Genomic DNA, 57,371 nt, shown 5'->3' with positions numbered 1-57,371 from the left:
CGTCTGTACGTGTGACCGGCTCACCGACAAAAACTCCTCAATTGGGCTGCTGCCCGTGGCGCATCGTTCCCCCCGCAGCCGGTTCGCCGCCACCATGCGTAAACCGGTGTTGCAGGTAATCCGGCGCAGGTTCGCCGAGCATCTCATAAAGCAGGGTCAGATGGCGACGATAAAGTGACTCGAAATCGCTTACCGAACCCGAAGGGTTGTAGTCGCCGAACCACCAGCACCAGTCGGAGCCCTCGCAGATCGCGAGCTGATCCTCGGCCGCATGCAGCGCCTCTCCCGTCAGGCGGCCTTCCGCGACCGCGCGATCGAAGGCCTGCTTGGCCTCGCCCAGCATCTCCCAGCCACGGTTCTTGTCGGGTTCGCCGATCCAGGTGGAGAAGGAGCCATAGACCCAGCTGCCGGCCACCATCCGCGGCAACGGCAGGCAGGCCGCATCCTCAAGGACCCGGCTGTACGTCGTCAGTTCCAGCAGGGGGTTGGCGGCAAGCGCCGGATACAGGGCCGACAGGAAGTAATAGCCGTTGTTGGGGTAATACTCCCAGGCATTCTCGCCGTCTAGGACAATCGACACCACACCCCGCCCGTTGGTGCGTTTGGCGATGTTTTCTAGGTGATGAACGAGATTTGCGACGGCATGGTCGGCATGCCAGTCGCGGTATTCGAACCCGATGGCGTCCGACAGTCCGTCGTCGCGGAAAAAGCAGGCGACGCCCTCATTGTCCATCTGGTAGCAGCGGTACAGCCAGGACTTGTCGGCGACATCCGCCTTGAGGCCGGAACGGCGCAGGCTGTTGGACAGCACGGTTTCGCCGCTCGCCGTCCAGTTGAATCCCTGTTCGCCGAGCAGCTTCAGGGTCGATGCGCTGACGCTGCCCTCGGAGGGCCAGCAACCGCGGGGACGGATGCCGAAGTGGCGCTCGAAGACCTCGATGCCGCGCTGCAGATGCCAGCGCACCCTGTCCTCGCCCCCCGGATAACGCTCCAGATCGGGCAGCGGTGCTTCCGGCATCGCCTCCAGGGTCGAGCCGATATCGAGCAGCAAGGGCATGATGGGATGCGCATACGGCGTCATCGACAACTCGACACGCCCCAGTTCCGCCAGCACCCGGTAGCGCGGGATCAACCCGCTGAGCAGTTCACTCATCACCCCCAACAGGCTGCGCCGGTCCTCCAGCGTATAGCCGCCCTGCTTTTCGAGCAGGCGCCGGACACGCATGTCGTTACGGCGCACGGTCTCGCCTATCCAGGCCAGGTGATACCAGACCAGCAGGTCACCCAGGACGGCGTCGTTCAGATACTCGCAGGCCGCCGGGTGCTCGCGCACCCAGGCGATCAGGTCGGCAAGCAGCCGGTAACGCGGGAAGGGATCGATCAGGCGATGCCGGTTGGCCTTCAGGCAGGTCTCCGCCAGTTCGAAGCGCGCCTTCGGGTCGGTGGGAAGCTGCTCGGCGACCAGCGCGGACAAAAGCGGGTCGCGCAACGGGCTGCCATGCTCCAGATGATCACGGACCTGATGCGCATAGTCGTCGATCTGCTCCAGCAGGATCGGCGCGAAGTTGACTACGGCCCGCGCCTCGGGATCCGCTTCGAGATGCGCCGCCATATCGACGTAATCCTTGGTGGCATGCAGGTAGGTCCACGGCAGCGCGTACTCATCCTGCAGCCGGTACTGTGGCTGGTGCATGTGCCAGCACAGCACCACCTTGAGACGTTGTTCAACGGACATGATGGCGACTGACTCCAAGCATTTCCGGCGTGACCAGCACGACCCCGCCCGGTGAGACATAGAACCGCTTGGCGTCCTCCTCCGGGTCTTCACCGATCACGGTGCCGGGCGGGATGACGCAGCCCTTGTCGAGCACTGCCTTGCGGATACGCGCCTTTTCGCCAATCTCCACGTTGGGCAGCACCACCGAGTCCTCCAGCATCGCGTGGGCATGGACCCTGACGTTGGAAAACAGCAGCGAATGCCGCACCAGCGCGCCCGAGATGATGCAGCCCCCTGAGACCATGGAATCCACCGCCATGCCGCGCCGGTCGTCGTCGTCGAATATGAACTTGGCCGGCGGCAACTGCTCCTGATAGGTCCAGATCGGCCACACCTCGTCGTAGAGGTTGAGTTCGGGCGTGATCCCGATCAGCTCGAGGTTGGCCTTCCAGTAGGAATCGATCGTACCCACATCGCGCCAGTAGGCCTGCGCACCCGTCTCGCGTTCACGGTAGGGATAGGCCACGACCTTGTAGCTGTCGATGACCGAAGGAATGATGTCCTTGCCGAAATCGTGGCTCGAGCCCGGCTGGTCCGCGTCCTTGATCAGCTGCTCGTACAGAAAATCCCGATTGAAGACGTAAATGCCCATGCTGGCCAGGGCGAGGTCGCTGCGGCCGGGAATGGGCTTGGGGTCGTCGGGCTTTTCCTGAAATTCACGCACCTGGCCCGACTCGTCCGCGCGCATGACGCCGAACGACTTGGCTTCCTCCAGGCTTACCTCCAGGCAGGCCACTGTCATATCGGCGTCACTGTCGACGTGAAAGGCGATCATTTCGCCGTAGTCCATCTTGTAGATATGATCGCCGGCCAGCACCAGCACGTATTCCGGGCGGTGTAGACGGATGATGTCCAGGTTCTGGTACACCGCGTCGGCTGTACCCATGTACCAGGAGGTCTCGATGCGCTGCTGCGCGGGCAGGATCTCGACGAACTCGCCGAATTCGCCGCGCAGGAATCCCCAACCGCGCTGGATATGCTGGATCAGCGAATGCGCCTTGTACTGGGTGAGAATGCCAATCTGGCGAATCCCGGAGTTGATGCAGTTGGAAAGCGGGAAATCGATGATGCGGAACTTGCCACCGAAGGGCACGGCCGGTTTGGCCCGCCACATGGTCAGTTGCTTGAGTCGGGAACCGCGTCCGCCAGCCAGAATCAGCGCCAGGGTTTCACGAGTGAGGCGGCTGACGAAACGTTGTGTCTGATCCTGCATACGTGAACCCCCGGAAAAGTTGGTGGTGACCTTCCGCTTGCCGTTATGATAACTGAACGCGTGCGTCGCGCGACCCCCAATCCTTTCATACAATGACCCTTTCTATCCTTTTGGTTCCCAGGACAACGGCATGCCCCTGCAAAACGAGCTGGACGACCGCCTGACCCCCATTATCGAAGCGCGTCATCACGATCCCTTCAACGTGCTGGGCAAGCATGTCGAGGGCGGCCGGACCGTGATCCGGGCCTACCTGCCCTACGTCCAGTCGGTAAGCCTGGCGGAACCAGACGCAGCGCTGGAGCGGGTGCCGGGCAGCGATTTTTTCGAATGGCACGGGTCGGAAGACGCCGTTCCGACGCCCTATCGCCTGCAGTGGACGGACGACCACGGCACCCGGCACGAGGCGGTGGACCCCTACTGCCTTCCCCCGCAGCTCAGCGACTTCGATCTGCACCTGTTCGGGGAAGGCAAGCACCAGCACGCCTATCGCTTCCTGGGCGCGCACCTGCACAGCTTCGAGGGCATCGACGGGGTGCTGTTTTCGGTCTGGGCACCAAATGCGGAACGCGTCAGCGTGATCGGCGATTTCAACCGCTGGGACGGCCGGCGCCATCCCATGCGTGCCCGCGGCGGCAGCGGCGTGTGGGAACTGTTCATCCCCGGTCTGTCCGTCGGCGCCCTGTACAAGTTCGAGATCCGCAATCGCTACACGGGCGACGTGCTGGTCAAGACCGACCCCTATGCCCAACGCTTCGAACTGCGTCCGCAGACCGCCTGCATCGTGGCCGAGGACAACGGTTACGAATGGCGCGACGCCGACTGGATCGAGGGACGTATCCGCAATGACTGGCTGCATGCGCCGATGTCCATCTACGAGGTGCACCTGGGCTCCTGGCAGCGTGACGAATACGGCAATTTCCTGGACTATCGCGAGCTGGCCCACCGGCTGGTCGATTACGTGAAGGATATGGGGTTCACCCATATCGAACTGCTGCCGGTGACCGAACATCCCCTGGACGCCTCCTGGGGATACCAGACCACGGGCTACTACGCCCCCACCAGCCGTTACGGCGCCCCGGACGACTTCCGCTACTTCGTCGACCACTGCCATCGCAACGGCATCGGCGTGCTGCTCGACTGGGCGCCGGGGCACTTCCCCAAGGACGCCTTCGCCCTCGCCCGCTACGACGGCACGGCCCTTTACGAGCACGAGGACCCGCGCCGCGGCGAGCACCGCGACTGGGGCACGCTGATCTTCAATTACGGCCGCAACGAGGTGCGCAATTTCCTGATCTCCAGCGCCATGTACTGGGTGGAGGAATTCCATATCGACGGCCTGCGCGTGGATGCTGTGGCCTCCATGCTCTACCTCGACTACTCGCGCGAGGCGGGCGACTGGCTGCCCAACAAGTTCGGCGGACGCGAGAACCTGGAGGCCATCGATTTCCTGCGCGAACTCAACGGTTCGGTGCAGGGCCGCCACATCGGGGTGCAGATCGTGGCCGAGGAATCCACCGCCTGGCCGCAGGTGACGCGCCCGCCGGCGCTGGGCGGACTGGGCTTCTCATCCAAGTGGAACATGGGGTGGATGCACGACACCCTGGAATACTTCAAGATGGACCCGATCTACCGCCATTACCATCACGACGAGCTCACCTTCGGGCTGCTGTACGCCTTTACCGAAAATTTCGTGCTGCCCTTCTCCCACGACGAGGTGGTGCACGGCAAACGCTCGCTGCTGTACCGCATGCCCGGCGACGAATGGCAGCGTTTCGCCAACCTGCGCCTGCTGTACACCTATCAGTTCACCTATCCCGGCAAGAAACTGCTGTTCATGGGCTGCGAATTCGGCCAGGGCAGCGAGTGGAGCGCCGAACACAACCTGGACTGGTACGTGCTCCAGTATCCCTTCCATCAGGGCGTGCAGACCTGCGTGCGCGACCTGAACCATGTCTACCGCGAACATGCGGCGCTTTATCATTACGACTTCGAATGGCAGGGCTTCGAATGGATCGACTGCCACGATGCGTCGCAGTCCATCCTGAGCTATCTGCGCCGCAACGGCGACGAGCTCATCATCGTGATCCTGAATTTCACCCCCGTACCGCGCCACAACTACCGGGTCGGCGTCCCCCAGGCCGGAATCTATGAGGAAATCTTCAATTCGGATTCCGAATTCTACGGCGGGAGCAACGTCGGCAACGCGGGCGCGCTGCACAGCGAAGACATCAGCTGGATGGGGCGCCCCTGTTCCCTGAATCTGCACCTGCCGCCCCTCGGCGCCATCGTGCTGCGCCCCCAGCGCGGCTGACGCCCTAAAAAAATTCCCGCTTCAAACCGTCCTCGCGCGCCTTTTTGGTGCGCGAGGACTCAAGTTTTGTCCCTTTCGGCCGCTAATCAGCTTACAATTGTATATTTTTTGACCTATCGACCGGTGCATAGGCCCCAATCGACGTTACACCATGACCACTGACCGGGATTACCCAACCGCCCCCAGGGAGGGGGACGCCGCGGCGCACACCATTGCCGATGCCGGCCCTGCAACGCCCGCCATGGCAACCACGGCCGATCTGCTACGCATGCCCATTCTGGTCCTGGAGCAGACCGAACAGGCCGGTGCGCCGGTCACCCCGCTGCTGCACGACATCGGCTTTCTGAACGTGGAGTACTGCGATTCCCTGCACGATGCGCTGGTCGTTCTGGACAGGCTCAACTTTGATCTGATCATCTGCAATCTGGGTGAAACCGCCTCTTACCGGCAGCAGCTGCTGCACAACCTGCGCACGGACCATCGCTGGAAGAACATCCCGGTCATGATCGTGGCCGATCAGGACGAAGAGGATTTCGACACCCTCACCGAGGCGCGTGCCTCCGGCACGGCGGATGTCCTGTTTCATCCGCTGCGACGCGCCGAGCTCATGTCGCGGGTCTTCCTGGCGCTGAATCTCAAACATGAACACGACCTCGCCGATCAGCGCGAGATGCAGCTCGAAAACCAGATCCGCGAACTCAACAGCATGGAACGCCAACTCGGCTATCTGGTCTGGCACGACGAGCTGACCGGCCTGTTCAACCGTCGCCGCCTGGACGAGGAGATCGAAGCCGCCATACGCGCCGCCAATCAGCATCAGCATACCGCCGCCCTGATCAGCATCGATATCGACCAGTTCCGGCTCATCAACATGGCCGAGGGCTATCAGGCCGGCGACCGGCTGCTGATCGAGATCAGCCACGAGATCCGCAAACTCTGCCAGCCCACCGACACGGTTTGCCGCATCGGTGCGGACGAATTCGCGGTATTGCGCCACGATGCCGACATACAAATCGGCCAGCTCCTGGCGCAGGAAATCCGCGAGGTCATCGAACGCCACCAGATCGAATTCGGCGAGCTCCCTTACCAGTGCACGGCCAGCCTGGGCCTGACCATGATCGAGGCGGGCGAATCCGAACGCCCCGAGGACATCCTCAATCGCGCCAACCAGGCCTTTCGCACCGCCAAACGGCAGGGGCGCAACGCGGTCTATCTCTATAACCCCCTCAACAGCGAAATCGACTCCCTGCGCAAGCAGGCCTACTGGGCCAACCGCATTCGCCTGGCGCTGACGGAAAACCGTTTTCGCCTGATGTTCCAGCCCATCGTCCCGCTGCAGGGCGAGCCGGGGCAACGCTACGAGGTGCTGGTACGCATGCTCGACGGCAGCGGCCAACTGCATTCCCCGGCCGAATTCATCAAGGCCGCCGAGGCCGCCGGGATGATCCACAGCATCGACAAATGGGTGAGCGGCAAGGCCATCGATATCCTGAGCGAAATGGACCCGGCGGTGCGCTTTTGCGTCAACCTCTCCGGACATGCACCGGAAGACCCCTCCCTGCTCAGCCACATCGAGGGCCGGATTCAGCGCAGCGGGATCGACCCCGCCCGCCTGACCTTCGAGATCACCGAGACCGCGCCGAGCAGCGATTTTCAGCAAACGGTCACCATGGTCAAACGGCTCAAGGCGCTGGGCTGCGGCTTTGCGCTGGACGATTTCGGCTCCGGCTACAACACCTTCTGCTATCTGCGCGAGCTGCCCTTCAACGAGGTCAAGATCGACGGCTCCTTCATCCGCCATCTGACCGACAAGCCGGTGGACCAGTCCCTGGTACGCGCCATGGTCGATGCCGCCCGCGCCCTGGATCTCAAAACCATCGCCGAGATGGTCGAGGACGAAGACGCCCTGAGCCTGCTCAAACAGCTGGGCGTGGACTACGCGCAGGGCTATGCGGTGGGCAAGCCCAGCCTGTCCCTGCCGGGCGTTTCGCTGGACCGGTTTTATTGACTCGTGACAGACTGCGCGTCTCGGGATAGAATGCGCGGTCTCGAATGGGGCGGTAGCTCAGCTGGGAGAGCGTCGCGTTCGCAATGCGAAGGTCGGGAGTTCGATCCTCCTCCGCTCCACCAAATTTCCTGGTATTTTCAGCACCCGAAATAAGCCGGCTCGATGCCGGCTTATTTTTTGCCCACGCCCCGTCGCCACAAAAAAAGGCCTGATCCCGGGCGGGATCAGGCCCTCGAGCTTACAACCGTTTCAAGCCAAACGGCTTACATACCGTAACCGTCGTGGTCGCCGTACCACGACAGCCGCTGAGGCTGACCGGTGGTCGGATCCAGCAGCAGACGACGGTCATGGCCGTGACGATGTGCGAAGTCGAACATGCCCATCAGCGAGCCGGCCTTCTGGTCGAAGGACTGATCGATACGGCCCAGGCCCCAGTTGTCCTCGATGAAACGCAGAATGGACGACTGGTCGGTCACGCTGTGATCGACGTAGTTCTGCTTCGCCCAGGGCGAGATCACCAGCAGCGGCAGGCGCGGACCGTAACCGCAGCGATCCTGATGCGCACCGGCGGCAGCGGTACCGCAGCTGCTGTCAGTCAGGGCATCGTTGGCCGGATCACTGGACTGATTCACGATCGGACCCATCACGTGGTCGTACCAGCCGTCGGAGTCGTCATAGGCGATGATGACGGCGGTGCTCTTCCAGTCCTTGGACTTCTGCAGGCGGTTGATGGTCTGCACCAGGAAGGTCTGCTCGTCCAGCGGATCGGAATAACCCGCATGTCCGTCCTGATACCCGGAGGCCTTCAGGAAGCTGACCGCCGGCAGGTTGCCCGCGTCCACCGCGGCCCAGAAGTCCTTCAGGTCGTACTGATGGTTCGCCTGATCCTGACGCCCGATCATGGCCACCGAGCTCGGCGGCAGGTGATGGGGATTCGAGGTGGACTTGTAGTACTGGAAGGGCTCGTGGTGCGGGATGTAGTCGGTCACCGTGGCGCCGCCGATGTTGGTATGGGTCGCACCGCACACCGCCTTGCCGTTGGCGTCCCGGCTGGTGGGACGGAAACCGCCTTCGAACCAGCCCCAGGTGATGCCCTTGGCGTTGAGCAGATTGCCGACGTTCTTGTCGCTGTCGATCATGGACACGGTCGGGTACTTGCTGCTCGAGCAGTCGTCATAGGTGGGATTGGGATCGTTGATCACCGTGCCGACGCCGTTCGCGTCCGGGCTCACCACACCGTAGGTGTCGGTGGCCGGCTCGGTCGAGATCGCACCCCAGGTCTGGCCGGACACCAGGTTCAGCGCGCCGGGCGTGGAAGGACCGAAGGTGGTGTCGAACGAGTTGTCGCTCATGGCGAAGTGCTGGGCGTAGTTCCACAACGCCGTCACCGTATTGCCGTCGTAGTAGTCCATCACCAGGCCGGGCTTGCTGATCTCCGGTGAGCTGCAGGATTCACGATTGGTGTATTCCACGAACTTGTCCATCAGGCCGCCGTCGAACGCACGCTGCTCGTCGCCGTAGTGATGGTCCTGGTCGCAGGTCAGAGCCTCGTCACGTCCCAGACGCTCCGGATTGGCGCTGTTGGGGTTGTGATTCAGCAGGGTCGCGTTGAGGCCGTTGACCTCGGGCGTTCCCTTGCGGGCCACGAAACGCGGCGCGCCGGCCGGGTTTTTCGCGTGGGGATAGGTGGCGAAGTAATGATCGAAAGAAACGTTTTCCTGGAAAATGACAACCACATGCTTGATGGGCGTATTCGTTTGCATATCCGCGCTGCTGGCCCAGGCAGCAGGGGCCAGCACGGTGCCGCATACAGTGGCAATACACAGCGCGTTACGAACAGCACTCAGGGGTTTTTTCAACTCCATGTTGATCCTCCTCGAGGACGTGTAGATGGAGTCGAGAACCCTATTCCTGCCCCGTGACCTGCATATGAGGCTGGTTTGAATATTTGCTGAACTTTTGGTTAAAGCCCTAACCGCCGCACGGGTAATCCATCATTATTGTGCGCTTCGCAGCCGGAGCCGACGGTCTCGCTGCATCGTTGCGGCACCAGACTTTTCCCACCTGGACTGCCTAGAAGGCGCCCCTCACCCGCTCGTCCCGATGGAACTCAGCTCGAGTACAGTTCGTCGGGATCGATCAGGGGCTCGCTGATGATCTCAACCTGTCCGTCGCGGACCGCATGATAAAAACAGCTGCGCCGCCCCGTGTGACAGGCCGGTCCGGTCTGGTCGACCAGCAGCAGCAGCGTGTCGGCATCGCAATCCACACGCAGTTCCACCAGGCGCTGAACCTGGCCGGACGTTTCACCTTTGCGCCACAGCCGTCCGCGCGAACGCGACCAGTAACATACCCGGCCCGTGTCGAGCGTTTCGTCCAGCGACTCGCGATTCATCCAGGCCATCATGAGCACCTCGCCGGTATCGTGCTGCTGCGCGATGGCGGGAATCAGGCCCTGGTCATCGAACTTGATCCGCTCCCGGAATGCCTCCCAAGCGACCGTCCCGGCTTGATTTGATTGCTCGCTCATTTACCCTGGTCCTGCGCGGAAATGCCGCAATGCGATGTGTGTATAATTCCCGCATCCAATGCCCCGGTGGCACAGCTGGATAGCGCGTCCCCCTCCTAAGGGGAAGGTCACAGGTTCGAATCCTGTCCGGGGCACCATTTCCTTCCGGCGTATCGCAGCTGATGCAAACCGGTTCGGGAAGGGCATGCACCCTACCCGCCCGACAGTCTCAGTTCAACTGAACCACTGCTCGACCACCCGCCGATCCGGCACGCCGCCCGCATGCACCACCTTGTCGTCGATGACGACACCCGGCGTCGACATGACGCCGTAACGCATGATGTCCGCGACGTCCTCGACCTTTTCGACCTCGATCTCGGTCCCGGCGGCCCTGGCCACCTCCTCGATCAATTTGGCCGTGGCCTTGCAGTTCGCACAACCGCTGCCCAATACCTTAACGTGTTTCATCGTTCGTCCTCTTAACTCATTCAACCTGTCGCAAATTGGAGATTGCCGCCGGCTCAGGTCAGGGCGTTGAACCCCCAGCCAACGAACATGAACGAGACCGCCAGCACCGCCGCGTACAACGCCAGCGCGGGCCATCGGATCACCTTGCGCAGGATCAGCATTTCGGGCAGCGACAAGGCCGCCACGCTCATCATCAGCGCCAGCGTGGTGCCTACAGCAACCCCCTTGCCCAGTAATGCCTGGGCGACGGGAATCACGCCGGTCGCGTTGGAGTACAACGGCACCCCGACGAGCACCGCCATGGGGACCGCCAGCCAGTTGTGCCCGCCCAGATGACGGACCACCCATTCGGCCGGCACGTAACCGTGAAACAGGGCCCCCAGGGCAATCCCGGCCAGCACCCACTTCCAGATACGCCCGACGATCTCCCTGACTTCATGCCAGGCGTAGCGGTGGCGACCCAACAGGCTGGTGTCGGGCGCGGTACGCTCCACCTGCCCCATCTGGATGTTCCAGACATAGTCTTCGACCCAGCGCTCGGGCCTGAACCGCGCCATCAGGATGCCGCCGAACCAGGCCACCACCAGCCCCGCCAGAACATAAAGGGCGGCAAGCTTCCAACCCAGTATGCCGACCAGGAGCACCGCCGCCACTTCGTTGATCATCGGGCTGGCGATCAGAAACGAGAAGGTCACACCCAGCGGTATGCCGGCCTCCACGAATCCGATGAACAACGGCACCGACGAACACGAACAAAACGGCGTAAAGGCGCCCAGGCCGACGGCGAACGCCCGTGCCAGCCAGGTGGGCCGGCCGCGTACGTAATCCCTGACCCGTTCTGGAGACAGCATGGCGCGCAGCAGCCCCATCACGTAGATCACGGCGAACAGCAAAAAGAATATTTTCGCCGTGTCCTGGACGAAGAAATGCAGCGCCGCCCCCAGGTGGGTATCGGGATCCAGACCGGCCCAGCGGTAAATCAACAGGTTTGCCAGCGCCTCGAACATCGCGATCTTTTATCCCGCTGCGGAACTTAACCGCAGCAACCGCCAAGGTCAGGCGTGCAGCACGCGGAACCTTCCTCGGCATTACTGGGCTGTTCGCCGAATACCGGCGCCTCGCCCAGACTGTGGAACGACTCCCAGGCGATTCCCTGGGGATCGACCGTCCAGTACTTGTCCGATTGGGCGTAGCAGCAGGTCGTACCTTTCTGGGTCAGCCCCTTGATGCCGGCGGCCTCGAGGCGCGACTGCATCGCGCTCAGTTCGGCGTCGTTCTCTGCCTGCAAACCGACATGGTCCAGCCCCGGCTTGCTGCCGCGGGTGGAAATGGCGAAATTGAGCCGCGGGTCCTCCAGGGCCCATTTGGCGTAGTCATCCTTGAGCACGCTCGGCTCGCAACCGAAAACCGCCGAATAGAAGGTGACGTTCTGCTGCAGGTCTTCGACCGCAATGTGAATATGAAACTTGCTCATCGGGTTTCTCCTTTGGGGAATAGTTCTGAAAACACGTACTCAGGCACAGCAACTCGAGCGTGGCCGATCGACCATGGCATGAAGCGTGGTGCGATCCGACCGGTAGGGCTCCTGTTCCGCCAACCCCGCCCCGGTTTTTTGCAGGACCTCCGCTATCCAACCGGGCAGTTGCGGCGCGATGTGGTAGAACACCCACAGCCCCTCGCGCCTGACCTGAACCAGACCGGCCTCGCGCAACACGGCAAGATGCTTGGACAGCTTCGGCTGCGCGATTCCGCCCAATGCATAAATCAGCTCGCAAACGCACAGCTCCCCTTCCTGCTGCAGGAGCACCAGGGAACGCAGCCGCGTCATATCGGCAAGCGCCTTGAACAATACGGAGGGATCGACCATGCGCAGAATATACGCCTTCAGTTATATAACCGCAAGCGTATATTTCAGGATGAGAATATTAGAACTGTATAAACAAAGTCCACTTGCAGTTTGTGACTATTTGGATTTACATACCCGAAATCGCCACCGAGGAAGCAGTCCCTGTGAACCTGGATATTGTCGTCTTTGCCGCCGCCCTGGTCCTGAGCGCGCTGACCATCCTGATCATTTCCCGCGTCGACAACGGACGCGCGCCCTTCTATCACCGCATGCTGGGGCTGCTGGCCGGCCTCGGCATCGTGGTCGCCAGTAATCCGGCACTTCACATCGAAGCCCCCTGGCCTGCCTTCGTTCTGGGCTGGGTGGCCGGGTTCATGGCCTCCTTCGTGCTGATCAGGGCACCCAAGCCGGAGCGGCCGGCACCCGCCACGCTAAAACCCGTGCGCATCCGCTATCAGGATTTCGAGCAGGCGGCGAGAATCGCGACCATGATCCGGCAGATCACCGACAATCCTCATCATCCGATCGAGCCCGATCCGCAGGACCCCAAACACCTGCTCCTGACCTGGCTCACCCGCCGGCAAAAAGCGGCGCTGGCCGAGCGCCTGCGCGTCGAATGCATCCCCGTGGTTCACGAGGACGCCCTGTAACAAAGCCTGACCTGCCTCGCGTCCGCGAGACGACGGCCTAGTGACCACCCCGCCGGAAATCCCCCGGCGGGGTGATTTTTTTGCGCTCGGGCTTGGCGGTTAAATCGATGATCAGGGTTGCCAGTTTTTCGGCCTGGGAGGGCGACGCAAACCCGCCCGGCATGCGCCCGATGCCACGGACGATGCGCTCCTGGAGGATCTTCCCGGCCTCGGCGTTACCCTCGTAATTCGCCGCGATGCTCAGGAAATTGGGGCCGAAGCCGCCGTCGTCAACCGAATGGCATTGCATGCAGCGCAGTCCCTGGGCCTGGATATAGCCGGCCAGTTTTCGTGCATTGGCCTCGTTCAGCGTCGGCGGCTCGCTGTCCGACGAACCGGTCGTCCCTGCCGCCGGGTTTTGCCCCATCATGCCCGGACCCATGGCATACCCGCCGGTATCGGCATCGGCCTGGCTGAGCGCCGAACCCAGTAAAACCCCTCCCACCAGTACGGCATATAAGGATGATGTGATTTTCATGTACCCCCCTTGGAATAGTGAAATACGTGGACCGAAATCCTCCCTACGACGTCCATTTGACACTGCGGTGCTTCGGGACGTTCCGCTTCTGCATCGCCCCACCCGGGCGAGTAAACTCACCAGCGAAGACGCAAAACGCGTTGTACAACAGGTAAAGACACGGACATGAAACACCTCGCCCTGCTGCGCCATGCCAAATCGAGCTGGGACGATCCCGGGCAAAGCGATTTCGAACGCCCCCTGAACAAACGCGGTCGCCATGACGCCCCCGAAATGGGCCGGCGGCTGAAAAAACATGGATACAACTTCGACCTCGTCCTGGCCAGCCCTGCGCAACGCGTGCGCGAGACGCTCGCCCTGCTCGCCGAAACCTTCCCCTTCGACGGACAGGCGATTACCTGGGTGGACACCATTTACGAGGCCGATCCGGACACCCTGCTGCAGGTCGTTCGCGAATGCCCCGGTGAGGCGGAACGGGTGTTGATGGTGGGGCACAACCCCGGCTTTACCCTGCTCGGCAACCGGCTGTGCGGCATGGCCATCGACAATGTGCCGACCTGCGGGTTTCTGGACATGACGCTGGACATTGGCGCCTGGCCGGAGGCCTCACCGGGCTGTGCCCGACTGGTGCGATTCGACTATCCCAAACGCAAAGCCGACTGAACCGCACTCAGCCGGCAAGGTGCCGGCGCTGCGCGGTGAGGACATTGGGCAGCTGGGCGATGCGGGCAAGCACCCGCGACAACTGCACGCTGTCCTCGATCTCGACATTGAGATCCATCACCACCATCTGGTCGTCCGCGTTGGTGCGGGTATTGGCCGACATCACGTTGACCTTTTCGTTGGACAGCACGGCCGTGATGTCGCGCAGCAGTCCCTGACGGTCGAAGGCCTCGATATGCAGATCGGCAGTATAGGTCTGCGCCGCGCCGCCCCAGTCGACCTCGATCAGCCGGTTGCGCTTCTCCTCCGGCATCTTGAGGATGTTCGGGCAATCCTGGCGGTGGATGGTCACACCCTTGCCGCGCGTGATGAAGCCGACGATGGGATCGCCAGGCACCGGCTTGCAGCAGCGCGCAAACTGCACCAGCAGGTTGCCGACGCCGCGCACCTGAACGCCCTTGCCCTTGGGCTTTTTGCGTGACGGGCGCTTGGGGGCGGCCGGCACCAGACGCGGCGCCTCGACCGGCTGCAATGCCGTGGCCAGCTGGGCCTGGCTGATATCCCCGCGCCCCAGCGCCAGCAGCAATTCCTCTTCGCTTTGGGCGTGAAACCGGCGCTGCAATGCGGGCAGGTCGGGAGCCGTCACCCCGAAGCGGCTGCACTCCCGTTCCAGCAGGGCACGCCCGTCCGCCAGGTTGCGCTCGCGGTCCTGCTGGGAGAACCAGTGGCGCACCTTCTGCCGGGCCCGGGCCGTGTTCAGATAACCCGAGCCGGGGTTGTACCAGTCGCGGCTGGGTGAGGCCTGCTTGCCGGTAAGTACCTCCACCTGCTCGCCGTTGTGCAGTTGATAGGTCAGCGGCACGATGCGGCCGTTGACCTTGGCGCCCCGGCAGCGATTGCCCACGTCGGTGTGGATCGCGTAGGCGAAATCGAGTGGCGTGGAGCCCTGCGGCATATCGATCACGTCACCGCGCGGCGTGAGCACGAACACCCGGTCCGTGAACAGCTCGGTGTGGAAACTTTCCAGCAGCTCGGCGTCGTCGTCGCGGTGTTCGAGCAGATGGCGCAACGAGTTGATGGCGCGGTCCAGGGCCTGATCCTGCTTGCCCCCTTCCTTGTATCGCCAGTGCGCAGCCACACCGTGTTCGGCGAACTCGTGCATCTCGGGCGTGCGAATCTGCACCTCGACCACCTTGCCCTGGGGACCGACCACCGCGGTGTGCAGGGACTGATAGCCGTTCTCCTTGGGATGGGCGATGTAATCGTCGAATTCCTTGGGGATATGCGTCCACAGGCTGTGCACGACACCGAGTGCGGTATAACAGCCGGCGATCTTGTCGGTGATGACGCGCACCGCGCGAATGTCGTACAACTCCTCGAAGTTGAGGTGCTTGCGCTGCATCTTTTTCCAGATGCTGTAGATGTGCTTGGGCCGCCCCAGCACCTGCGCCTCGATGCCCTCCGTCGTGAGCGCAGCCTTCAGGCGTCCGATAAAGTCCTGGATGTAACGCTCGCGCCCGACCCGGTTCTCTTCCAGCGACTTGGCCAGCCGCTTGTAGACTTGGGGTTCGAGATAGCGGAAGGCGAGATCCTCCAGTTCCCATTTGAGCTGACCGAGACCGAGGCGGTTGGCCAGCGGCGCATAGATGTCCAGCGTTTCGCGGGCGATGCAGCGTCGGGTCTCATAGGACTGGCGCGGCAGGATGCGCAGCCGGATCACGCGGTAGCCGAGCTTGATCAGCACCGCGCGCACGTCGTCCACCATCGCCAGCAGCATGCGGCGCAGATGCTCGGCCTGCTCCGGCGCCTGGAAGCTGTCCTCGCGGCATTCGCGGAAGGTGTTCAGCCAATTGACGTTGCGCACCAGGCCGGCGATGGTATCGCCGAACTCCTGCTGGATGGCATCGTCCGGCAGCCGGTCGCGCAGGCGCGGATCACTGAGCAGGGCGGTGAGCAGCGTCGTCTGGTCTGCACCCAGGTCGATCAGCAGGTCAGCCACCTGAATGCTGCGCGGACGGGTTTCGTCCTGGTCCGCGTATTCCTGCAACAGCGCCAGGGCGCGTTCGACCAGCGGCCTCGCCTCGGGATCGGCGAGGTAACGGTCCGGCGCGATGACGGTGGCCGCGTCACCGGGACTGGTCGTGTGATGACGGCTGTGTCGCATAACGCGATTATACGTGGTCGCCGCTCAGGAGCCCGAGCGGAGCACGCTCAACGGCGTCAGGCGCAGCACCCGCTGCGTACCCCAATAGCCCACGGCAAGGGCGCCAACCACCCCGCCGGTCAAACCAACGAGCCATAAACGGGGGTCAGCAACGTAATCGAATTCGAACACCTGTCGCGCCAGCACGTAGCCGAGCACCGTCGCGGCAGCGGAGGCCATCACACCGGCCAGCACGCCCAGGGTCCCGAACTCCAGCAGGGCACCCAGCAACACCACGCGGCGGCGCGCCCCGAGCGCGCGCTGCAGGGCGATCTCCTGGCGGCGTTCACTGCGCGTGGCGTTCAGCGCCGCGATCAGCACCAGCAGCCCCGCGAGCAGGGTGAACAAAAACACGAACTGCACAGCCCGGCTCGCCTGGTCCATGATGCTGCGTACCTGGCTGATGAGCGCGCGCACGTCGAGCACCGTTACGCTCGGGAAACGGCTGACCAGCTTGTTGAGCAGTTCGTCGTGTTGCGGCGGCAGATAGAAACTGGTGATCCAGGTGGCCGGATAGTCCTGCAGCAAACCGGGCGGCGCCACCACGAAGAAATTCACCCGGAAGGAATCCCATTGCACCTGGCGCAGACTCGTGACCCGCCCGCTGACCGGAACGCCCGCCACCTCGAAGGTAAGCGTGTCGCCCAGCTTGATACCGAGCGTCTTGGCCAGACCCTCCTCGACCGAAAACTGCCGCGGGTCGGATTGCGTGTCCGACCACCATTGACCGGCGATGACGTGATTGTCCGGCGCGGGCTCCGCCGTCCAGGACAGATTGAACTCTCGCTCCGCCAGACGCCGGGCGCGCGCATCCCCGAAGGCGTCGGGATGCACCGGTCTGCCGTTGTGCGAAATATAGCGCCCGCGGATCATGGGATAGATCTTGGGCGCCGTCAGGCTCTGCGACTTGAAAAAGGCCTTGAGGGCGTCGACGTCCCGCGGCTGAATGTTGATCAAAAACTGATTCGGCGCCTTGGCTGGCAGGCTGTGCTGCCAGCCCGCCAGCAGGTCGTTGCGCACCAGGGTCAGGAGCAGCAGCGCGGCAAGCCCCACTCCCAGGGCGGTCAGCTGCACGCCGCCCAGGCCGCGCGCACGGGCCAGACGCGAGACGGCGAACCGCCAGCGCAGGCCCAGCCCGCGCAGCCCCCATTCGACGCCGCGCAACAGGACCTGGGCCGCCAGCCACAGCACGGCCAGGGCCGCGAGCATGCCCAGTATGGCCCACTTCACCAGCGCGGCATCCGCCACCTGCCAGGCGAGCAGTGCACTCATGGTGCCGAGCGCGGCGAGCAGCACCGCCCAACTGGAAGCCGAGATGCCGCCGAGTTCGTTACGCAGTACCCGCAGCGGCGACACCCGGCCCAGACGCAGCACGCTGGGCAGCGCGAAGCCGAGCAGCATGAGCAAGCCGGTGGCCAGCGCCGTCAGCCACGGCCAGGCGCCGGGCGCCGGCAGGCTGTCGGTGAACCAGCGGGAAAGCGTATCCGCCAGCACAAGTTGCGCGACATAGCCCAGCACCGCGCCTGCGGCGCTGGCCAGCACCCCCAGGCCCGTGAGCCTTAACGTCATCAGCGCCAGCACGGTCCGCCGCGTGGCACCCAAAGTGCGCAAAATGGCCGTGGCGTCGGCCTCGCGTTCGGCGAACTGGCGCGCCGTCACCGCCACCGCCGCACCGCCGAGCAGCACCGCCAGCAAGGCGGCCAGATTGAGAAACCGCCCCGCCCGCTCCAGGGCCTGACGCATCTCCGGACGTGCGTCCTTGAGTCCGAGCAGCCGCTCGCCCGGTTGCAGACGGGGTTTGACCCAGGCGCGAAAATCCCGCACCGCGGCGGGTTTGCCCGCGACCAGCAGACGGAAGTGCGCGCGGCTTGCCGGGGTGAGCAGACCGGTGGCCTGCAGATCGGCGGCATTGAGCAACACCTGCGGCGCCAGTGCGAACAGGTTACCGCTGCGGTCGGGTTCGTAGCGCAGGGCGCGGGTGATTCGAAAATGTGTGCGTCCCAGGCTCAGGGTATCCCCCACCTTGAGGCCCAGGGTGGTGAGCAAACGGGGCTCCACCCAGACGCTGCCCGGTGCCGGGATGGCCTGCACCGCCGTCTCGGGGCCGTAAGCGGTTTCACTGATGCGCAGCTTGCCCCGCAGCGGATAAGCATCACTGGCCGACTTCACCTCCACCAGCACGGGGCGTTGGGGACCCAGCACCACGCTGGGGAAGGTGATCAGGTGTGCGACCCGCAATCCCAGCTCACGGGCCTGATCGGCGAATGCGGGAGCCGCCGCAGCCGGGCCGCTCACCACGAGATCGGCGGCCAGCAATTCGGCGCCCTGCAGGCGCATGGCCTGGTTGACCCGGTCGCTGAAAAAACCGACCGCACTCACCGCCCCCACGGCGATCACCACCGCCAGCACCATCAACCGCAGGTCGGGCGTGGCGAGATCGCGGCGCAGATCGCGCAGCACGAGACGCAGCAACCGTCTCACGGCACCTCCTTCAGTACGCCTTCCTCGAGGCGCAGGCGCCGTTCGCAACGTCCGGCCAGGGATGGATCATGCGTCACCAGCACCAGGCTGGCGTCGTGCGCCTCGCGCATGCGGAACATGAGGTCGATGACCTGGGCGCCCGTGCGCTCGTCCAGATTGCCGGTGGGTTCGTCCGCAAACAAGATGCGGGGCTGAACGGCGAAGGCCCGCGCCAGGGCGACCCGCTGCTGCTCGCCACCGGACAGCTGACGCGGATAATGGCCCAGGCGTTCCCCCAGCCCCACCTCGGACAGGGTCTGCTCGGCCCGCGCGCGCGCGTCGCCAATCTGCCCGGCCAGTTCCATCGCCAGCATCACGTTCTCCAGCGCGGTGAGGCGGGGCAGCAACTGAAAGGACTGGAAAACGAATCCGACCTGACCGGCCCGCAAGGTGGCGCGGGCGTCTTCGTCCAGCGAGGAAAACGTGCGCCCGAACAAACAGACCTCGCCGTCGGTCGGCTCATCCAGTCCGGCGAGCAGACCGAGCAAGGTCGACTTGCCCGAGCCTGAAGCGCCGAGAATGGCCACCGCCTCACCGGCGCACACCGTCAGGTCAACCTGCTTGAGAATCGTCAGGCTTCCCGCAGGTCCCACCACGGACTTGGCCAGCCCCTTGACCTCGAGTACGGATTCCATGGAGTCTTTGTTCATGAAACGCGTCCTGTTGCTCCTGTTTTGCCTGCTGCCCGTTGTCGCCTTCGGCACCGCCCAGGCTGCGCCGACCCGCACCCTGCTGGTGGTGGGCGACAGTCTCAGTGCCGCCTACGGTATCCCACGCGAGGACGGTTGGGTACACCTGCTCGCGCAGCGGATCAAACGCGACGGCCTGCCGTGGCGGGTCGTCAACGCCAGCATCAGCGGCGACACCACGGCGGGCGCCCTGAGCCGGTTGCCCGCCGAGCTGGCACGCAGCCGGCCTTCGATCGTGATCATTGAACTGGGCGGCAACGACGGCCTGCGGGCGTTGCCGCTGAGCGACATGCGGGACAACCTGGAGCGCCTGATCCGCCTGGCCCAGAAACAAGGCGCCCGGGTACTGCTGATCGGCGTGCGGCTGCCGCCCAATTACGGCGAGACCTACACCCGGCAATTCGAACGCATTTATCCGCAGGTGGCCAAGGCTACCGGCGCGAAACTCGTCCCGCACCTGCTGGCCGGCGTGGCCAAGGATCGCAGCCTGATGCAGGAGGACGGCATTCATCCGCTGCCCAAGGCCCAACCCAGACTGCTGGACAACGTCTGGCGGCAGCTGGCACCCTGGCTGAAACCCTGACAGGTCGTTATTGTCTACTCACACGGCCCGATAGGGCGTCAAAATCAGGCTCAGCGCCGGCGGCGCCGGCGCGCGCTCCGCTTGGGCCCACCGCTGCGTTTGGCGGTTTCCTGCTCGGCCGGGACGAAATCGATCTTGCGTTCGTCGAGATTCACCCGCGCCACCGTCACCCGGATGCTGTCGCCAACCCGATAGGTACGGCCGCTGCGCTCACCGCGCATGCGATGGTGCGTGGGGTCGAACTGGTAGTAGTCGTGCGGCAGCGACGTGACGTGCACCAGCCCCTCGACGTAAATGTCCTTCAGCTCGACGAACAGGCCGAACGAGGTCACGGTATTGATAATGCCGTCGAAGGTCTCGCCCAGCTTGTCCTGCATGTACTCGGTCTTGAGCCAGTCGGCGACGTCCCGCGTCGCTTCGTCGGCGCGCCGCTCCGTCATCGAACAATGTTCGCCCAGCCCTTCCAGGTCGGCCTCACTGTAGACGAACTGTTCGGGCCGGCGTCCCTTGAGCGCATGCTTGATGGCACGATGCACGATCAGATCCGGATAGCGGCGGATCGGCGAGGTGAAGTGCACGTAATCCTCGTGCGCCAGACCGAAGTGCCCTACCTGCTTGGGGCTGTACACCGCCTGGGACAGCGAACGCAACAAGACCTGTTGAATAAGCTGGAAGTCGGCACGTCCCTGGATGCGCTTGATCAGGCGCGCATAATCCAGCGGCTCCGGCTCGTCGCCACCGCCCAGCGACAGCCCCACTTCGCCCAGGAAGCTGCGCAGGTCCTCGATCTTGTCGGCCGGCGGACCTTCGTGCACCCGGTAAAGCGTCGGCATGCGATGCTGTTTGAGGAAACGCGCGGCCGCCACGTTGGCGGCGATCATGCACTCCTCGATCAGCATGTGGGCCTGATTGCGCACGGTGGGCACGATACGCTCGATCTTACGCTCGGGCCCGAAGACGATGCGCGTTTCCTGGGTATCGAAATCGATGGCGCCGCGCTGCTCGCGGGAAGCGCGCAGCACCTTGTAGACGTGATACAGGTCGTCGAGGTGGCGGACGATCCCGGCGCGCCGGTTGCGCGCCTCCGGATCGCGGTGCTCGACGATCTGGGACACCTCGTTATAGGTCAGTCGCGCCACGGAACGCATCACGCCCTCGTGGAAGGCATAGCGGGCGATATTCCCGTCCGGGTCGATGACCATGTCGGCGATCATGCACAGTCGCTCGACCTCGGGATTCAGCGAACACAGGCCGTTGGAGAGCACCTCCGGCAGCATCGGGATCACCCGCTCGGGGAAATACACCGAGTTGCCGCGCTGACGCGCCTCCACATCCAGTGCCGAGTCGGGCTTCACATAGGTAGCCACGTCGGCGATGGCGACGATCAACCGATTGAAGCCGGATTCCAGCGGCTCGCAGTACACCGCGTCATCGAAATCGCGGGCATCCTCACCGTCGATGGTCACCAGCGGGAAACCGCGCAGGTCAACGCGGCCGGGCAGGTCACTCTGCCGGATCTGCGCACCGAACCGGTCGGCCTCCTCGGTCACACCGTCGGGCCATTTCACCGGCAGGCCGTAGGAATGGATGGCCACCTCGGTTTCCATACCCGGCGCCATGTGCTCGCCGAGGATCTGCACGATGCGCCCGATGGGACGGCTGTGCTTGGTGGGCTGCTCGGTGATGTCGGCGATGACGATCTGTCCCGGCTGGGCGGCCTGGCGCTGCTCGGGCGGGATGACGATGTCCTGCGCCAGACGGCGGTTATCCGGCGTCACGAACCCGATGCCGCGTTCCTCGAAATAGCGCCCGACGACCTGTTCGGTATTGCGCTCCAGCACCTCGACGACGGCGCCCTCGCGGCGTCCGCGCCGGTCCACGCCGACCACGCGCGCCACGGCGCGATCGCCGTGAAACAGCGAGCGCATCTGGCGCGGTGAGAGAAACAGGTCGTCGCCGCCGCTGTCCGGCACCAGGAAGCCGAAGCCGTCCGGATGCCCGATCACCCGGCCGCGGACCAGCGCCGCCTGCGTCACGGGGACATAACCGCCGCGACGGTTTTCCAGGATCTGCCCATCGCGCACCATGGCCCGCACGCGCTTGCCGAGCGCCTCGCGGTCCACGTCTTCGGCGAGTCCCAGGCGCTCGGCCAACAGGTCGAAGCGCAGGGGGCCTTCGCTGTCGCCCAGCACCTCGAGGATCATTTCCCGGCTCGGTATGGGACGGTCGTATTTTGCGGCCTCGCGCTCGAAGTGCGGGTCCTTTAACTGGGGTGTTCTTTTTTTGCGGCTCATAAAATTCTGTTCTGCGGCGCGGTCTGGAAGCGATTGACTTTGCCGCGCTGAGTGGGTAAATTGCGCGCTCCCTGAAGCCGGGCCTTTCGGCCCGATCTCCTGCCGAGGTGGCGGAATTGGTAGACGCGCTAGCTTCAGGTGCTAGTGGGGGTAACCCCGTGGAGGTTCAAGTCCTCTCCTCGGCACCATTTCCTGTTTTGTTCCCGTCCCTGGATACTGGTTCTTGCCCAAGCCGTTAACCGGCTTGGCTGGTTGCGCCGTCCCTGGCGCGACCCGACATTAGGATTCAGCCGAAAGGCCTGCGCAGCACCACGTTCTGATCGCGCACCGGTCCGGTGGAAATCAGATCGACCGGCGCCCCGGTCACCTCTTCGATCCGTTTCAGGTAAGTCCGGGCATTGGCGGGCAGCGCCTCGTACTCCGTAACACCGACGGTGGATTCCTTCCAGCCCGGCAGTTCCTCGTAGACCGGCTCGATGCGCTCGTAGGACTCCGCGCCCATCGGCGCGCTCTTGAGCACCTCGCCGTCACCGCGGTAGCCGACGCACAAACGCAGTGTATCCAGGCCGTCCAGCACGTCCAGTTTGGTCACGCACAGGCTGGTGATGCTGTTGATCTGGATGGCACGCCGCAGCGCGACGGCATCGAACCAGCCGCAGCGCCGCGCCCTGCCGGTGGTGGCACCGAATTCGTGGCCGCGCTTGGCCAGGTGTTCGCCCATTTCGTCGAACAGCTCGGTCGGGAACGGTCCCGCACCCACCCGGGTGGTATAGGCCTTGGTGACGCCGACGACGCCGTCCAGATGCAGCGGCCCCACACCGGAGCCGGTGCAGGCACCACCCGCGGTGGTGTTGGACGAGGTCACGAAGGGATAGGTGCCGTGGTCGATGTCGAGCAGGGTGCCCTGTGCGCCTTCGAAAAGTACGTTAGCGTCGGCGGCCCGCAGCTCGGCGAGGCGCTGGGGCACGTCCTCGATCATCGGCTCGATGATCTCCGCCACGGCCATCGCATCATCCAGCGTTTTCTGGAACGGGATGGTGTCGGCCTTGAAATAGTTCTTGAGCACGAAGTTGTGGTAGTCGAGCACCTCGCCAAGCTTGGCGGCGAAGCGTTCGCGATGGAACAGGTCGGACAGGCGCAGGCCGCGACGCGAAACCTTGTCTTCGTAGGCGGGTCCGATGCCGCGTCCCGTGGTGCCGATGGCCGAAGCGCCGCGGGCCGCTTCACGCGCATGGTCCAGGGCGATGTGGTGCGGCAGGATCAGCTGACATGCCTCGGAGATGCGCAGACGCTCCTTCACGGGTACGCCGCGCGTCTCGAGCTGCCGCATCTCGGTGAGCAGCGCATCGGGGGACAACACCACCCCGTTGCCGATGAAGCATTCCACGCCTTCGTGCAGGATGCCGGAGGGAATCAGGTGCAGGACCGTCTTTTCCTCGCCGATCACCAGCGTATGGCCGGCGTTGTGGCCGCCCTGGAAACGGACCACGGCGGCACAGTCCTGAGTGAACAGGTCGACGATCTTGCCCTTGCCTTCATCGCCCCATTGGGAACCGAGAATAACGAGAAATTTACCCATGTCGTTTGCTTTGAAAACTATCCAGATCAGTCGAGTGGGACCACCACCCAATCCCCATCGCGCTGCCGCAACTCCTGTCGGCAACCCATGGCACGTGCATCACCCTGCTGTCCACTCAAGGCACGAATTACCGGCGTCCCGGCCTGGCGCAATTCCGCGATGGCTCGCTCCAGCACGGCATCGTCATCGGCCGGCGCAAACACAGCCGGAGGCGGCGCGATGGTCTCGTCCACCACCAGGTCGACCAGCGTGCGCAAGTCGGTGCTGAATCCGGTCGCCGGCCGTGCACGGCCGAACACACGCCCAATGTGGTCGTACCGACCGCCGCGGGCGATCTCCTGCCCCCGGCCCTGCACATAAGCGGCGAACACCATTCCGGTCTGATAGTGGTAACCGCGCAGTTCGGCGAGATCGAAATGCATTTTCAAATCCGGATGACGCTGGCGGACCGCGCCGGTCACCCGCTCCAGATAATCGAAGGCCTCGAGCACGGAGGCCTCGGACCCGGCCAGCACCTGACGTGCCTCATCCAATACCTCTTGCCCGCCGTGCAGTTCGACCAGCGCACGCAAACGGCCGGCCGGTCCGGACGCCAACTGCCAGGTATCCAGATAATGCTCGATATCGGGAATCGATTTGCGTTGCAGGCAATCGAAGAAAATGGCCTCGCGCTCGGCGTCGAGCCCCGCCTCTTTCGCCAGCCCGCGATAAATGCCGACGTGGCCGAAGTCGAGATACAGGTCGCGCACGCCGGCCACCGCGAAGGTTTCCAGCGCCAGATTGACGATCTCGATATCGGAATCCGGACCACTGTGGCCGAACAGCTCCGCACCGACCTGCAACGGACTGCGGGTGCCGGCGAAATCGTCGGAACGGGTATGCAGGACGGTGCCCAGATAGCACAGCCGCGTGGGCACCTCGCGCTTCAGGGAATGGGCATCGATGCGCGCCACCTGCGGCGTCATATCGGCACGCACGCCCATCATGCGCCCGTTGAGCTGATCGGTCAGCTTGAAGGTTTGCAGACCGAGATCGTGTCCGGTGCCCGTCAGCAGGGATTCCAGGTATTCGATGAAGGGCGGCATCACCAGCTCGTATCCCCACCGATGGAACAGGTCGAGGATGCGGCGCCGGTAATACTCGAGCCGTTCGGCAAGTTCGGGCAGTGCCTCCTCGATCCCCTCGGGAAGCAACCAGCGATCTTCTTCGCTCATCTTGTACTCGGTGACGGGTTACGGAAGGTGATAAAACGCAGAATAACCGGCTGCGGCGTCAGGCATGGTCAATGCCGCACCAGGTACAGCAACAGGGCGCCGGCGGCCATGCTGACCAGCCCAATGGCGCGCAACGCGTTGTCCGACAGTTGCATGACCATCTGCAGGCTCCTGCGCAGCGAGGCCGGGCTCAGAAAGAACGGAATCCCCTCCAAGACCATCATGAGGGCCAGCGCTGCGAGGAAGTCCTGCCACATTCACGGTTATTTCTTGTTGAAGTACTTGAAGAAATCCGAGTCCGGCTCGAGCAGCAGAATGTCCTTCTTGTTGTTGAAGACGTCCTTGTAGGCGTTCAGGCTGCGGTAAAAGGCATAGAAATCCGGATTCTTTTCATAGGCGCGCGCATAGATCTCGGCCGCCTTGGCGTCTCCCTGGCCGCGGATACGCTGCGACTCGCGATAGGCGTCCGCCAGCAGCACGGTGCGCTCACGGTCGGCCTTGGCACGGATCCCTTCCGCCGCCTCCTTGCCGCGCGCCCGGAAGTCGGCGGCCACCCGCGCACGTTCCGCCTCCATGCGCTGATACACGGAGCTGCTTACCTGGTTGGGCAGATCGATCTGACTGAGACGCACGTCGACGATCTCGATGCCCAGTTCGTTGGCCGACTTGTTGGCGTTCACGCGCAGGGCGTCCATGATCTCGTTGCGTTCGCCGGAAACCGCCTCCTGAATCGTGCGCTTGCCGAACTCGCTGCGCAGGCCGTCCTTGACGATCTGAGACAGCGTGGACTGCGCCTTGATCTCGTCACCCAGCGTTCTGCGGTAGTAACGATTGACATTGGCGATGCGCCACTTCACGTAGTAGTCGACGATGACGTTCTTTTTCTCGCTGGTCAGGAACCGCTCGGGCTGCGCATCCATGGTCAGGATGCGATGATCGAAAATCTTGACCTGCTCGATCAGCGGCCACTTCCAGTGCAGGCCCGGCTTGATATCGGCCTTCTTGATCTGGCCCAGCTTGACCAGAATCGCGGTCTGGGACTGCTTGACCGTATAGGCCGACATGCTGAGCACCAGCAGGCCAAGCACGACGACGACGGCAAGAATCTTCAACTTCATATCAGTGCATCCCCCTTATCGTGAACGGTCCGAGCGGCTGCGCGTCGTCAGCGGCGTGGGCTGACTCTGGGAACCGCCATTGGAGGAAGACTGCGATGCCGAACTGCCGGCTCCGGAATCTGACGTTTTACCTGTTTCGGAAAGGCTCTGCCCGCTCAGCAGCTTGTCGAGCGGGAGATACATCAGGTTGTTGCCCCCCTTGAGGTCGACCATCACCTTGGTGCTGTTGCTCAGCACGGACTGGATGGCATCCAGATACAGGCGTTCGCGGGTCACCCGCGGCGCCTTCTGGTATTCCTTGAGCAGATCGGTGAAACGGGAGGCATCGCCCTCGGCGCGCGCGATCACCTGATCCTTATAGGCCTCCGCCTCCTGCTTCACGCGGGTGGCCTGGCCACGCGCCTGGGGAATGACGGTATTGGCGTACGCGTCCGCCTCGTTGCGGAAGCGCACTTCGTCCTCACGCGCCTTGATGGCGTCGGCAAACGCGCCCTGCACCTGCTCCGGCGGCTGTGCATCCTGCAGGTTGACCTTGACGACGTCGAGGCCCGTCTTGTAGCTGTCCAGTATCTGCTGCATCAGCTTCTCGACATCGACCGCGATCTGCGCACGGCCCGGCCCGATGATGAAGTCCATCTTATTGCGTCCCACGACCTCGCGCATGGCGCTTTCCATCACCTGGTTCAGGGTGAGATCAGGGCCACGCACGTCGAACAGGTACTCTTCCGGATTCTTCACCCGGTACTGGGCCGACATGTCGACATCGACGATGTTCTCGTCCTGGGTCAGCATCAGCGCCTTGTGCTGTGCACTGCGGATCTGATCGACGTCCACCACGCTGGCGGATTCGATCGGGTACGGCAGATGCCAGTGCGGTCCCGGCCCGGTGGTGTCGCCGGCGTAGGCGCCGAAGCGCGTCACCACGCCGCGTTCGCCGGCCCCGACGATATAGAAACCGGAAGCGATCCAGACCACCACCAGCACACCCACCACCAGCAGCGGACCGCTGCCGCCCAGCAGACTGCCGGAACGCCCGCCACCGCCATCATCGCCGCCGCCTTGGCGGCTGCCGCGAAGCAGGCTCGATATCCAGTTGTTCAGCTTGCGCAGCCACTCGTCGAGATTGGGTGGTTTACCACCACCACCGCCGCCACCGCGGCTGCCGCCGCTCCAGGGGTCTCGGTTGTCGCCGCCCGGCTCATTCCAGGGCATGTGGTCACTCCTGCTGGTTCAAAAATTGCTCGCTGCGCGCACGAGCGGACATTCTAGGGGTCCGATGTATACCCCGCAAGGCGCGCCCATCCCTAGGACGTTCAATGTCTGAGCGCACCCTCGGACAGGCCCGTGCGCTTGGAAAGCCGCTCGAAATCGCGCCTTGGTAGGCGAATCTCGATATGGCTGATCCCCTCGTCGTCGACCTGCTCGGCAAGCACGGCGCCGCGCTCGAACAGGCTGGCACGTAACCGCCCCTGCTCGGGGCGCAGATCCACCCAGCCGTGCACGACCTCGCGCCGGAAATGGGCGGCGATCTGCTTGCGCAGCAGTTCGATGCCTGCGCCGGTCTGCGCGGAAACCCATACCCGTGCCGGCTCTCCGTCCCGGCCCGACTCGGCCCGGGGCATCATGTCGAGCAGGTCGATCTTGTTGTACACCAGGATCTGCGGCACCTCGTCGGCGCCGATTTCCCCGAGTACCGCGTTCACCTGGTCGATGTAGTGATCGCGCGCCTCGTCGTGGGCGTCGATCACGTGCAGCAACAGGTCCGCCTCGGTCGTCTCCTGCAGGGTGGCTCGAAACGCCGCCACCAGATCGTGCGGCAGGTGCCGGATGAATCCGACGGTATCGGCGAGAATGGCCATTTGCCCGTCGCCCAGCTCCACCCGCCGCAGCGTGGGGTCCAGAGTCGCGAACAGCTGGTCGGCCGCATAAACGCCGGCGCCGGTGAGGCGGTTGAACAGCGTGGATTTGCCGGCATTGGTGTAACCCACCAGCGACACCGTGGGCAGCTCGGCCTTTTTGCGCGACTGTCTCCCCTGCTCTCGCTGGCGTTGCACTTTTTCCAGCCGCAGATTGATCTGCTTGATGCGCTGCCCGAGCAGCCGGCGGTCGGTTTCGAGCTGGGTTTCACCGGGACCACGCAGGCCGATACCGCCCTTTTGACGCTCAAGGTGCGTCCACCCGCGCACCAGCCGCGTCGCCAGATGACGTAACTGGGCCAGCTCCACCTGCAGCTTGCCTTCGTGGGAATGAGCGCGCTGTGCAAAGATGTCGAGGATCAGACCGGTGCGGTCCAATACCCGGCACTGCAGGGCCTTTTCCAGATTTCGTTCCTGGGCGGGGCTCAGAGGATGATCGAAAATCACCACCTCGGCGCCGCCCGCCGACACCGCGGCACGGATCTCGTCGACCTTGCCGCTGCCGACGAAGTACTTGGGCTCCGGCGCATGACGCGAGCCGTCGACCAGGGTCAACGGCTCGACCCCCGCGGACCGCACGAGCTCGACGAACTCCCTGCGGTCTTCCTCCAGCAGGGCGCCGTTGATGTCGAGCTGAACCAGGACGGCGCGCTCGCCGCTATCGGGACGTTCGAACAAGCTTCAGACGCTACCCGGCCGGCGGGCGAAAACGCAAGGAATCATTCCTCGGCAGCGCCCTCGGAGGCCTGAATTTTGACGGGACGTGCAGGCACGATCGTCGAGATCGCATGCTTGTATACCATCTGGCTAACACTGTTGCGCAGCAGCACCACGAACTGATCAAAGGAGTCGATCTGTCCCTGCAGCTTGATACCGTTCACCAGGTAGATCGACACCGGTACTCGCTCCTTGCGCAGGGCATTCAGGAAGGGTTCTTGCAGGGTCTGCCCTTTTGACATCTTCTTCTTCTCCAGAACTTGTGTACATCTATTTATATATATAGTCGCATCCGAGCATTGCCAGGGACCTGCCGCCCGAAATTAGACCGATTCTAGCATAAGCTATTCAATAAGTTGCTTAATCCTGGCTTAATCCAGGCCGCAACGATCCGCAATTCGCCTCACCATGGCTTCGCTGTCCAGGGTCTCGGCATACACCGTTTCCACGTTCTGCATCCCGCGCAGCCAGGTCAGCTGACGCTTGGCGAGCTGCCGGGTGGCGGCAATCCCCCTTGTGACCATGGTTTGGCGGTCGGAATTCCCTTCCAGATACTCCCATACTTGGCGATACCCCACCGCCCGCATGCTCGGCAGGCCGAGGTGCAGGTCGGGGCGGTGCCACAGGCAGGCGACTTCGTCGATGAATCCCGCCTCTACCATGGCGATAAACCGATCCGCGATCCGCGTGTGCAGCACCTCCCGCGAACGCGGATACAAAGCGAGCTTGTATACGCTGTAAGGCAGGGTGTGACGGCTGCGCGACTCGGCCAGCCAGGCGGACAAGGGCTGGCCGGTAAGCTCGTACACCTCCAGCGCCCGCTGCAGGCGCTGGGGATCGTTGGGATGGATGCGGCGCGCGGCGATGGGGTCGACCTTTGCCAGATATTCGTGCAAATGCCCCCACCCCTTCTTCTCGGCCAGGGCATCGAGGCGCGCCCGGACCTCCGGGTCGGCCGAGGGCAGTTCCGCCAGTCCCTCCTCCAGCGCCTTGAAATAGAGCATGGTGCCGCCGACCAGCAGCGGGATGCGCCCCTTCGCCAGGATATCCCCCATCTCGCGCATGGCGTCCTCGCGAAACTGGGCCGCGGAGTAGGACTCGGCGGGATCGAGGATATCGATCAACCGGTGCGGTGCTCGGTCCAGGGTCTCGGCATCCGGCTTGGCGGTGCCGATGTCCATGCCGCGATAAATCATGGCCGAATCGACGCTCACGATCTCGAACGGCAACCGGCTCACCAGCTCGACCGCCAACGCGGTCTTGCCGCTGGCGGTCGGCCCCATCAGGAACACACAGGGGGGACGCTCGTCGACGCGCGTCTGCGAAGCAGACTGACTGGATGACATTTGCAGATCCTACTGTCCTCGCAGGAACAACTTGTCGAGCTGGGCGATGGAAAGCTGCACCCAGGTCGGTCGTCCGTGATTGCACTGGCCGCTGCGTTCGGTACGTTCCATGTCACGCAGCAGCGCATCCATTTCAGCTTGCGTCAGCCGGCGGTTGGCGCGAACGGATCCGTGGCAGGCCATGGTGGAAAGAATTTCGTTGCGATGTTCGGCCAGCCGGGAACTCTCGCCATGGACGCGCAGGTCCGCCAGCACGTCCCGCACCAGCTGCGCCACATCGGAGCGGGCCAGCAAGGCGGGGACCGCGCGCACCATCAGCGCCTCCGGTCCGATACGATCCAGCTCCAGACCGAGCTCACGGAACACCGTATCGTGGGTCTCCGCCAGTTCCGCCTCGGCCTGGCTGACATGCAGCTTGAGGGGCACCAGCAGCGGCTGCGCCCTGATTCCTTCGCCCGCCCAGGCCGTCTTGAGCTGTTCATAGGTAATGCGTTCATGGGCCGCGTGCATGTCCACCAGCACCAGTCCCTGCGCGTTCTCGGCCAGGATATAGATGCCGGCCAGCTGGGCCAGAGCATACCCCAGCGGGGGGATATCCGCCCCGGGTTGCATCTCGGCCTCGGCCGCAACCGCCTGCGCCACTGCCGGCTCGTGCAGGGCGGCGTACACGGCCGTCTGCTCGGCGGCGGCCAGGCCCAGACCGCTCTGGCGTGGCGGGGACTGCCAGACCCGGCCGGCGGTGTCCGGATGCGGCGCGGAACCGGTTCTCTCCGCATCGGCTGTCAACACAGGCTGCGGGGCATTCGCGCCCGGCCGCAGACCGGCGATCGCCTCGGACAGGGTGCGATAGAGAAAATCGTGCACCAGGCGCTGTTCCCGGAACCGCACCTCGTGCTTGGTGGGATGAGCGTTGACGTCCACCAAGGCAGGGTCGAGTTCCAGATACAGGACGAAGGCCGGATGACGGCCGTGGTACAGCACGTCCTGATAGGCCTGCCGGACCGCATGGGCGATGACCTTGTCGCGCACCATGCGGCCGTTGACGTAGAAGTACTGCAGGTCGGCCTGGGCGCGGGAAAAGGTCGGGCGTGCGATCCAGCCCCACAGCCGCAGCCCTGCCGCCGCGTGCTCGATGAACACCGCCTCCTCGACGAAGGGTTCGCCGCAGACCTCGGCGACGCGTCGGCCCATGCCGGCCTGATCCTGCGCCACCGGCCAGCGGTTGACGGTGCGTCCGTTGTGGCGCAGTTCGAAGGCGATCTCGTAGCGGCTCAGCGCGATGCGCCGCAGCAGCTGTTCGATATGCTGGTGTTCGGTGCGCTCCGTGCGCAAAAACTTGCGCCGTGCCGGCACGTTGAAGAACAGATCGCGCACGTCGACCGAGGTCCCCGTATCGTGCGCGGCCGGCTGCGGCTCGCCGACCCGGTCGCTGCCGTCGCTGCTCACCTGCCAGGCGTGTTCCGCATCCCGTGCCCGCGAGGTCAGCGTCAGGCGGGAGACGGATGCGATGCTGGGCAGCGCCTCGCCCCGGAAGCCGAGACTGTTGACCCGTTCCAGGTCGTCGAGGGAAGTGATCTTGCTGGTGGCGTGGCGGCTCAGGGCGAGGGCCAGCTCGTCGGCGGGGATGCCGATACCGTCGTCGCGCACCCGAATGCGTCGGGTACCCCCCTGCTCGGTTTCGACATGGATCGCGCGCGCGCCGGCGTCGAGGCTGTTTTCGAGCAGCTCCTTGACGACGGAGGCCGGGCGCTCGACCACTTCACCCGCGGCAATCTGGTTGATCAGTTGTGGCGGCAGCTGCCGGATGTGGCTCATCCGGACAGCTTACTGCGCCTGCGCGAACGGATAAAGCGGGTTGGGCTCAGCCCACGTTCTGCTTGCGGTTGAGCGCGGCCAGCAAGGTGCCGGGCGGCGCGTTTTCCTTGAAGTAATTGTGGATACCGTTGTGCAGCGCATGGACGATCTTGTCCTGGAAGCCCCGGGTTCGCAGCAGGCGCTCCTCCCGCGGATTGGAGATGAACGCCGTCTCCACCAGCACCGAGGGGATATCCGGCGACTTGAGCACTACGAAGCCGGCCCGCTCCACGCGGTTGCTGAATATGCGCCCGACGCGATCGAGATGATCCAGCACGTCGTCGGCGAGATCGGTGCTCGCCTCGATGGTGGCCGTCTGGGACAGGTCGAGCAGCACGGAAGCCAGCATCTGGTCCTTGTCGCTGAGATTCACGCCGCCCACCAGGTCGGCGTTGTTCTCCCGGTCCGCCAGGCGGCGCGCCATCTCACTGGAGGCGCCGTGCTCGGACAGGATATACACCGACGAACCCCTGACCCGGCGGTCCGTGGAGGCATCCGCATGGATGGAAATGAACATGTCCGCCTTCTGCTGACGGGCGATGCGCACCCGTTCACGCAGCGGCAGGAAAACGTCCCGGTCGCGGGTCATGAAGGTACGAATGCCCTTTTCGCGGTTCAGGCGATGATGCAGGCGCCTGCCCATGTCGAGCACCACGCTTTTCTCATAAGTGCCGTGTTTGCCGACGGCCCCCGGATCCTTGCCGCCATGGCCGGGATCGATCGCCACGACGACGTCGCGCAATTCGCGATCGATATGATCCATGGTCATGACCGGCTCGGGATGGCTGGCATCCGTTTGCTTGAGGTCCACGACCAATCGGTAATCCGGATTGCCGGCAGTCGGCTTGATCAGAAAGCTGCTGGGTTGGGCCGCCTGCCGCAGGTCCAGCACTACACGCAGATCGTTCACGTTGCGCGGCGCATAGCGGATTCCCTTGACCATGGAATTCGGCAGCGCGAACAGATCCAGCGAATCCTTGACCGCGGAGCGACTGAAGTCGATGACCACGCGGTTGGGATTGTGCAGCACAAAAAGATGATGATCGGGATCGCCGGTCAGGTCGAATACGACACGGGTCGCGTCTTTGTCCTTGGACATGCGCACCCCTTTCACTACGGCCGCGGCCTCGGCAGCGAACACGGTCCCCGGAAACAGGCTGGCAGCAGTCACCGCGCCCGATGCCTCGAGCAAGCGAATGAGGAACTTTCTGCGCAGCTCATCGTGCCCAAAACGGTCCATCACAGCTCTCCTGCTATGGGTTACCTCGCTTCATGCTATATGAGTAACCCATTCCGAGCTAAAGTTCAAGGTCAATTGTCAATAAATTTAATCAGATAGGAGATATTCCTTCAGAACCTTCTCAGTTAGCAGCGCGGCCGCCACCGCCTCACCGCCGGTGCCCGCAAAGCTCAGCTGCGCCTCCCGCCCGGGCGCCAGGTAGCGCAACACCACCTGTACATCGGCTTCGGGCAAGGCCTTTCCGGCCCGTTCCGGCCACTCCACCAGGCAGATGGCGTTCGAATCGAAGTAGTCCCGAAGCCCCATCTCCTCCAGCTCCAGCGGAGAAGAAAGCCTATATAAATCAAAATGATAAACGGCTATTCCAGAAAATTCATACGGTTCCACGAGCGTATAGGTCGGACTTTTCACGGCCCCACGGTAGCCGTACTCGCGCAAAAAGCCGCGTACCAGCGTGGTCTTGCCGGCACCGAGATCGCCTCTGAGCGTGACCAGCGCACCCGCAGGACAGTATCGCGCCAGCGCGGCCCCCAGTTCGAGCTGGGCCGTTTCGTCGGGCAAATGGAGTCTCATGGATTGGCCAGCTTGCGCAAAAAGGGAAACAGATCGCTGGCCAGCAGGCCGCGTTCACCCTGACCGGCCGCCAGATCAGCCGCCCTGGCGTGCAAGCACACACCCACTTCGGCAGCGACGGCCGGGCTCAGGCCCTGAGCCAGCAGGCCACTGACCACGCCGGTCAGCACATCGCCCATCCCGCCCGAGGCCATACCCGGATTGCCCGCGTCGCAGATCGCCGTGCGGGCGGTCGAATCGACCAGCGTGCCCGCCCCTTTGAGGACGCAGATCCCGCCGTAGCGACGCCGGATCGCGGCTGCCGCCGCAAACCGGTCCGCCTGCACCTGGGCGGCAGGCAGGCCCAACAGACGCCCCGCCTCGCCGGGATGCGGCGTCAGCACCCAATCGCGGTGACCATTCTCACCGCCCTGCTCAGCGAGCAGGTTGAGCCCGTCCGCGTCGATCACCCGCAAGGCCGGTTGGGTTTTCAGGTGCTTGAACAGCGCGCGCCCCCAGTCACCCTGCCCCAGCCCCGGACCGACTGCCACCACCGTGGCCCGGGCCAGCAGGGGGGCCAGATCGTCCAGCGACTCGACGCCGTGGCACATCAATTCGGGGCGTTGGGCCGCAATCTGGCCGGCGTGCGCGGCGCGGGTCGCCAGGCTGACCAGCCCCGCACCGACCCGCAACGCCGCCTCCCCGGCCATACGCAATGCACCCGCGTAACCCGACTCGCCGCCGACGATCAGCACGTGACCGAAATGGCCCTTGTGCGCAGTACGCATGCGCGGTCCGAGATGAGCCGCCAGATCCGCGTCGCTCAAGCGCCAGGCAACCGGTTCCACCTGCCGGTACACGCCGCGCGGCACACTCAGGTTGGCGAAATGCAGCTCGCCGCAGTAGGCGGGACCTTCCCCGGTCAACAAGCCGCGTTTGAGCCCGATAAAGGTAATGGTGTGATCGGCGCGGACCGCCGCACCCAGCGGCATGCCCGTGTCGGCGCCGAGCCCGGAAGGCAGGTCCAGGGACAGCACCGGCGCCGCCGCGTGATTCACCGCCTCGATCAGGGTCTTGTAATCCCCGGCCACGGGGCGGGAGAGGCCGGTACCGAACAGTGCATCGACGATCACGTCCACGCCGGGCAGCCGCCCGTCATAAGGCAGCACCTGCCCGCCTTCATCCACGAAGTCGTCACAGGCGCGCCGCGCATCGCCCTTCAGGGCCGCGGCCTTGCCGACCTGGAGCACGTCCACCCGGTAGCCGGATTCACGCGCCAGACGTGCCACCACATAACCGTCGCCCGCGTTGTTGCCGGCGCCGCACAGCACCGCCAGATGTTCGGCCTGCGGCCAGCAGGCCGACAGGCACTCGAACGCCGCCCGACCCGCGCGCAACATGAGATCATAGCCCGCCATGCGGTGTTCCTCGATGGCGATGCGATCCAGATCCCGGGTTTGTTCGGCCGTATACAGTCGACTGGGTAGCTCGCTCATTCCGGCAGTATACGGCGCGGCGTTCCCCGCCCTCCAGCATCCGGCTGCACACAAAATGACCATGGATTGGTTGTTTTCCAGCGCTCTACTACACTGCTAGCGAGCATCCAGGACAGCGGAATGTCAGACCAGATGAACCTGCGCGTGATCGATTTCGGAACGCAACCTGATATTCGCTCTCAAGCCATCTACCACGGCATAGCCCGCCAGCTCGGATCGGACGATGATCCCGTCCTGACCCTGGTCAACCCCGCCAATCCTTATGTCTGCGTCGGCCGCCATCAATCGGTGGAACTCGAAGTCGACGAAGATTTCTGCCGGGCCAACGGCCTCGCCGTCATTCGGCGCGAAGTAGGTGGCGGCGCCGTTTACCTGGACCACAACCAGCTGTTCTTTCATTTCATCTACCCGCGGCGGCTCGTCCCCGCCCTGGTGGAGCGGATGTTTCCCATATTCATCGAACCGGTGGTCAACACTTATCGGCGTTTCGGTGTGGAGGCCGTGCTGCGCCCCATCAACGATATTCACGTCAAAGGGCGCAAGATCGGCGGCACCGGCGCGGCACACATCGACGATGCCAGCGTAGCGGTGGGAAGCTTCATGTTCGATTTCGACTTCGACATGATGGCACAGTGCCTGCGGGTACCTTCGGAGAAGTTCCGGGACAAACTGCGCCAGGGTCTCGGCGACTACATCACCACCATGCGCCGTGAACTCGGGCAACCACCCTCCCGCGAGGCGGTCATCGGCGCGTTCCTCGAACAGGTGGCGCGGGACCTGGCGGTGAACATCGTCGCATCCGAACCGACCGGCGCGGAACTCGAGCGCATTGCAGAACAGGAACGAGCCCTCACCGATCCCGAGTGGACCTACAGCGTCGGCCGCCGCCTGATCGAAAAGGGGATCAAGCTCGCCGCGGGCACGCATCTCACCCTGCATGACCACAAGGCGCCCGGTGGTCTGATCCGCGTTCAACTACTGAGCCGCGACGGCTATATCCGCGACCTGGATCTCACCGGTGATTTCACCTGCCTGCCGGACAGCGCCATTCCCGCGTTGGTGCGCGCCCTGCACGGCGTCCGCCTGGAGCGTGCTGCTTTGATGGAGGCCATCGAGGCGGTCTACGCCCGCACGCTCATGCAGACGCCGGGGGTGACGTCGGCGGATTTCGCCGAAGCCATCCTCGCGGCCGAGCACCGGGACTGATCAGCCGCCCGTACGCAACGCCTTGTAGGCGTTGATCAGGCCGTTGGTCGAACTGTCGTGGCCGGCGACGGATGCGTCGCCTTCCAGTTCCGGCAGGATGGCTTTCGCCAGCTGCTTGCCCAGCTCGACCCCCCACTGATCGAACGAGTTGATATGCCAGATGATGCCCTGCACGAAGATCTTGTGCTCGTACAGCGCAATCAGCATGCCCAGGGTATGCGGGGTGAGCTTGCGGTACAGCAGCGAGTTGGTCGGCCGATTGCCTTCGAAGACCATGTGCGGCAGTCGTACATCCATCTCCGCTTTTGGCAGGCCGAGTTTTTTCACTTCGTTGCGCGCCTGCTCCAGGCTGCGCCCCTGCATCAGGGCCTCGGGCTGCGCGAAAAAATTCGACAGCAGAATCCTGTGATGCTCGCCCACCGGATTGTGGGTCTCGGCTGCGGCCAGGAAATCCGCGGGGATGAGCTTGGTGCCCTGATGGATCAACTGGTAAAACGCATGCTGGCCGTTGGTGCCCGGCTGCCCCCAGATGACGGGACCCGTGGTGTAACCCACGCGGCGTCCGTCGCGATCGATGTACTTGCCGTTGCTCTCCATATCCCCCTGCTGGAAATACGTCGCGAAGTATTCCAGGTACTGGTCGTAGGGCAGGATGGCGTGCGTCTGGGCACCGAAAAAATTGTTGTACCAGATACCGAGCAGCCCCAGCACCACCGGCAGGTTTTCCCGCAATGGCGCGGATCGAAAATGCCCGTCCATGGCATAGGCGCCACCCAGCAGCTCCTCGAAACGATCCATGCCGAGAGACAGCACGATGGGCAGGCCGATCGCCGACCACAGCGAGTAGCGCCCGCCCACCCAGTCCCAGAACTCGAACATATGCTCGGTATCGATCCCGAATGACCGTACCGCTTCGGTATTCGTGGAAACCGCCACGAAATGCCGGCTGACCGCCGCGGCATCTTCGTGATAGTCGAGCAGCCACTCGCGCGCGGTGTGCGCGTTGGTCATCGTCTCCTGGGTGGTAAAGGTCTTGGATGCCACGATAAACAGCACGGTCTCCGGATCGACCCTTCTCAGCACCTCGCGGATCGCGGTGCCGTCGACGTTGGAGACGAAATGGGTCTCGATGCGCGGATGCGCATAGGGACGCAGCGCCTCGCACACCATGTGCGGCCCGAGGTCGGAGCCGCCGATGCCGATGTTCACCACGTCAGTGATCGGCTTGCCGCTGTGCCCGAGCCATTCGCCGCTGCGCACGCGGTCGCTGAAGCGGCGCATGCGGTCCAGCACGGCATGGATGCCGGGCATGACATCCTCGCCGTCCACGTACACCGGGCGGTCGGAACGGTTGCGCAGCGCGGTGTGCAGCACCGCACGCCCTTCGGTGTTGTTGATCTTCTCGCCGCTGAACATGCGTTCGCGCCATTGCTCGACTTGCATCTCCTGCGCCAGCCCGACGAGCAGCTCCATCGTCTCTTCGGTGATGCGGTTCTTGGAAAAATCGAGCAGCAGGTCTTCGAAGCGCAGCGAGAAGCGTTCGAACCGGTCGGGATCGCGCGCGAACAGATCCCGCATATGCACATCCTTCATGGAATCGAAATGGGCGCTGAGCGCCTGCCAGGCATGCGTCGTGGTCAGTGACATACGGCTCCCGTTTTATCTATCCAACCGCATATGAATATTGATACCGCCGACTAGGCAGAGTTCAGGTCGATATCGTTGCGCCAGTGCTGGTCGTCGCGATCGAACAGGCGCGCCGACTCGTCCGGCCCCCAGCTGCCGGCGCGATAACTGTGAATGAAATCGCGCTCGCTGGCCCAGGCCTTGAGGACCGGCTCGACGGTACGCCAGGCCCACGCCACCTCGTCGTAGCGCAGGAACAGGGAATGGTCGCCGGCCATCACGTCCAGCAGCAGCGCATCGTAGGCGTCCAGGCCGGTCTTTTCGGTATCGAGATAACTGGCGTCGAGCTGGATGGTGCGGGTACGCATCTCCAGGCCCTCCTGTTTGATCTGCAGCTCCATGCGCAGACATTCCTCGGGCTGGATGCCGAGCAGCAGCCAGTTGGGGCGCAGGCGCTCGATGGCGGTTTCCCGGAACAGCTGCTGGGGCGGATGCTTGAAACGGATGCTGACCTGGGCCTGACTGCGCGCCATGCGCTTGCCGGTGCGCAGATAAAACGGCACGTTGCGCCAGCGCCAGTTGTCGATATACAGCTTGAGCGCAGCATAGGTTTCGGTGGTGCTGTCGGCCGCCACCCCCGGTTCCTGCAGATAACCGGGAATCAATCCGCCGTCCAGCTGGCCCTCGGTATATTGCGCACGAAACGCATGCGCGTGCACCGAGGTACTGGAAATCGGCCGGATCGAGCGCAGCACCTTCACCTTCTCGTCGCGCAGCGCCTCCGCATCCAGACTCGCCGGCGGCTCCATGGCCACCAGGGTCAGCATCTGCAGCAGATGGCTCTGGATCATGTCCCGCAGGGCGCCGGCACTCTCGAAGTAATCCGCCCGCCCCTCGATGCCCTTGGTTTCGGCATGCGAGATCTGCACGTGATCGATGTAATTGCGGTTCCACAGCGGTTCGAGCATGAGGTTGGCGAAGCGGAAAACCAGGATGTTCTGCACCGTGCCCTTGCCGAGGTAGTGATCGATGCGAAAGATCTGCTCCTCGCGGAAATGCCGGTGCAGACGCTGGTCCAGCACCTGGGCGCTTTCCAGGTCGTAACCGAAGGGTTTCTCCACCACCAGCCGCCGCCAGCCCCGGCGCTCCTCGTTGAGTCCGGCATCGGCCAGCTGCCGACTCACCACCCCGAACTCGGCCGGGCGCAGCGCCATGTAAAACACCACGTTCTGGGGAAACTCAGGACGTTCCGCCAGCACCTCGCGCAGCCGCACGAAATCCTGATCGCGGGCGACGTCTCCTTCCAGGAAATACAGGCGGTTCAGAAACGATGCCAGGACATCGGCATCGGGCTGCGACAGGACGGCCTCGAGATCGGCCCGGACCTGGGCGCGCCATTCGTCGTCGCTCCAGGGGCGGCGCCCGAAACCGAGTATCGCCATCTGTTCCGGCAGTCGCCCGGCTGCCTCGAGCCGGTACAGTGCGGGCAGCAGCTTGTTACAGGCCAGGTTCCCGGTGGCCCCAAAAATGACGAAGGTGCAGGGATCGATGGGGCTGCCGTTCATGCGCGGGTCTCGACGGCGTGTCCCCCGAAACCCTTGCGCATCATCGCCAGCAGGCGATAGGCATAACCGTATTCATCCTGGCTGGCGAAACGCATCGAAAGCGCCAGAGTCAGCACCGGCGCCGGCACACCCAGCTCGACGGATTCCAGCACCGTCCAGCGCCCCTCGCCGGAATCGGCGACATGCGGCGCGATCGATTCCAGCACCTGATCCCTGGCCAGAAAATCGGCGGTCAGGTCGAGCAGCCAGGAACGCACCACCGAACCGTGTCGCCACAGCTCGCTGATCTGCGCGAGATCGAGGTCGAATTCCCGCTTGGCATGCAGCAGATCGAGCCCTTCGGCGAGCGCCTGCATCATTCCGTACTCGATGCCGTTATGCACCATTTTGGTGAAATGTCCCGCCCCGACCGGTCCGACATGGGCCCACCCGCGGTCAATGTCGGGGGCCAGCACCTTAAACACCGGTTCCAGCAGACGCGCAGCGGCCTCGCTGCCGCCGGCCATCAGGCAGTAGCCTTCCGCCAGTCCCCAGATGCCGCCCGAGGTGCCTACGTCCATGAATTCGATGCCGCGTTCGGCCAGCCACTCGGCGCGGCGCATGCTGTCGCGGTAATTCGCGTTCCCGCCGTCCACCAGCAGATCGCCCGCCTCGAGATGGGCGGCCGCCTCCTGGATAGCCTGTTCGGTGATCTCGCCGCTCGGCAGCATCAGCCAGACGATGCGCGGCGCGGACAACATGCTGATGGCCTCGGGGATGTCGCGGGCGGGAATCACGCCGACCTCGGCGGCGAGTTCTTCGGTGACCGCGTGGGAACGGTTCACACCGACGACTTCGATCTCGCCGCGCCGGAGCCGGCGGGCCATGTTGCCGCCCATGCGGCCAAGACCTACCATTGCCAGCTTCATGGTCCCTCCTTTCGGCCTGGGAACGTAAGCATTACCCTAACATAAGCCGGGCGCCCTTCCGTGCCCGGAAACAGCGATATTTCTTCACTGATATGCCAAGCAATATCAGTGCCGCGGAAAAGCAAGAACAAACGACTTGATGAAGATTCTTTTTGCCAGCAGCGAAGTCTTTCCGCTGATCAAGACCGGAGGACTGGCCGATGTCAGCGCCAGCCTGCCCAGAGCACTCAAGACCCTGCGTCAGGACGTGCGCATCGTCATGCCCGCGTACCTGGAGGTACTGGAAGGCCTGAAGAATCCGACCGTGGTCGCCGAATTCACCGACGACGGCGAGTCCGCCAGGCTGCTGGAAAGCCGCCTCCCGGGCAGCCGGGCGCCGCTTTACCTGCTCGACTGCCCGCGCTATTTCGCCCGCGCCGGCGACCCCTACCGTTCGCCCGACGGGCGGGACTGGCAGGACAACCACCTGCGCTTTGGTTATTTCAACCGCATCATCGCGAGGCTTGCGCTCGATCAGGCCGGGCTGGAGTGGCGCCCCGACATCCTGCACTGCAACGACTGGCAAAGCGCGCTGGCGCCCGCCCTGCTGCACGCCTACCCGGAACGTCCGGGCGTGGTCTTCACGGCGCACAACCTCGCCTATCAGGGCCTGTTTCCGTGGGAGGCCTACAAGACGCTGGGGCTGCCCGACCATCTCATGACCACCCACGGGCTGGAGTTCTTCGGCAAGCTCTCCTTCATTAAGGGCGGGCTGGTGTACGCCGATCGCATCACCACGGTCAGCCCCACCTACGCGCAGGAGATCCGTACCCCGTCCTACGGTTACGGCCTGGAGGGTCTGCTGCTTTACCGGGGCGACGACCTGGTGGGCATCATGAACGGTATCGACCCGGCCATCTGGGACCCGGCTCACGACCGCCATCTCAAACGCACCTACGACGCCAGCGACCTGGCCGGCAAGGCCGCCAACAAACGCGCCCTGCAGGCCGAATGCGGGCTGCCCGAAGCGGAGCAGTCACCCCTGGTCGGCCATATCGGGCGGCTGGTCGAACAAAAAGGCATCGATCTGACCCTGGCCGCTCTGCCGCGGCTGCTGGAAAGCCAGCCGAAGCTGCAAACAATCGTGCTCGGTTCGGGCGAGAAGCGCTTCGAACAGGCATTGAAGGAACTGGCCAAGCGCTATCCGCGCCAGCTTGCGGTGCATATCGGCTACGATGAGGCCCTCGCGCACCGCATCGAGGCCGGCGCGGACATCTTCGTCATGCCCTCGCGCTTCGAGCCCTGCGGCCTCAACCAGCTCTACAGCCTGCGCTACGGGACGGTGCCGGTGGTGCGCCGCACCGGCGGGCTGGCCGACAGCGTGGTGGACGTCGCCGAGGGCAACATCGCCGACGGCACGGCCACCGGCTTCATATTCGACAAGGCCCTGCCTGATGCCCTGCGTGGCACCCTGGAACGGGCGCTTGCACTCTATCCGCACACCCAGCGCTGGCATGCGCTCATGCTGAACGGCATGCAGCGCGACTTCAGCTGGCAGAAGAGCGCCAAGCGCTATCTGGAACTCTATTCCCAGCTGCGCAAAACCCGCCCGACTTAACACCTCGGCCATTACCAGTATAATGTGCGCCCGCTGCGCCCGCCGGCCGGGTGCTGCCTGCCCCTGGACTTCGCCCCGAAAGGCCGCGGCCGACGGGGTGACCCGCGACCTTCATTCACTCAATCAAGCATTCAACAATATGCAGACACCGATATCTGCCCAGAACGACAAGGAACTGCGTGCCCGCGTCAAACTGCTCGGCACCCTCCTTGGCAACGTGCTGCGCGCGCAGGCAGGCCACAAGGTCTACGCCGCCGTGGAGAACCTGCGCAAAGGCTATCTGAAGCTGCGCAAAGAGGAGAGTGAAGCCCTGCGTGTGCGCCTCATGGCGTTTATCGAAAATCTGGACGAGGTCACCCTGGAGCAGGTCATCCGCGCCTTCAGCACCTATTTCTCCCTGGTGAACATCGCCGAGGAGGCCCATGCCCACCGCCAGCGGCGGCGGCAGATGCAGCGGGGCGGCCCGCTGTGGATGGGCTCTTTCGACGCCACCCTGCGCGAGTTCTACAACCGCGGCACCTCCCCCGAAAAGCTGCAGGAACTGGTCGACCAGCTGCGCTACATGCCCGTATTGACGGCCCATCCGACCGAGGCGCGCCGCCGCACCATCATGGAGGCGCAGCGCCGTATCTTCCTGTCCACCGACCGGCTGAACACGCCCGCATTGGGCCCCGAGGTGCGTCGCGAGATCATCGAGGCCCTGGAAGCGCAGATCCTGACCCTGTGGCGCACCAACGAGGTGCGCACCCACAAGCCCAAGGTGGAGGACGAGATCCGCTACGGGTTGTTCTACTTCAAGGAAAGCCTGTTCACCGCCGTCCCCACCGTCTACCGCTTTTTCGACAAGGCGGTGCGCCGCACCTACGGCATGGACAACCATGGCCTGCCCCTGATCCACGCCCCGAGCTTCCTGCGCTTCGGCTCCTGGATCGGCGGCGACCGGGACGGCAACCCGTTCGTCACCCCGGAGGTGACCGAGCTGGCCATCCGCCTGCAGATGCAGGAGGTGCTGACCGAATACCTGCGCCGCATCAACGACCTGCGCCATGTGCTGACCCACTCGCTGCTGCTGTGCGAGCCGTCGGAAGCCTTCATGCACAGCCTGAAGGAGGACGAACCGATCACCGGCGCCGTCTTCAACGGTGCCACCACGCGCTTCCAGGGCGAACCCTACCGCCGCAAGCTGTACATCATGCGGCACCGCATCATGGAAACGCTCAACACCGTGCGCCGGCGCCTGCACGGCGAACGCGCCGTTCTGCCTGCCGCGGCGTACACCACGCCCGGCGATTTTCTGCGCGACCTGTATGTGATCCGCGACTCGCTGATCAGCCATGGCGACACCGCCATTGCCAACAGCGAGCTGCAGGACCTGATCCGCCTGGTGGAAAGCTTCGGCTTCCACATGCTGAACCTGGACGTGCGCCAGGAATCGACGGTGCACACGCGCGCGGTGACGGAGGTCATCGACCGGCTGGAGCCCGAAACCGACTATACCCGCCTCTCCGAGGCCGAACGCCTGCGCCTGCTGTCCGCCCTCGTCGAGCGCCCCGAACTGCCGATGCTGGACGAGGAGGCGCTGAGCGAAGAAACCCGCCAGACCCTGGAAGTCGTCAAGGTCATGCGCCGCCTGCGTGAAGAAGCCGGCGAGGCGACATTCGGCAGCTACGTGATCTCCATGACCCATACCGCCAGCCATGTGCTGGAGGTCATGCTGCTGGCCCGACTGGGCGGCCTGGTGGGCTATGACGCGCAGGGCGAGCAGTTCTGCAACATCATCATCTCGCCCCTGTTCGAGACCATCGACGACCTGCAGCATGTCGAGACGGTGCTCACCGACCTGCTGGACAACGATGTCTATGCCCGGCTGCTCAAACGGTCCGGCAACCTGCAGGAAGTCATGCTGGGTTATTCGGATTCGTGCAAGGACGGCGGCATCATCTCGTCCTCCTGGAACCTGTACGACGCCCAGAAAAAGATCATCCGCATCACGGAGGCGCACGGCGTGCGCTGCCGCCTGTTCCACGGCCGCGGCGGCACCATCGGCCGCGGCGGCGGCCCGACCCACGAATCGATCCTGGCGCAGCCGCCGGGCACCGCGCACGGCGAAATCAAGTTCACCGAGCAGGGCGAGGTGCTGTCCTACAAGTACAGCAACGCCGAAACCGCGGCCTACGAACTGACCATGGGCATCACCGGTCTGTTCAAGGCCAGCCGCAGCGTCATCGAGCCGATCGCCGAGGACCGCACCGAATACCTGGCGGTGATGGACGAGCTCTCCCAGGCCGGCGAAGCGCAATACCGCGAACTGACCGATCGCACCGAAGGATTCCTCGACTATTTCTACGAGATCACACCGGTGCAGGAAATCGGCCAGATGAACATCGGTTCACGTCCCTCGCACCGCAAGAAGGCCGACCGCTCCAAAAGCTCGATCCGGGCCATCCCCTGGGTCTTCGGCTGGGCCCAGTCGCGCCACACCCTTCCAGCGTGGTATGGCATCGGCACCGCGCTCGCCTCCTACACCAGCCGCGGCCCGGAGGCGCTGGCACAGCTGCGCAGGATGTACGACGAATGGCCCTTCCTCCACTCGCTGCTCAGCAACGTACAGATGTCGCTGACCAAGGCGGACATGAGCACGGCCGAGGAATATGCCCAGCTCAGCCAGCAGCCCGAGCAGGCGCGCCGCATCTTTACCATGATCCGCGAGGAACACGCGCGCACGGTGGAACAGGTCCTGCAAATCTCCCAGACCCAGACCCTGCTCGAGGAAAACGAGCCGCTGTCGCTGTCGCTCTCGCGCCGCGACCCCTACCTGGACCCCCTCAACCACATCCAGATCATGCTGCTGCGCCGACACCGTGAACATCCCGCCCCGGAAGGCGAGCTCTCGCCCTGGTTGAGCCCGCTGCTGCGCTCCATCAACGCCATCGCCGCGGGCATGCGCAACACCGGCTGAACGCCGCGCATAAAAAAGCCGCCCCGTAAGGGGCGGCGGCAAGGAGGCAATACCCATGAATTACTGTTCATGCGAAGCGCAATGCCCGCATGTCATGCGGTCAAAGAATTAGTCTCCGCTTCCTGCTGAAAGTTCCGCCTTAATAGGAACGAAATTTGCTTTGGATATGCTGGGTAGCCTAAACACCCGCAACTCCAGCCATCAGTCCAGGAGGCCGCCATGCGCTTGCAGGACATTCAGATCATCGTAACGGAAATGGGACTCAAGCCCGGTCGCAGCCGCAAGGCGGACCTGATCCGGCTTATCCAACGCAACGAAGGGAATTTCGACTGTTATGGCAGCGCCCAGCAGGGCGAATGCACTCAGGGCGAGTGCCTGTGGCGGCAGGACTGTCTGAGTCCGGTGCGCCGCTGACCACGGCCTGACGCCGGGGTGCGGGTGAACCGGCGTGGTGCAAAACCCGCGGGACAGGCAGGCTGACCGCCCTTAGAACGCCCTCACCGGGGCGGCGGCAGCGTCACCTGCAGGTTGTCGATCAGCCGCGCCCGCCCCAGCCAGGCGGCGGCCAGCACCACCAGTTCCCGGTCGGCTTCGCCGGCCGGCCGGAGATCCGCGGCCCGGCGGATAGTAACGTAGTCACTGCGAAAACCCGCCTGAGCCAGACGCTGCGCGGCCTGATCGCAAAGCCGCGCCAGATCGGTCTCGCCCGATTCCAGCGCCGCTTTCACCCAGACCAGGCTGCGATACAGTCCGGGGGCCTCGACCCGCTCCGCCTCGCTCAGATAGCCGTTGCGCGAGCTCATGGCCAGACCATCCGGCTCACGCACGGTATCGACACCGATGACCTCCACATCCATGTCCAGATCCTGAACCATGCGGCGGATGAGCTGCAGTTGCTGGAAATCCTTGCTGCCGAATACCGCCAGGTCGGGCAACACCAGGTTGAACAGCTTGGTCACGATGGTGGCCACGCCCGTGAAATGTCCCGGCCGTGAGGCCCCTTCCAGTATCTCGCCCAATACCGGCACCTCGACCCGGGTGCTGGCGGCCTCACCGTGCGGATAAAGCTTTTCGGGGGTGGGCATGAAGACCACGTCCACCCCAAGCTCCTCCAGCAGCCTGCAGTCCGCTTCCGGTGTGCGCGGATAGGCGGCGAGATCCTCGGCGCGATCGAATTGCAGCGGATTGACGAAGATGCTGACCACCACTCGGCTGGCCAGCTCGCGCGCGCGGCGCACCAGCGCCAGATGGCCGGCATGCAGGTTGCCCATGGTCGGCACCAGGGCGATACGGCCCTCCTCGCGGCGCAGGCCGGCGAGCACGGCACGCAGCTGTCCAGGCTCGTGAACGATGTGCATAGGGGATGTCGGCTCAGGAGAAGCTGTGCGCGGCATCCGGGAAGGTCCCGGATTTGACGCCCTGCACGTAGGCTTCGATGGCTTCCTGGATGCTGGCCCGACCGGGCGCCATGAAATTCTCACTGAAACGGGGCGCGTTGGGGGTGAGCCCGAGCACGTCCTGCAGCACCAGCACCTGTCCGTCAGTATCGGCACCGGCGCCGATGCCGATGACCGGAATGTCCAGGTTGCGGGTGATCTCGGCGGCCAGCGCCACGGGCACGCACTCCAGCACCATCATGTCCGCACCGGCCGCCTGCAAGGCCAGGGCATCGTGCAGAATGGCCTCGGCAGCATGCGCCTCGCGGCCCTGCACGCGATAGCCGCCCAGCTTATGTACGGACTGCGGGGTCAGGCCGAGATGCGCGCAGACGGGGATACCGTGCAGGGCCAGGGCGCGGACGGTTTCCGCCTCGGTGGCACCGCCCTCCAGCTTGATCATCTGCGCCCCGCCCTCGCGCATCAGGCGCGCCGCATTGTCCAGCGCCTGAGGGGTATGGGCGTAGCTCATGAAAGGCATGTCGGCGATCACCAGGGCGCGCTGACTGCCGCGCATCACGGCCTGGGTGTGGTAGACGACATGATCGACCGTCACCGGCAGGGTGGTATCGTGTCCCTGGATCACCATGCCCAGCGTATCCCCGACCAGCACGACCTCGACGCCGGCGGCCTCCGCCACCCGGGCCATGGGGGCGTCATAGGCGGTCAGCACGGCGATCTTCTCACCTTCGGACTTCATGCGCCGCAGGGTGGTCAGCGTAATGCGCTTGGTTTTGGGTTGGTCGGACATAGGGCTCGTCTCACATGGCAAACGGCAGCGGATTGAAATAGCGCCGCCCGGTCGCGGGCGCCTTCACCTGCTGCAGCAATTGCTGGAAATCCTGTTCGTTGTTGACCAGATCGATCTCGCTGGCGTTGACGATCAATACCGGCGCGTCGTCGTAGCGGTGGAAAAATTCGGTATAGGCCTCGCACAGCCGGGTCAGATAGGCCGGCTCGATACTCCGCTCGAAGTGCCGACCCCGCCGGGCGATGCGGGCCAGCAGCACATCGACGGGCGCCTGCAGATAAATCACCAGATCGGGCACCGGCGCGTCGGTGGTCAGGCTGGCGTAGACCTGTTCGTACAGGCCGAACTCGTCGTCGTCCAGGGTCAACTTGGCGAACAGGCGGTCCTTCTCGATCAGGTAGTCGGCCATCCACACCGGATTGAAGATATCCCCCTGACGCAGGGACTGCAGCTGGCGCACGCGCTGCATCAGGAAATACAGCTGGGTGGCCAGGGCCGCCTGTTTCGGGCTCTGGTAAAAGCGTTCCAGAAAGGGGTTTTCCTCCGCCCCTTCCAGCATGAGCTCGCTGCCGAACTCCTCGGCCAGACGACGCGCCAAGGTGGTCTTGCCCACACCGATCGGACCTTCCACAACGATATAGGAGGGTGTCATCTGACTCATAGGGATGCACTAATGCGGATCAGCCCGTCGGCGGGACACGCCGCCGCCAGGTCCCTCAGACGGCCCAGGCCGGGAATCTCCAGCCCGGGATCGATTTCGAGCAAAGGATACAGGACGAAGGCGCGTTCGTGCAGACCGGGATGCGGTAACCGCAGCCGTTCGTGATCCAGCACCTGGTCCCCGTAGAGCAGCAGGTCCAGGTCCAGGGTGCGTGGGCCCCAGTGTAAGGCGCGGATGCGCCCGTGCGCCTGCTCGATCGCCAGCAGGGCATCGAGCAGTGCGAGCGGCGTCAGCGCCGTCTCCAGGCGGGCCACGGCGTTGACGTAGTCGGGTTGGTCCTGCGGCCCCATGGGCGGATTGCGGTACAGGCCGGAGGCCTTCACCCGCCGGGTCTCGGGCAGCTCGTCCAGTTCCTCCAGGGCCCTGAGTATCTGTGCCTGCGGATCGTCCAGGTTGCTGCCAAGTCCGACCCAGGCCGCCACGTACTCAGACGCCATGGGAGGCCGGACGCCGTTTGCGGGGACGGCGGCGCCGTTTGGGGCGCGGGCCACCGCCCTTGCCTTCCGTCATGTCCAGCTGGCGGGCCTCGTCGGCTTCCTGAATATCGGTCCACCAGTCGCAGGCCTCGCTGCTGGTCTCGCCGGCCTTGGCGCGCAGGCAAAAGAAATCGTAGGCCGCGCGGAAGCGCGGATGCGTCAGCAGGCGCAAGGCGCGGCGCGTGCCGAAACGTTCCAGCTTGGCCTGCATTTCCCAGATCTCGCGCACCGGGAAGGCAAAACGCTTGGGGATCGTGATGTGGCGCGCCTGGGCCGCCAACACCTGTCCGCCCGCAGCCTGCAGGGCCTGCAGGCTCGCCATGCCGCCCTCTTCCAGCAGCAGGGCCTCGCGGCGCACCGGCTCCCAGAGCATGACGGCATACAAAAAGGCGGGCGTGACGGGCAGGTCCTGATTGATGCGCGAATCGGTGTTGTTCAGCGCCTGGCTGACAAAGGTCAGCGGGAAGCCGCCTTCCTGGCGCGTCAACGCCTCCTCGGTCAGCGGGAACAGATGCTCGAACAGCCCGTAATGGCGCAGCATCTCGAAGGTGTTGAGCGCGCAGCCGCCGTGAAACAGCTTGAGCACCTCGTCGAACAGGCGGGCGGGCGCCACGGTCTCGAGCAGCTCGGCATGCCCGGTGATATGCCGCTCGCAGGCCGCCTCGATGCGGAACCCCAGCTTGGCCGCGAACCGCACCGCGCGCAGCATGCGTACCGGGTCCTCACGGAAACGTACCTCGGGGTCGCCGATGGGGCGCAGCAGACCGGCGCGCAGGTCTTCCACGCCCTCGGTGTAGTCCACCACCGAGAAGTCCGCGATGTTGTAGTACAGGGCATTGGCGGTGAAATCGCGGCGCCAGGCATCCTGTTCCAGGGTGCCGTAGACGTTGTCCCGCACGATGCGCCCGTCGACCACCTCCCCTTCACCGCCCTCGGCCTCGTCGTGCGGCGCGCGGAAGGTGGCGACCTCGATGATTTCGCGCCCGAAATGGACGTGCGCCAACCGGAAACGCCGGCCGATCAGCCGGCAGTTGCGAAACAGCTGGCGGACCTCCTCGGGACGGGCATCGGTGGCGATGTCGAAATCCTTGGGTTCCCGGCCGAGCAGCAGGTCGCGCACGCCGCCACCCACCAGATAGCCTTCGTAGCCCGCATCTTTCAGGCGATACAGGACCTTGAGGGCATTCTGGGATATCTGACTGCGGGATATCCCGTGCTCGGCACGGGAGAGGATGCGCGGGCCCGACGGGGAACGACTGGCTGTCACCGATGTCCTTGATTAAGCTGACAAAAGAAAGGCCAATCATAACAGACTGGCTGCGTCGCCGCTGCAGTTCCCTGTACCGTCTGAGGGCATTTCCGTGCAGCCGCGTGGCACACTATCATGAACCATCCATTTTGCCGGGAACACGCCATGAATCTGGAACTCATCAGCTTCAAACTCTGCCCCTTCGTACAGCGCAGCGTCATCACCCTGAACTACAAGTCGCTGCCGTACGACATCACCTACATCGACCTGGAGAACCCGCCGGAGTGGTTCCTCAAGATCTCCCCCTTCGGCAAGGTCCCGGCCCTGCGCGTGGACAACGACGCCGTGCTGTTCGAGTCCGCCATCATCAACGAGTACATCGACGATGTGACCCCGGGCCGGCTGCGCCCCGAAGAGCCGATGGCGCTGGCCCGCGGCCGGGCCTGGATCGAATTCGGCCAGCAGTGCCTGTTCGACCAGTACCAGCTCAGCACGGCCAAGGACGAAAAGGTCTTCGAGGAAACGCTGGCCAAGGCGGAGGCCAACCTGCACAAGGTCGAGGAGATCCTGGGCGAAGGCCCGTATTTCAACGGCGCGGACTTTTCGCTGGTGGACGCCGCCTATGCCCCCCTGTTCATGCGCTATCGTCTGCTCGAGGAGCGCCATCCGCTGTTCGACCACGCGGCGACGCCGAAGCTGTGGGCCTGGGGCGACCGCCTGCTGGAACTGGATGCGGTAAAGGAATCGGTGGTGCCTGACTTCGACGATCTGTTCTTCGCCTATCTGCACAAACACGGTCATTACGCCGCCACCGCCTTCGCGGCCTGACGGCGACACGTTGGGTGCTTCGCGCTAGACGTCCTGCAGGATCCGGTCGGCGAGCGCCAGGCCGCTGAGAAAGGCCGCCTCGACACGCGGCCCCAGGCACCAGTCGCCGCAGGCGGCCACGCCGTTCTGCGCGTCGAACAAGAACGGCTGCTCCAGGCCGGCGATCGGCTGGGCCTCGCGCCAGAGTTCGGCGCGGCGCACCTGGGGCCGCACGCCGGGCAATCCGCCGGCAGCCTCTTCGAATGCATGCCACAAGGCGCCGGCCACATCGTCCGGCGTATCGTCCAGATGCGCTTCGGACCACTCCGGCGTCGCCTGCAGCACCCAGGCCTCGCGCGGGGCGCGCCCCGGCTTGCTGTTGTTGCGGGCCGCCCAGCGCAGCGGGGAGTTGCCGATAAAGGCGGCATCGAACATCAGCGGCAGGCCGTCATCGCTGCCCACCAGCAGGGTCCAGCACGCACTCATGGCCTGCCCCGTCAGCATGAGCCCCAGATCGGGCGCCGCCTCGCCCAGCAGGCGCATGGCCTCGGCCGGCGGTACGGCGGTGACGACCAGATCGAAACAGCCGAGATCGGTGCCGAAGCGGTCGTACAGGCGCCATCCCGATGCCTGTTTTTCCAGACGCTCCACCGGTGTGCCGTACTCGACCCGGGTGCAAAGCTCGGCGAGATGCTGGGAAAGCCCGCCCATATGCGGCACGGCCACGTAACGCGCTTCGGGCGGCCGGGCCAGGAAGTTGCCGCGCTCGAGTTCCACGACCCATGCTGACCAAGGCTGCACGACACCCTCGTCGAGCCAGCCGTCCACCGCCATGGCGAAGCGCTCGTCCTGAGCCGTGAAATACTGCGTGCCGGCGTCGAACTCGAACCCGCGTTCGCGAATCACGCCCATGCGTCCGCCGGGGTGCAGCGCCTGCTCGAACACATGCACGTCGGGCACGCTCAAGGTCAGCGATGTAGCGCAGGTCAGTCCGGCCATGCCGGCGCCGATGATGGCGATCTTCTCGGGGCTGCTGCCGGCCATGACGCGTTATTCCACCCACTCCACGATGTGTTCCTCGATGTCGTCCACGTCGAGTTCGGAGCAGGCGCGGCCGCAGATGCCGTGGCCCTGCTCGTGGGTGCTGAGCGGGTTACCCGTGCGCAGCGGATGCCAGTCGGGCAGATCTCTGCCTTCCCACAACAGGCGATAGGCGCAGGTGACAGGCAGCCATTCGAAGACCTCGGGCTGGGACGGGCTCACCTGCATGCAATCGGGCACGCGGTTGAAACGCCGGCTGTAATCGGTACAGCGACAGCTATGCAAGTCCAGCAGACGGCAGGCGACATCGGTGTAGTAAATGCGGTCGTCGGCTTCGTCCTGCAGCTTGTGCAGGCAGCACTTGCCGCAGCCGTCGCACAACGACTCCCATTCCGCCTCGGTGAATTCGGTCAGCGGCCTGTCCTGCCAGAAGGGCTTCATGCGGGGGGTTTGGCCTTCAACGCCTGGATGCGCTGCTTCAATGCATCGAAATCCGCCGGGCGAACGTAATGCAGTTCGCTCTTGCCCTGGGTATCGAGCATCAAAGCCAGGCCGCGTTTGGGATACAGCCACCACTGCTGGTGATCGTTGAACGGGATCTTTTCCTCGGGCACACCGAAACGTTCCGACACGATATCCGGCGTGTACTGCGCCGAGGGGACATAACTCAGTTCTGATACCGGCAGCGCATATACCGATTTCAAATCGGATTCCGCGAGCGTGAACTGATAGGAACCACTGGGCATTGGTTCCTTCTTGGCGGCGCCGCGCATCATTTCATCGAGCTGCACGGGCGAAGCCGCAAGCACCGCGATCAGGCGCGCTTCAAAAATGCCCAGACGCTGTTTGCCGAAATAGGCCTCCAGGGTTGTGTGTCCATCGGGGGAACGGAACAGACCGACGTCGGGCACGCTTTTCAGATCACGCGCCATGTCGTCCAGGGTGGTGACGCCGAGATGGATGCCGAAAACCTGCGAGGTGCCGTCAGGAAAGACGCTGATCTGCCAGGGAAGATTCGTAATGGTGCGTGGCTGCGGCTTTTCCAGCACGATGTATCCGACCAGCGCGGCGACCGGCACCAGCAGCAACACCAAAATCAATAACCATTTTTTCATCGCGGACTGCATCAGCGCATCAAACCCGCCGCGATAATAACATCCGAGGCTTTGGCACGGGGTAAGCGGCCGTTATAATCCGCCCCGGTCATCACAGGACGGGATTATGTCGCTCTCCGAATTGTTTTCCGCCGGCCGCATCGACCGCGAACTGATCGGTGCCACACTGGTCATCGCCGATGCGCAGACGGCCGCCAATGCCGAACCGTTCCTGGCCCTGCTGGAAACGGCATACGGCCGGCTGGCGCTCGGCGTCGTCGGAGAGGACGCCTACCAGGGTCCGCGCGCATATCTCGAACTGCCCACGCGTTACGGCGCCGACATCAAACGCGTACGCAAGCTCAAACCCGCGCGCGTGATCGTCATCGGCGCCGCCGCGCAATGCCACGAACTGGTGCGCGACATTCCGGCCGACAAGGTCTGGCTGAATGCGCGCGACGACGCCGTCGCCCAGGCCGGCTGCAAACTGATCACGGTCGCCGACGAGGCCGCCCACCGTCTGCTGCCGGACGCCGCTCTCACCGGCGACCCCTTGTGCCTGCTCGATGCCCTGCCTGAGTACGCGCCCGATACATCACTGTGCGAACGCTTTCAGGAATATCGGGAACGGAACTATCCCGTGTTTTATGCCGCGGCCACCGGCGAAGGCGAGGAACGCGTCGCCTATGCCGTTCTGTTCGAACTGCTGCGCCAGCAGACCTGCATCATGATCGTGGCGCCGAAGGACCCCGAACGCTACGAGCCCGTGTATCGGGACGCGATCAAGTACAGCATGCCGACCATCCGGCACACCCGCCTGTATACCTCCTTCGTGCCGCGCAAAAACCGCGTGTATTTCGTCGAAGACCCGACCCCGCTCGACAGCCTGTACGCCTGCGCGGACTTCGTGATCCCGGGCGGTACGCTGGCGGACGAGGCGACACATGCGCCGGATCTGGTCACCCCCATCCTGGCGGGCAGCCCCGTTATCGTGGGCAGGCGGCGCGACGACGCCCTGCTCGCTGCCGCCGTGGCGGCCGGCGTAGTGCTGACCGGCGAAGACGTGGACGCCATCGCGGAACAGGCCGCAAGACTGGGCGTGGATGCGGCGCTGCGCGAAACCCAGGCCAAACAGGCCCGTCAGTGGCTGGACAGCCAGGCAGGTGCCGGCCAGCGGGTGGTCGATCTGCTGAAGGCGCTGTAACCCCCCTTTTGGAACACCCTACGCCGTGGGAATGCCAGAGATCTAAGCATCGGTCCCAGGCCGGTGTTTCCCACGTGACCGCCTATACATCGCCTCGAACCGGCGTGTTCATTTTTTGTTCAAACTACCGTCATCCCACCGGCAAGAAAGCTTAATTTCCCGGTAAGCAACACGACACATCCCTTCCCGAACATATCTCCGTCAGCACACATGGTGTGTGTCTGCACGTCAACCTTACCTAGGGGGGAAGGAAAGCATGAAATTCAAATCAGTGTTTGCCGGGCTGGCGCTGGCCGTTGCGTTCTCCGCACCGGCCGCCGCCGATGGTTATTATCATCATCATGGCAAGCGGGACTTCGGCCAGTTACGCGACCACCTGCTGCATGCGCAGTCCCGTCAGTTGTTCGGCATTGCCGGTCCGCTCGCCGCATCTTCAACGCAGAGCGTGGATGCCGCCGCCGCGGAGGCCAATCCGCTCACCCTGGCCACGCTGGCACGCAGTCTGCACGCGCGCGTGGTCTCCGCCCGCGCGGATCTGGGCCCCAACATCGACATGATGACCCTGTGGCCGAACGCCAAGCACCCGACCCACCTGATCGTGTGCAACGAGCAGGGGCCGAGCGCGCCGGGCATTCAGCGGGTGCGCCTGTCGGACGGCCAGGTGGAAACCATCCTGAGCGGCACCCGGTCGTGCGATCCGGCGCACACCACGCCGTGGGGTACGGTGGTCATCGGCGAGGAAGCCGGCAATACCGGAACCATCCTGGAGATCATCGATCCGCTGCACACGACCAACGTGTCCTACGACCGCGATACCGGCACCCTGTCGGGCGCTGACGCGGGCAATGTCGCGGTCCGTCCCGCACTGGGGCATCTGTCCTTCGAGGGTGTGGGCATCTACCCCAACGGGGTCATGTACTACGGAGACGAAAACCGTCCGCATACGGGTACGCCGGGGGGCGCCTACTTCAAGTTCGTGCCCACCACGCCGTGGAACGGGACGGCACCGATCGGCAGCCTCGACGAATCGCCGCTGGTCTCGGGCAGCGTGTACGGCCTGCGCCTGGGCAAGCGCAGCGGCAACACCGACTATGGCCAGGGCACCAACACCGGCCTGGGCAGCTGGGTCATGATCAACAACGCCTATGACGCCGACTTGCGTGCCGCCGCGGCCGACCTGAGCCTGACCGGCTACTATCGCCCCGAAGACCTGGCGATCGACACCAGGGCACTGGACCACGGGCAGGTGCGTTTTTGCGCCAACAACACCGGCAACGAAGGCAGTGACCGCAACTGGGGCGAGACCGTCTGCGTGACCGACGGCACGCTGGAAGAGGCCACCGCCAATCTTGCCACGCCGGAGGTGCAGTTGTTCGCCGTAGGCACCAGCCAGTTCGCGATGATGGACAACATCGCCTATCAGCCCGGCCGCGCCAACTGGGTCATCCACGAGGACGGCGACGCCCCCGGGTTTGCGGTCGATCCGCACAACAACGACCTGTGGGCCTGCCTGGAGGACGGCAAGGACGTGGACACGCTGTCGGACGGCTGCGTCCGCATCGCCACCCTGAACGACCTGCACGCCGAATGGACCGGCGGGCTGTTCGACGCCACGGGCAAGCGCTTCTTCGTGAGCGTGCAGCACAACGTCACCGGCCACGGTGTCATCCTGGAGATCCTGGGCTGGCGCTAAGCCAGGCGGCACCGAGTGCCGCGACCAGCGCAGAAGGACCAGCGGAACGGGGGCGTACGCGCCCCCGTTTTTTTATTTTCATCCACTCCGGAAGCCATCGTTCGATCCTCATCAGGAGGATCTGAATTCATACCCCAATACAGCAAGATCCGGATTGAGAGACCGTCGGTGGGACTCAATACTCTGGTTGCTTCACAAAAAATATCGAGATCGGATCATGCACAAAACCATCAAGCCGTCGATTTTGTATTTCGGCACGCCCGTGGCCCTGATAAGCACCCTGAACGAGGATGGGACATACAACCTTTCTCCAATGTCGTCCGTATTCTGGCTTGGCTGGCGCTGCGTGCTGGGCTTGTCCATGCGCTCCAAAACCACTCAGAACATGATCCGAACGGGCGAATGCGTGCTCAACCTGCCATCGGTACACGAAGTTGCCGCTGTGGACCGGCTTGCATTGACGACAGGTAGCAACCCGGTACCAGAGGCCAAGCTGCGCAGAGGGTACCGCTTCGAAGCCGATAAGTTTGCGATTTCCGGACTGACATGGGAATCGTCCGATACGGTAGCTGCGCCACGGGTAAGCGAATGCCCTGTGCAGATGGAAGGCACTGTTGAAAAGGTGCATGGCATCGCCGACGACGATCCTTTGCAACGCGGTATCCTTGCCTGTATCGAGGTTCGGGTGCGACGCGTCCACGTAGAGGAATCGATACTGGCGCACGACAAACCCGACCATGTAGACCCGGACAGGTGGCGCCCGCTCATCATGAGCTTTCAGCAATTCTACGGACTTGGGCCTAGACTGTTCGAATCCACGCTGGCGCAGGTTCCGGAAAACATGTATCGCACTCCGGACGCTAAACAGGCCGGCACCGCGACAGAATAATATATGCCGCACCGCGCCAGGATATACCGAAATGTCGGACTACGAACGTATCGCTGAGGCAATCGGTTTCATTTCGAGCCGGGTGAACGAACAACCGTCTCTGGAAGAAATCGCCGCGCACGTGCATTTGAGCCCTTTTCATTTCCAGCGCCTGTTCAGCCGCTGGGCCGGCATCACCCCCAAGCGATTCCTGCAGGTCCTGACGCTGGAGCGCGCCAAGCGATTACTGAACGAACCCCAATCCCTGCTGGAGGTATCCGGCTCGCTGGGACTGAGCAGCGGCTCGCGCCTGCACGATCATTTCGTCCATCTGGAGGCGGTTACGCCCGGCGAGTACAAAACCGGCGGCGCCGGCCTGAGCATCGACTACGCCGTACACGACAGTCCTTTTGGAAACGCCTTTATCGCGACCACGCCGAGAGGCGTCTGCAATCTTGCCTTCCTGGAGCGCGATGAGGTCCATGAGCATCTGGCCGATTTACGCAAGCAATGGCCTCAAGCCGAGATAAACGAAAATCGGGAGCGCACACTGCCGGTTATGGATGCCCTGTTCGGCAACGGGACGACACCGGAACGTCCGTTGTCGTTGTTCGTGGCCGGGACGAACTTTCAGACCCGTGTATGGAAGGCATTGCTGAATATTCCTCCCGGCAAGGTGGCGAGTTACAACCAGATCGCGAATGCCATTGGCCATCCCAACGCGGCAAGGGCCGTGGGGAATGCCGTAGGCGCCAACCCGATCGCCCTTCTCATCCCGTGTCATCGCGTGCTCAGACAAAACGGCGACCTGGGCGGCTATCACTGGGGCGAGGCGCGCAAACATGCCATACTGGCCTGGGAAGCCGCCAGACATGAACAGTGACCTC

General features: G+C 63.9%; 50 protein-coding genes and 3 tRNA genes. 17 read left to right on the top strand and 36 right to left on the bottom strand.

All coding sequences use genetic code 11. The annotated features are described in order from the left end of the window. Positions 1 to 37: 37 nt before the first annotated feature. Positions 38 to 1,735, bottom strand: coding sequence for a glycoside hydrolase family 57 protein (locus P8Y64_01180; GenBank protein ID MEJ2059087.1), 1,698 nt, complete (start codon positions 1,733 to 1,735; stop codon positions 38 to 40). After that, a complete protein-coding gene (glgC, locus tag P8Y64_01175) occupies positions 1,725 to 2,990 on the bottom strand; it encodes a glucose-1-phosphate adenylyltransferase (GenBank protein MEJ2059086.1) in 1,266 nt (421 codons plus the stop codon). The genes P8Y64_01180 and glgC overlap by 11 nt, the downstream gene beginning before the upstream one ends. A gap of 130 nt (positions 2,991 to 3,120) precedes the next feature. Here glgC and glgB point away from each other — a divergent pair, with 130 nt between their 5' ends. The 3 genes from glgB (at position 3,121) to P8Y64_01160 (ending at position 7,431) form a co-directional block, all read left to right on the top strand. After that, on the top strand, positions 3,121 to 5,301 hold the full coding sequence (gene glgB, locus P8Y64_01170; protein ID MEJ2059085.1) for a 1,4-alpha-glucan branching protein GlgB: 2,181 nt from the start codon (positions 3,121 to 3,123) through the stop codon (positions 5,299 to 5,301). A gap of 151 nt (positions 5,302 to 5,452) precedes the next feature. Further along, a complete protein-coding gene (locus P8Y64_01165; GenBank protein MEJ2059084.1) occupies positions 5,453 to 7,309 on the top strand; it encodes an EAL domain-containing protein in 1,857 nt (618 codons plus the stop codon). Positions 7,310 to 7,355: 46 nt separating this feature from the next. Continuing rightward, positions 7,356 to 7,431, top strand: a tRNA-Ala gene (locus P8Y64_01160). A gap of 141 nt (positions 7,432 to 7,572) precedes the next feature. On the opposite strand, the gene P8Y64_01155 is transcribed toward P8Y64_01160, so the two are convergent. Both P8Y64_01155 and hisI read right to left on the bottom strand, forming a co-directional pair. Then, positions 7,573 to 9,072 (bottom strand): alkaline phosphatase family protein, encoded by a 1,500-nt coding sequence (locus P8Y64_01155; protein ID MEJ2059083.1) that lies wholly within the window; start codon positions 9,070 to 9,072, stop codon positions 7,573 to 7,575. Positions 9,073 to 9,419: 347 nt separating this feature from the next. Further along, a complete protein-coding gene (hisI, locus tag P8Y64_01150) occupies positions 9,420 to 9,839 on the bottom strand; it encodes a phosphoribosyl-AMP cyclohydrolase (protein ID MEJ2059082.1) in 420 nt (139 codons plus the stop codon). 60 nt (positions 9,840 to 9,899) lie between these two features. Here hisI and P8Y64_01145 point away from each other — a divergent pair. Beyond that, a tRNA-Arg gene (locus P8Y64_01145) sits at positions 9,900 to 9,976 on the top strand. A gap of 76 nt (positions 9,977 to 10,052) precedes the next feature. Here the strand turns inward: P8Y64_01145 and P8Y64_01140 are convergent. From P8Y64_01140 to P8Y64_01125, 4 genes are read right to left on the bottom strand one after another with little or no spacing between them, the layout of a single operon-like run. Beyond that, the gene (locus P8Y64_01140; protein ID MEJ2059081.1) at positions 10,053 to 10,286 is read right to left on the bottom strand and encodes a thioredoxin family protein; all 234 of its coding nucleotides are present in this window, start codon (positions 10,284 to 10,286) and stop codon (positions 10,053 to 10,055) included. Between the two features lie 53 nt (positions 10,287 to 10,339). Further along, positions 10,340 to 11,293 (bottom strand): permease, encoded by a 954-nt coding sequence (locus tag P8Y64_01135; protein ID MEJ2059080.1) that lies wholly within the window; start codon positions 11,291 to 11,293, stop codon positions 10,340 to 10,342. A gap of 26 nt (positions 11,294 to 11,319) precedes the next feature. After that, a complete protein-coding gene (locus tag P8Y64_01130; GenBank protein MEJ2059079.1) occupies positions 11,320 to 11,760 on the bottom strand; it encodes an ArsI/CadI family heavy metal resistance metalloenzyme in 441 nt (146 codons plus the stop codon). Positions 11,761 to 11,799: 39 nt separating this feature from the next. Then, entirely contained in the window at positions 11,800 to 12,153 is a 354-nt protein-coding gene (locus P8Y64_01125) for a metalloregulator ArsR/SmtB family transcription factor (protein ID MEJ2059078.1), read from the bottom strand. Positions 12,154 to 12,296: 143 nt separating this feature from the next. Here P8Y64_01125 and P8Y64_01120 point away from each other — a divergent pair, with 143 nt between their 5' ends. Then, the gene (locus tag P8Y64_01120; protein ID MEJ2059077.1) at positions 12,297 to 12,782 is read left to right on the top strand and encodes a hypothetical protein; all 486 of its coding nucleotides are present in this window, start codon (positions 12,297 to 12,299) and stop codon (positions 12,780 to 12,782) included. Between the two features lie 37 nt (positions 12,783 to 12,819). Here P8Y64_01120 and P8Y64_01115 read toward each other — a convergent pair whose 3' ends face one another. After that, positions 12,820 to 13,299, bottom strand: coding sequence for a hypothetical protein (locus P8Y64_01115; GenBank protein MEJ2059076.1), 480 nt, complete (start codon positions 13,297 to 13,299; stop codon positions 12,820 to 12,822). A 165-nt stretch (positions 13,300 to 13,464) separates the two neighbouring features. Between P8Y64_01115 and P8Y64_01110 the strand changes: the two genes are divergently transcribed. Then, on the top strand, positions 13,465 to 13,962 hold the full coding sequence (locus P8Y64_01110) for a histidine phosphatase family protein (protein MEJ2059075.1): 498 nt from the start codon (positions 13,465 to 13,467) through the stop codon (positions 13,960 to 13,962). Positions 13,963 to 13,969: 7 nt separating this feature from the next. On the opposite strand, the gene relA is transcribed toward P8Y64_01110, so the two are convergent. From relA to P8Y64_01095, 3 genes are read right to left on the bottom strand one after another with little or no spacing between them, the layout of a single operon-like run. Next, entirely contained in the window at positions 13,970 to 16,126 is a 2,157-nt protein-coding gene (relA, locus tag P8Y64_01105) for a GTP diphosphokinase (protein MEJ2059074.1), read from the bottom strand. Between the two features lie 24 nt (positions 16,127 to 16,150). After that, positions 16,151 to 18,646 carry an FtsX-like permease family protein gene (locus P8Y64_01100; GenBank protein ID MEJ2059073.1) on the bottom strand — a complete coding sequence of 832 codons (2,496 nt, stop codon included), beginning with the start codon at positions 18,644 to 18,646 and terminating at the stop codon, positions 16,151 to 16,153. Further along, positions 18,643 to 19,335, bottom strand: a complete 693-nt coding sequence (locus P8Y64_01095; protein ID MEJ2059072.1) for an ABC transporter ATP-binding protein — start codon at positions 19,333 to 19,335, stop codon at positions 18,643 to 18,645. Before P8Y64_01095 ends, P8Y64_01100 begins: the two co-directional genes overlap by 4 nt. On the opposite strand from P8Y64_01095, the gene P8Y64_01090 reads away from it, so the two are divergent. Beyond that, on the top strand, positions 19,334 to 19,957 hold the full coding sequence (locus P8Y64_01090; GenBank protein MEJ2059071.1) for an arylesterase: 624 nt from the start codon (positions 19,334 to 19,336) through the stop codon (positions 19,955 to 19,957). The genes P8Y64_01095 and P8Y64_01090 overlap by 2 nt on opposite strands. A gap of 50 nt (positions 19,958 to 20,007) precedes the next feature. Here P8Y64_01090 and rnr read toward each other — a convergent pair whose 3' ends face one another. Continuing rightward, positions 20,008 to 22,251, bottom strand: a complete 2,244-nt coding sequence (gene rnr, locus P8Y64_01085; GenBank protein MEJ2059070.1) for a ribonuclease R — start codon at positions 22,249 to 22,251, stop codon at positions 20,008 to 20,010. A gap of 101 nt (positions 22,252 to 22,352) precedes the next feature. Here rnr and P8Y64_01080 point away from each other — a divergent pair. After that, positions 22,353 to 22,439: transfer RNA gene (locus P8Y64_01080), tRNA-Leu, on the top strand. Between the two features lie 98 nt (positions 22,440 to 22,537). Here P8Y64_01080 and P8Y64_01075 read toward each other — a convergent pair. From P8Y64_01075 to P8Y64_01020, 12 genes are all read right to left on the bottom strand, one after another. Then, entirely contained in the window at positions 22,538 to 23,830 is a 1,293-nt protein-coding gene (locus P8Y64_01075; GenBank protein ID MEJ2059069.1) for an adenylosuccinate synthase, read from the bottom strand. A gap of 26 nt (positions 23,831 to 23,856) precedes the next feature. Further along, the gene (locus P8Y64_01070) at positions 23,857 to 25,044 is read right to left on the bottom strand and encodes an ATP phosphoribosyltransferase regulatory subunit (GenBank protein ID MEJ2059068.1); all 1,188 of its coding nucleotides are present in this window, start codon (positions 25,042 to 25,044) and stop codon (positions 23,857 to 23,859) included. A gap of 68 nt (positions 25,045 to 25,112) precedes the next feature. Continuing rightward, entirely contained in the window at positions 25,113 to 25,301 is a 189-nt protein-coding gene (locus P8Y64_01065) for a DUF2065 domain-containing protein (protein ID MEJ2059067.1), read from the bottom strand. A gap of 6 nt (positions 25,302 to 25,307) precedes the next feature. Continuing rightward, positions 25,308 to 26,162, bottom strand: coding sequence for a protease modulator HflC (hflC, locus tag P8Y64_01060; protein ID MEJ2059066.1), 855 nt, complete (start codon positions 26,160 to 26,162; stop codon positions 25,308 to 25,310). Between the two features lie 15 nt (positions 26,163 to 26,177). Beyond that, positions 26,178 to 27,374, bottom strand: a complete 1,197-nt coding sequence (gene hflK, locus P8Y64_01055) for an FtsH protease activity modulator HflK (GenBank protein MEJ2059065.1) — start codon at positions 27,372 to 27,374, stop codon at positions 26,178 to 26,180. 101 nt (positions 27,375 to 27,475) lie between these two features. Then, entirely contained in the window at positions 27,476 to 28,756 is a 1,281-nt protein-coding gene (gene hflX, locus P8Y64_01050; protein ID MEJ2059064.1) for a GTPase HflX, read from the bottom strand. A gap of 41 nt (positions 28,757 to 28,797) precedes the next feature. Beyond that, positions 28,798 to 29,037 (bottom strand): RNA chaperone Hfq, encoded by a 240-nt coding sequence (gene hfq / locus P8Y64_01045; protein MEJ2059063.1) that lies wholly within the window; start codon positions 29,035 to 29,037, stop codon positions 28,798 to 28,800. A 129-nt stretch (positions 29,038 to 29,166) separates the two neighbouring features. Then, positions 29,167 to 30,141 (bottom strand): tRNA (adenosine(37)-N6)-dimethylallyltransferase MiaA, encoded by a 975-nt coding sequence (gene miaA / locus P8Y64_01040; protein MEJ2059062.1) that lies wholly within the window; start codon positions 30,139 to 30,141, stop codon positions 29,167 to 29,169. Positions 30,142 to 30,150: 9 nt separating this feature from the next. Continuing rightward, positions 30,151 to 31,956, bottom strand: coding sequence for a DNA mismatch repair endonuclease MutL (mutL, locus tag P8Y64_01035; protein MEJ2059061.1), 1,806 nt, complete (start codon positions 31,954 to 31,956; stop codon positions 30,151 to 30,153). A 46-nt stretch (positions 31,957 to 32,002) separates the two neighbouring features. Next, positions 32,003 to 33,235 (bottom strand): N-acetylmuramoyl-L-alanine amidase, encoded by a 1,233-nt coding sequence (locus P8Y64_01030; GenBank protein ID MEJ2059060.1) that lies wholly within the window; start codon positions 33,233 to 33,235, stop codon positions 32,003 to 32,005. 87 nt (positions 33,236 to 33,322) lie between these two features. Beyond that, positions 33,323 to 33,808 (bottom strand): tRNA (adenosine(37)-N6)-threonylcarbamoyltransferase complex ATPase subunit type 1 TsaE, encoded by a 486-nt coding sequence (gene tsaE, locus P8Y64_01025; protein MEJ2059059.1) that lies wholly within the window; start codon positions 33,806 to 33,808, stop codon positions 33,323 to 33,325. Beyond that, positions 33,805 to 35,283, bottom strand: a complete 1,479-nt coding sequence (locus P8Y64_01020; protein MEJ2059058.1) for an NAD(P)H-hydrate dehydratase — start codon at positions 35,281 to 35,283, stop codon at positions 33,805 to 33,807. Before P8Y64_01020 ends, tsaE begins: the two co-directional genes overlap by 4 nt. A 120-nt stretch (positions 35,284 to 35,403) precedes the next feature. On the opposite strand from P8Y64_01020, the gene P8Y64_01015 reads away from it, so the two are divergent. Then, positions 35,404 to 36,489 (top strand): lipoate--protein ligase, encoded by a 1,086-nt coding sequence (locus P8Y64_01015; GenBank protein MEJ2059057.1) that lies wholly within the window; start codon positions 35,404 to 35,406, stop codon positions 36,487 to 36,489. Here P8Y64_01015 and pgi read toward each other — a convergent pair whose 3' ends face one another. From pgi to gnd, 3 genes are read right to left on the bottom strand one after another with little or no spacing between them, the layout of a single operon-like run. Then, complete coding sequence (pgi, locus tag P8Y64_01010) at positions 36,490 to 38,136, bottom strand: glucose-6-phosphate isomerase (protein MEJ2059056.1); 1,647 nt, start codon at positions 38,134 to 38,136, stop codon at positions 36,490 to 36,492. 50 nt (positions 38,137 to 38,186) lie between these two features. Further along, positions 38,187 to 39,680: a glucose-6-phosphate dehydrogenase gene (gene zwf / locus P8Y64_01005; GenBank protein MEJ2059055.1), complete on the bottom strand. Its 1,494-nt coding sequence runs from the start codon at positions 39,678 to 39,680 to the stop codon at positions 38,187 to 38,189. After that, the gene (gnd, locus tag P8Y64_01000) at positions 39,677 to 40,588 is read right to left on the bottom strand and encodes a decarboxylating 6-phosphogluconate dehydrogenase (protein ID MEJ2059054.1); all 912 of its coding nucleotides are present in this window, start codon (positions 40,586 to 40,588) and stop codon (positions 39,677 to 39,679) included. The genes zwf and gnd overlap by 4 nt, the downstream gene beginning before the upstream one ends. Before the next feature lie 139 nt (positions 40,589 to 40,727). Between gnd and glgA the strand changes: the two genes are divergently transcribed. The 3 genes from glgA (at position 40,728) to P8Y64_00985 (ending at position 45,558) form a co-directional block, all read left to right on the top strand. Further along, complete coding sequence (gene glgA / locus P8Y64_00995) at positions 40,728 to 42,185, top strand: glycogen synthase GlgA (protein MEJ2059053.1); 1,458 nt, start codon at positions 40,728 to 40,730, stop codon at positions 42,183 to 42,185. Between the two features lie 139 nt (positions 42,186 to 42,324). Further along, the gene (ppc, locus tag P8Y64_00990) at positions 42,325 to 45,144 is read left to right on the top strand and encodes a phosphoenolpyruvate carboxylase (GenBank protein MEJ2059052.1); all 2,820 of its coding nucleotides are present in this window, start codon (positions 42,325 to 42,327) and stop codon (positions 45,142 to 45,144) included. A 219-nt stretch (positions 45,145 to 45,363) separates the two neighbouring features. Next, complete coding sequence (locus tag P8Y64_00985; protein MEJ2059051.1) at positions 45,364 to 45,558, top strand: SAP domain-containing protein; 195 nt, start codon at positions 45,364 to 45,366, stop codon at positions 45,556 to 45,558. An 83-nt stretch (positions 45,559 to 45,641) separates the two neighbouring features. Here the strand turns inward: P8Y64_00985 and panC are convergent, their stop codons facing one another. From panC to pcnB, 5 genes are read right to left on the bottom strand one after another with little or no spacing between them, the layout of a single operon-like run. Further along, the gene (gene panC / locus P8Y64_00980) at positions 45,642 to 46,502 is read right to left on the bottom strand and encodes a pantoate--beta-alanine ligase (GenBank protein MEJ2059050.1); all 861 of its coding nucleotides are present in this window, start codon (positions 46,500 to 46,502) and stop codon (positions 45,642 to 45,644) included. A 13-nt stretch (positions 46,503 to 46,515) separates the two neighbouring features. Continuing rightward, positions 46,516 to 47,331, bottom strand: a complete 816-nt coding sequence (panB, locus tag P8Y64_00975; protein MEJ2059049.1) for a 3-methyl-2-oxobutanoate hydroxymethyltransferase — start codon at positions 47,329 to 47,331, stop codon at positions 46,516 to 46,518. 10 nt (positions 47,332 to 47,341) lie between these two features. Further along, the gene (locus P8Y64_00970; GenBank protein ID MEJ2059048.1) at positions 47,342 to 47,992 is read right to left on the bottom strand and encodes a deoxynucleoside kinase; all 651 of its coding nucleotides are present in this window, start codon (positions 47,990 to 47,992) and stop codon (positions 47,342 to 47,344) included. Further along, entirely contained in the window at positions 47,989 to 48,489 is a 501-nt protein-coding gene (folK, locus tag P8Y64_00965) for a 2-amino-4-hydroxy-6-hydroxymethyldihydropteridine diphosphokinase (protein ID MEJ2059047.1), read from the bottom strand. Before folK ends, P8Y64_00970 begins: the two co-directional genes overlap by 4 nt. After that, positions 48,479 to 49,795: a polynucleotide adenylyltransferase PcnB gene (gene pcnB / locus P8Y64_00960; protein MEJ2059046.1), complete on the bottom strand. Its 1,317-nt coding sequence runs from the start codon at positions 49,793 to 49,795 to the stop codon at positions 48,479 to 48,481. The genes folK and pcnB overlap by 11 nt, the downstream gene beginning before the upstream one ends. 147 nt (positions 49,796 to 49,942) lie before the next feature. On the opposite strand from pcnB, the gene P8Y64_00955 reads away from it, so the two are divergent. Continuing rightward, positions 49,943 to 50,605, top strand: a complete 663-nt coding sequence (locus P8Y64_00955) for a glutathione S-transferase family protein (GenBank protein ID MEJ2059045.1) — start codon at positions 49,943 to 49,945, stop codon at positions 50,603 to 50,605. A 24-nt stretch (positions 50,606 to 50,629) separates the two neighbouring features. On the opposite strand, the gene P8Y64_00950 is transcribed toward P8Y64_00955, so the two are convergent. The 3 genes from P8Y64_00950 to P8Y64_00940 are packed head-to-tail and all read right to left on the bottom strand — an operon-like array spanning position 50,630 to position 52,740. Next, entirely contained in the window at positions 50,630 to 51,628 is a 999-nt protein-coding gene (locus P8Y64_00950) for an FAD-dependent oxidoreductase (protein ID MEJ2059044.1), read from the bottom strand. Between the two features lie 6 nt (positions 51,629 to 51,634). Beyond that, positions 51,635 to 52,066, bottom strand: coding sequence for a YcgN family cysteine cluster protein (locus P8Y64_00945; protein ID MEJ2059043.1), 432 nt, complete (start codon positions 52,064 to 52,066; stop codon positions 51,635 to 51,637). Continuing rightward, a complete protein-coding gene (locus P8Y64_00940; protein MEJ2059042.1) occupies positions 52,063 to 52,740 on the bottom strand; it encodes a hypothetical protein in 678 nt (225 codons plus the stop codon). Before P8Y64_00940 ends, P8Y64_00945 begins: the two co-directional genes overlap by 4 nt. 106 nt (positions 52,741 to 52,846) lie before the next feature. On the opposite strand from P8Y64_00940, the gene P8Y64_00935 reads away from it, so the two are divergent. The 4 genes from P8Y64_00935 to P8Y64_00920 all read left to right on the top strand — a co-directional run bounded on the left by P8Y64_00935 (position 52,847) and on the right by P8Y64_00920 (position 57,367). Continuing rightward, complete coding sequence (locus P8Y64_00935; protein ID MEJ2059041.1) at positions 52,847 to 53,923, top strand: 3-deoxy-D-manno-octulosonic acid transferase; 1,077 nt, start codon at positions 52,847 to 52,849, stop codon at positions 53,921 to 53,923. Positions 53,924 to 54,179: 256 nt separating this feature from the next. Next, positions 54,180 to 55,616 carry a DUF839 domain-containing protein gene (locus P8Y64_00930; protein ID MEJ2059040.1) on the top strand — a complete coding sequence of 479 codons (1,437 nt, stop codon included), beginning with the start codon at positions 54,180 to 54,182 and terminating at the stop codon, positions 55,614 to 55,616. 217 nt (positions 55,617 to 55,833) lie between these two features. Continuing rightward, positions 55,834 to 56,505 (top strand): flavin reductase family protein, encoded by a 672-nt coding sequence (locus P8Y64_00925; protein MEJ2059039.1) that lies wholly within the window; start codon positions 55,834 to 55,836, stop codon positions 56,503 to 56,505. 31 nt (positions 56,506 to 56,536) lie between these two features. Further along, positions 56,537 to 57,367: a methylated-DNA--[protein]-cysteine S-methyltransferase gene (locus P8Y64_00920; GenBank protein ID MEJ2059038.1), complete on the top strand. Its 831-nt coding sequence runs from the start codon at positions 56,537 to 56,539 to the stop codon at positions 57,365 to 57,367. Positions 57,368 to 57,371 lie beyond the last annotated feature (4 nt).

This window comes from Gammaproteobacteria bacterium (assembly GCA_037388465.1).
Taxonomy (GTDB): domain Bacteria; phylum Pseudomonadota; class Gammaproteobacteria; order SpSt-1174; family SpSt-1174; genus JARRKE01.
This window is presented reverse-complemented; position numbering and strand designations above follow the sequence as displayed.

Coding starts and splice junctions, on each gene's coding strand:
- P8Y64_01180 (MEJ2059087.1), bottom strand. CDS start 1,735: ATGTCCGTTGAACAACGTCTCAAGGTGGTGCTGTGCTGGCACATGCAC.
- P8Y64_01125 (MEJ2059078.1), bottom strand. CDS start 12,153: ATGGTCGATCCCTCCGTATTGTTCAAGGCGCTTGCCGATATGACGCGG.
- P8Y64_01110 (MEJ2059075.1), top strand. CDS start 13,465: ATGAAACACCTCGCCCTGCTGCGCCATGCCAAATCGAGCTGGGACGAT.
- tsaE (MEJ2059059.1), bottom strand. CDS start 33,808: ATGAGACTCCATTTGCCCGACGAAACGGCCCAGCTCGAACTGGGGGCC.
- rnr (MEJ2059070.1), bottom strand. CDS start 22,251: ATGAGCCGCAAAAAAAGAACACCCCAGTTAAAGGACCCGCACTTCGAG.
- hflK (MEJ2059065.1), bottom strand. CDS start 27,374: ATGCCCTGGAATGAGCCGGGCGGCGACAACCGAGACCCCTGGAGCGGC.
- gnd (MEJ2059054.1), bottom strand. CDS start 40,588: ATGAAGCTGGCAATGGTAGGTCTTGGCCGCATGGGCGGCAACATGGCC.
- P8Y64_00940 (MEJ2059042.1), bottom strand. CDS start 52,740: ATGAAAAAATGGTTATTGATTTTGGTGTTGCTGCTGGTGCCGGTCGCC.
- glgA (MEJ2059053.1), top strand. CDS start 40,728: ATGAAGATTCTTTTTGCCAGCAGCGAAGTCTTTCCGCTGATCAAGACC.
- P8Y64_01155 (MEJ2059083.1), bottom strand. CDS start 9,072: ATGCAAACGAATACGCCCATCAAGCATGTGGTTGTCATTTTCCAGGAA.
- panC (MEJ2059050.1), bottom strand. CDS start 46,502: ATGCACATCGTTCACGAGCCTGGACAGCTGCGTGCCGTGCTCGCCGGC.
- P8Y64_00925 (MEJ2059039.1), top strand. CDS start 55,834: ATGCACAAAACCATCAAGCCGTCGATTTTGTATTTCGGCACGCCCGTG.
- miaA (MEJ2059062.1), bottom strand. CDS start 30,141: ATGTCATCCAGTCAGTCTGCTTCGCAGACGCGCGTCGACGAGCGTCCC.
- glgB (MEJ2059085.1), top strand. CDS start 3,121: ATGCCCCTGCAAAACGAGCTGGACGACCGCCTGACCCCCATTATCGAA.
- P8Y64_00950 (MEJ2059044.1), bottom strand. CDS start 51,628: ATGGCCGGCAGCAGCCCCGAGAAGATCGCCATCATCGGCGCCGGCATG.
- P8Y64_01075 (MEJ2059069.1), bottom strand. CDS start 23,830: ATGGGTAAATTTCTCGTTATTCTCGGTTCCCAATGGGGCGATGAAGGC.
- P8Y64_01095 (MEJ2059072.1), bottom strand. CDS start 19,335: ATGAACAAAGACTCCATGGAATCCGTACTCGAGGTCAAGGGGCTGGCC.
- P8Y64_01090 (MEJ2059071.1), top strand. CDS start 19,334: ATGAAACGCGTCCTGTTGCTCCTGTTTTGCCTGCTGCCCGTTGTCGCC.
- panB (MEJ2059049.1), bottom strand. CDS start 47,331: ATGTCCGACCAACCCAAAACCAAGCGCATTACGCTGACCACCCTGCGG.
- P8Y64_01135 (MEJ2059080.1), bottom strand. CDS start 11,293: ATGTTCGAGGCGCTGGCAAACCTGTTGATTTACCGCTGGGCCGGTCTG.
- folK (MEJ2059047.1), bottom strand. CDS start 48,489: ATGGCGTCTGAGTACGTGGCGGCCTGGGTCGGACTTGGCAGCAACCTG.
- hflC (MEJ2059066.1), bottom strand. CDS start 26,162: ATGAAGTTGAAGATTCTTGCCGTCGTCGTCGTGCTTGGCCTGCTGGTG.
- P8Y64_00930 (MEJ2059040.1), top strand. CDS start 54,180: ATGAAATTCAAATCAGTGTTTGCCGGGCTGGCGCTGGCCGTTGCGTTC.
- hfq (MEJ2059063.1), bottom strand. CDS start 29,037: ATGTCAAAAGGGCAGACCCTGCAAGAACCCTTCCTGAATGCCCTGCGC.
- P8Y64_00955 (MEJ2059045.1), top strand. CDS start 49,943: ATGAATCTGGAACTCATCAGCTTCAAACTCTGCCCCTTCGTACAGCGC.
- P8Y64_00935 (MEJ2059041.1), top strand. CDS start 52,847: ATGTCGCTCTCCGAATTGTTTTCCGCCGGCCGCATCGACCGCGAACTG.
- P8Y64_01020 (MEJ2059058.1), bottom strand. CDS start 35,283: ATGAGCGAGCTACCCAGTCGACTGTATACGGCCGAACAAACCCGGGAT.
- hisI (MEJ2059082.1), bottom strand. CDS start 9,839: ATGAGCGAGCAATCAAATCAAGCCGGGACGGTCGCTTGGGAGGCATTC.
- P8Y64_01130 (MEJ2059079.1), bottom strand. CDS start 11,760: ATGAGCAAGTTTCATATTCACATTGCGGTCGAAGACCTGCAGCAGAAC.
- pgi (MEJ2059056.1), bottom strand. CDS start 38,136: ATGTCACTGACCACGACGCATGCCTGGCAGGCGCTCAGCGCCCATTTC.
- P8Y64_01030 (MEJ2059060.1), bottom strand. CDS start 33,235: ATGGACCGTTTTGGGCACGATGAGCTGCGCAGAAAGTTCCTCATTCGC.
- zwf (MEJ2059055.1), bottom strand. CDS start 39,680: ATGAACGGCAGCCCCATCGATCCCTGCACCTTCGTCATTTTTGGGGCC.
- P8Y64_01065 (MEJ2059067.1), bottom strand. CDS start 25,301: ATGTGGCAGGACTTCCTCGCAGCGCTGGCCCTCATGATGGTCTTGGAG.
- P8Y64_00920 (MEJ2059038.1), top strand. CDS start 56,537: ATGTCGGACTACGAACGTATCGCTGAGGCAATCGGTTTCATTTCGAGC.
- P8Y64_01015 (MEJ2059057.1), top strand. CDS start 35,404: ATGTCAGACCAGATGAACCTGCGCGTGATCGATTTCGGAACGCAACCT.
- glgC (MEJ2059086.1), bottom strand. CDS start 2,990: ATGCAGGATCAGACACAACGTTTCGTCAGCCGCCTCACTCGTGAAACC.
- relA (MEJ2059074.1), bottom strand. CDS start 16,126: ATGCGACACAGCCGTCATCACACGACCAGTCCCGGTGACGCGGCCACC.
- P8Y64_00970 (MEJ2059048.1), bottom strand. CDS start 47,992: ATGAGTCAGATGACACCCTCCTATATCGTTGTGGAAGGTCCGATCGGT.
- P8Y64_01115 (MEJ2059076.1), bottom strand. CDS start 13,299: ATGAAAATCACATCATCCTTATATGCCGTACTGGTGGGAGGGGTTTTA.
- P8Y64_01165 (MEJ2059084.1), top strand. CDS start 5,453: ATGACCACTGACCGGGATTACCCAACCGCCCCCAGGGAGGGGGACGCC.
- P8Y64_01140 (MEJ2059081.1), bottom strand. CDS start 10,286: ATGAAACACGTTAAGGTATTGGGCAGCGGTTGTGCGAACTGCAAGGCC.
- ppc (MEJ2059052.1), top strand. CDS start 42,325: ATGCAGACACCGATATCTGCCCAGAACGACAAGGAACTGCGTGCCCGC.
- P8Y64_00985 (MEJ2059051.1), top strand. CDS start 45,364: ATGCGCTTGCAGGACATTCAGATCATCGTAACGGAAATGGGACTCAAG.
- P8Y64_00945 (MEJ2059043.1), bottom strand. CDS start 52,066: ATGAAGCCCTTCTGGCAGGACAGGCCGCTGACCGAATTCACCGAGGCG.
- mutL (MEJ2059061.1), bottom strand. CDS start 31,956: ATGAGCCACATCCGGCAGCTGCCGCCACAACTGATCAACCAGATTGCC.
- P8Y64_01070 (MEJ2059068.1), bottom strand. CDS start 25,044: ATGAGCGAAGAAGATCGCTGGTTGCTTCCCGAGGGGATCGAGGAGGCA.